This window comes from Klebsiella sp. CN_Kp073 (genome assembly GCF_040065495.2).
Lineage (GTDB): Bacteria > Pseudomonadota > Gammaproteobacteria > Enterobacterales > Enterobacteriaceae > Klebsiella > Klebsiella aerogenes.
In genome coordinates this window covers 2007768-2065438 of record NZ_CM198051.1, presented here as the reverse complement: position 1 = coordinate 2065438, position 57671 = coordinate 2007768, and the positions used below count along the sequence as shown (strand labels likewise).

Here is a 57671-nt window from a genome sequence, read left to right as displayed (position 1 = left end):
AGTCTGCGGCGTCGGACATACAACTTCCTCCCTGATATGTTTGATAAGTATTTTCTGAGCTCTTTGCTTCCAGTCTGGCGGCGACTGGGGAACCGGATATCCCGGCTGTCCCGGCGGGATGCAGGAACGGACTATCCGCACTTTATCGCAGGGGAAAATATGCACATCAAATCCGCAGGCCTGCCCCTTCTCCCAACGTTCGATAGGGACAGTAATCGGCCCATGTTTCTGATAGTGAGTTTCATAGTCGTCCGGCATCTCACTCGATTTCATCCAGGCATTAGGATCGGAAGTCCAGGTGATTTTTGCCGTCAGTCCCGGCCGCCAGACATCTGGCACCATCACGCAACAGAAGCCGCCGCCGCCGCCGTAGGGATTAGCCCTGGGGCCCCCGTAACCGTTTACCTGCACCGAAACAATGTCATCCGGGCCGTGGTTATAGACATTTATGTCAGCGCCGCTCATGCCGTCGCGACTGTGGTCGCGACAGGCCGTCAGCAGGCAGAGCAAAACGGCGGCCAGCACCATCAGTCCGCCGGGCAAAATACGGATATGCTTTATCATTGATGTGTCCTTACAAATATAAAGTGATAACTTATTAATAAATGGCGTAATTAAATGCTTGTATTTATGCTAATAGATGAACCTCCATATATAACTGATAATGATATTTGTAGCGGTCAAATAGAATTGGCCGCTATAAATATCTTCAGCTGTATTTTCATATCCGTTCGCGCCTGCACTAATATATCGCCGACATTAATATCTATAATCGATTTTACCCGCTGGCCAAATTGTTTCACCGAATCCCACGTATCATCATCGTTATCGTAAATCGTCCGCGACGCAAAATAACCGTGGGAAAACGAGGAATGCAGCGGGTCGTGATTATATTTGGCCAGCGTGTCATGCACGTAGTTATCGTAAAAATCCTGCATCGTCGGCGAGCCCATCAGCGCCGCCCGCCGGGCATCGCCGCTTTTCTTGATCTGGATATATTCCGACTCCTGCGCCGCCACCAGCGGACCGCCAAGCTGGTCGGTCTGCGTGGTGGGGATCACATCCAGCAGCACCTGGCCCAGCAGCGCCACGATACCGGTATGGGCAAAGTCATAGCCCCACGCCGCGCGATCCAGACGATCCTTATCGATAAACGGCACTTCTCGCGGCCCTTCGCTTTCCGCGGGCGCCGTCGACGACGGCAGCGCGCCGGACGATTCATTCAGCGCCTGCTGATAAAAAGGCTTACGCTGATAATACTTATCGGCGTATTGCGGGCTGGCAAAGCGCTCGGTGCGCCACGCGGTGATCCAGCTCAGCTGGTCCGCCAGCATCACCTCCAGCGCTTTGGCCTTCAGCGGCACATACACCGGATCCGGCAGCTTGCCCAGCGGGCCGTTCTCCGGCGGCTTCGCGGCGGCGGCCGCGGCTTTCGCCTTATCGCCATCCGCCTTGTCGTGAGCCGCCTTCAGCGCGGCAACCGGATCCCGGCCCTGGGCCACGGCGATGGCCACCACCTCCGCCTCGTTGACGGCCGGCGTTTCGGTCTTCGCCCCCGCCTGCTGCGCCCCGGCCTGCTGCCAGGCGTTAAACAGGGCGATGGCCTGTTCGGAGATTTTGAAATAATCAGCAACGTAGCCTTGCATTACCCGATATTTTTTGTCCTGAGCCCCACCGGGTAATACTTCTTCAGGTACGCTCAGCGGCGCCCCGGCATCGAAGGCGGCGGCATACATATCGTGCAGCACAATCTTTGACAGCAGGCTGCGGGAGTCGGTCTGCACTTTGCCGAGTTCCGCAGGCTTACAGTCGCCGCCGACATCGGCATGCATCCCGGGATAGACCACCTCCACCGCTCCCGCCGGGTATTTGCCGTCCGGACCGCGGATAGAGTCCAGCGGCAGGTCGCCGTGCTGCTCGTGGCCGGCGACAAAGTGGTAGCAGCTTTTTAAGAAGCCTTTGGTGGTCGGCAGCCGCAGGCTGTTGGCCGCCCAGCCCAGATGCCCGGTGGCCGACGGCAGGATATGCGGCACGCCAACCGCGGAGACCGTATCCAGCAGCCCCATAAACTCGATACTGATGGGAATGCCCAGCAGGGTCGGGCCGACCGGAACCACCGTCCCCGCCGGCAGCATATTTGTCGCATCAAGCGGCATTTTAGCGTCATCGAGCAACGACTCCAGCCCGCGGGCGAAGGCGCGGGCGGTGGCGGCCCCCCGGCAGTAGCCGTAGACGAACAGCTTGATTTTGGCGATGCGCCGCTGCGAGCGCTGGATATACAGCCGCGTCGGCTGCCGCGGCCACTGGTTGACCACGCCCCCCAGATGGTCGTCGCAGAATTTGTCAAGCGCGCTTTTACGGTTGAACTTCTGGGTCAGCCGCGAGAAGGGCCAGACGGTGGCCATACTTTGCCGATATCTGGTCAGTTCGCTGTCCTCAATTGCCTTTTTATTCACCGCATAGCAAATGCTGCTGTAGGTTTTAAGCAGCGCCTGGTTGATACGATCCTCACCGCCGTTGGCAAACAGCTCGCCGTCCAGCGAGTAGTGCTCTTCGTCAATCTCAGGAAAGCGCGCCCCACAGCCGGGAAAGTAGTAACAAAAGTAGCCGTCATCTTCCGCTGGCGGCGACTGTCCGTTCCAGTTTGCTGCATGGTAGAGGCGACCGATATTGGTCAACGGCGGGTTTCGCGAGCCGTACACTTCATCACCATCTTCTTCATTACAGCAGGTACCGTCGAAGAACAGGCTGATATGCAGGCTGGCCGGGCAGCCCGGTTCCGTTTTTTTGTCCGATGGATGATCGGACTCCCCGATATATCCCTCCAGGTACTGCCTGGCATAGTTGCCTTCGGTCTGCGTTCTGCTCGCCGGCAGACGGCCGCGCTCGTTGTATTTAGTTTTCTGCCGCGTGGTTTTATCCGCGGGCTTTTTGTCATCCGGCCCGGGAAACTTCGGCGGTAAACTGGCGGCTTCCGCGGTGGAGGCTTTAACCGTAACCGGAGTGGCGCCGGTCTGAAAGGCGGCAATAAGCGCCTTCAGGGCATTCAGCGTGGAGTCTGCGTTGTCGGACATACGATCTCCTCCTTGATATGTTTATAAAGTATATTTTTGGCTCTTTCCTTCCAGTCTGGTGGCGATTGGGGTACCGGATATCCCGGTTGCCCCGGTGGTATGCAGGAACGGACTATCCGTACCTTATCGCAGGGGAAAATATGCACATGAAAACCGCAAGCCTGATCCTCCTCCCAGCGTTCGATAGGGACGATAATCGGCCCATGTTTCTGATAGTGAGTCTCATAATCATCGGGCATCTCACTCGATTTCATCCAGGAGTTAGGATCGGAGGTCCAGGTGATTTTTGCCGTCAGGCCCGGCCGCCAGACATCAGGCACCATCACACAGCAGAAGCCGCCGCCCCCCCCGTAGGAGTTCGCCCTTGGCCCCCCATAACCGTTGACCTCCACCGAAACGATAGCGTCCGGGCCGTGGTTTAACAACGTTATGTCCGCGCTGCTCATCCCGTCGCGACTGTGATCGCGGCAGGCCGTCAGCAGGCAGAGAAAAACGGCGGCCAGCACCGCCAGCCCGCCGGGCAAAATACGGATATGCTTTATCATTGATGTGTCCTTACAAATATAAAGTGATGACTTGTTAATAAATGACGTAATTAAATGCTTTTATTTATGCTAATAGATGCCCCCCATATATAACTGATAATGATATTTGTAGCGGTCAAATAAAATGGGCCGCTGCAAATATCAATACCGGTTTCTCATAAGCCAGAGCCGGGCAATATTAGTCAGCAGCGAATTGTGTATGCAGGCTGGCGGGCAGCCTGGCTCCGTTTTTTTGTCCGATTGATGATCGGACTCCCCGACATATCCTTCCAGGTACTGCCTGGCGTAGTTACCTTCGGTCTGCGTTCTGCTCGCTGGCAGGCGGCCGCGCTCGTTGTATTCGGTTTTCTGCTGAGTGGGTTGATCCGCCGGCGTTTTCTCTTTTTTATCATCCGGCCCGGGAAACTTTGGCGGTAAGCTGGCCGCTTCTGCGGTGGAGGTTTTAACCGTGACCGGAGTGGCGCCGGTCTGAAAGGCGGCAATAAGCGCCTTCAGGACACTTAACGTGGAGTCTGCGGCGTCGGACATACAACTTCCTCCTTGATATGTTTAAAAATAATATTATCTGCTTTTTTATCCTCATCAGGATGAGGAAGTATAGGGTATTTCGGATCTGCGCGACCGTAGCAGGAACGGACTATCCGCACCTTATCGCAGGGGAAAATATGCACGTCAAAACCGCAGGCCTGCCCCTTCTCCCAACGTTCAATGGGGACGGTGATAGGGCCATGGCGCTGATAATATTGCGAATAGTTGTCAGGCATATCGCTCAGTTTCATCCAGGAGTTAGGGTCGGAGGTCCATGTGATTTTTGCCGTCAGGCCCGGTCGCCAGACATCTGGCACCATCACGCAGCAGAAGCCGCCGCCGCCGCCGTAGGAATTCGCCCTTGGCCCCCCGTAGCCATTAACCTGCACCGAAACGATGGCGTCCGGGCCGTGGTTTAAAACGGCTATATCAGCAGCGCTCATGCCGTCGCGACTGTGGTCGCGGCAGGCCGTCAGCAGGCAGAGCAAAACGGCGGCCAGCACCATCAGTCCGCCGGGCAAAATACGGATATGTTTTATCATTGATGTGTCCTTACAAATATAAAGTGGTGACTTATTAATAAATGACATAATTAAATGATTGTATTTATGCTAATAGATGAACCTCCATATATAACTGATAATGATATTTGTAGCGGTCAAATAAAATGGGCCGCTGCAAATATCAATACCGGTTTCTCATAGGCCAGAGCCGGCAATATTAGTCAGCAGCGAATTGTGTATGCAGGCTGGCGGGCAGCCTGGCTCCGTTTTTTTGTCCGATTGATGATCGGACTCTTTAACATACCCCTCCAGGTACTGCCTGGCGTAGTTGCCTTCGGTCTGCGTTCTGCTCGCCGGCAGACGGCCGCGCTCGTTGTATTCGGCTTTCTGCTGCGCGGATTTATCCACGGGCTTTTTGTCATCCGGCCCGGGAAACTTTGGCGGTAAGCTGGCCGCTTCCGCAGTGGAGGTTTTAACCGTGACCGGAGTGGCACCGGTCTGGAAGGCCGCAATAAGCGCCTTCAGGGCATTCAGCGTGGAGTCTGCGGTGTCGGACATACGACTTCCTCCTTGATATGTTTAAAAATGACGTTATCTGCTTTTTTATCCTCATCGGGCGCACGCTGTATCGGATATTCCGGAGATGAACGACCGTAGCAGGAACGGACTATCCGCACCTTATCGCAGGGAAAGACATGCACTTCAAAGCCGCAACCCTGCCCTTTCTCCCAGCGTTCAATAGGCACGGTAATCGGTCCATGGCGCTGATAGTATTGTGAATAGTTGTCAGGCATACCGCTTATTTTCATCCAGGAATTAGGATCGGAAGTCCAGGTAATTTTTGCCGTCAGTCCCGGACGCCAGACATCAGGCACCATCACACAGCAGAAGCCGCCGCCGCCGTAGGAATTGGCCCTTGGTCCCCCATAGCCGTTCACCTGCAACGAGACAATGGCGTCCGGACCGTGGTTTAAGACGTTTATATCTGCGCCGCTCATCCCGTCGCGACTGTGGTCACGACAGGCCGTCAGCAGGCAGAGAAAAACGGCGACCAGCACCGCCAGTCCGCCGGGCAAAATACGGATATGCTTTATCATTGATGTGTCCTTACAAATATAAAGTGATGACTTATTAATAAATGGCGTAATTAAATGCTTGTATTTATGCTAATAGATGAACCTCCATATATAACTGATGATGATATTTGTAGCGGTCAAATAAAATGGGCCGCTGCAAATATCAATACCGGTTTCTCATAGACCAGAGCCGGGCAATATTAGTCAGCAGCGAATTGTGTATGCAGGCTGGCGGGGCAGCCCGGTTCCGTTTTTTTGTCCGATTGATGATCGGACTCCCCGACATATCCCTCCAGGTACTGCCTGGCATAGTTGCCTTCGGTCTGCGTTCTGCTCGCCGGCAGGCGGCCGCGCTCGTTGTATTCGGCTTTCTGCTGCGCGGATTTATCCACGGGCTTTTTGTCATCCGGCCCGGGAAACTTCGGTGGTAAGCTGGCCGCTTCTGCGGTGGAGGTTTTAACAGCGACCGGAGTGGCGCCGGTCTGGAAGGCCGCAATAAGCGCCTTCAGGGCATTCAGCGTGGAGTCTGCGGTGTCGGACATACAACTTCCTCCTTGATATGTTCGATAAGTATTTTGTGTGCCCTTTCCCTCCAGTCAGGTGGAGACTGAGGGACTGGATATTCAGGTTGACCTGGCTGAACCGGCCCCCCCGGGAGCACACAGGAACGCACTATCCGCACCTTATCGCAGGGGAAAATATGCACATGAAAACCGCAGGCCTGCCCCTTCTCCCAGCGTTCAATCGGCACGGTAATCGGCCCATGGTGCTGATAGTATTGCGCGTAGTTGTCAGGCATATCGCTTAGCCTCATCCAGGAGTTAGGATCGGAGGTCCATGTGATTTTTGCCGTCAGCCCCGGCCGCCAGTCGTTGGGCACCATCACGCAGCAGAAGCCGCCGCCACCGCCGTAGGAGTTAGCGCCTGGCCCGCCGTAGCCGTTCACCTGCATCGAAACAATGGCGTCCGGACCATGATTTAAAACTGTTATATCGGCGGCGCTCATGCCGTCACGACTATGATCACGGCAGGCCGTCAGCAGGCAGAGAAAAGCGGCGGCGAGCACCGCCAGCCCGCCGGGCAAAATACGAATATGCTTTATCATTGATGTGTCCATACAGAACTGATAATCGCCTATTGATTATCAAAAGGGAGGATGTTTCATTCCTCAAAGTGACTTTCGAACCAGGAAGCTAAATCACCGATAAAATTCTGCTGATGCGCCTGCCAGCCGAGCTGCCAAAGGGTATTAAATTTGTCCTCCTGAGTCGTAAAAAAGGTGCTGAATTTTTCAGAAACCGTAAATCGCTGGGCATCGATAGCGACATCCAGTTTCATTATTTGCTCATCGCTGAAATTAATCTTGATCGCCTCCGGGATCGTTGCCTGAACTGGCGAACACTCGCCTTCCAGCCAGCAGATCTTGTTGTCTCTATCGCGATAGCTCCAGAGATAAACCGGTTCTAAAAACCACGCTTTTTGTTCTTCAGTGAGCACATGCTGCATCAGCAAGGGGAACATGCGGGTATCGTAATAGCGCACCAGGCCAGAACGGTCTTCCCAGGCGCCATCGGCCAGATTGCGCAAGTGGGCGGCGAGCGTTGAAAAACTTAGCGGTGAGAGAAAGATCAGCAGACCCGGCTTGTAGGAAAATGCGGCGATCAGATCGGCGAGCCACTGACGATGCTGCCAGCAAGCTAGCTCAAGCCGCATCAATAAAGGCGCCATCTCCAGCAGCGGCTCTTCCGGTTGCCCCTGATAGAGCGAGAACCACTGCACCGGAGGAGAAAGTCTATTTAAGCCATCCAACAACGGATTGCTTAAAACACCTTGATCGGCAATGAGATAGACGTCGCGCAGCGCGAGCTTTCGGGCAAATTGTTCCAGCTTGCTAGTCCATTCCTGATTCATTAACGACATGTTCATTCCTTCTTATCTTGAGGTTGCGGTGCCGGCACGGCTGCGGTGACGATGCCCAGAGAGAGGGCATGACGCGGATCGCGGGCGATCCAGCCGCAAGACTGGTGAAAGCGGCGGGCAAATATCGCCGCCAGCGCGATGGTGATGAGCTGCTCCATCTGCCCTGTCTCTCCCCAGTTTTCATCCTGCAGTAGTTGGTTGCTGTTCCAGCCGCTTTGCGCCAGTTCCGGGATTTGCGGCTGTGTAAATGCGATACAGGGATCGGGCGGACGTTCGGCCCCGCTTTGCTGCATCGCCCGCTGACAGACCTGCTGGATATTTTCCACCGCGGCGCCTTCATAAACCTCGCCGCGGGTCAGTCGCGCCTCCCCCTCCCGGGCCAGTAACCACAGCACGGCGGATTCACCCGCCGGTCTTGCGGTATCAGCCGTCGCCGCTACCGACTGGCACCCTGCCACCAGAATGAAACATGCGTCGCCAGCCACATTCATTCGTGCGGTAATCTCCGATAAGCTGGCCTCACCTTGCCAGGGTTCCGCCATATGCGGCAACTGAGCGGTGGGATAGCGCTTTCGCAGCTCGGCGCAAAATTCTCGCCATGCCGGTTCGCTGCCCTGCCAGTAACAGCCGCTCAGGCAGGGAAATTGATGATCGCCTCGCTGCGCCAACCATTGCCGCACCAGCATCCGGGCCAGCTGTTGTTCGCGCAGGTCGATATCAACGATGTCCGAGTGGATCAGCCGCAGCGCCCGCGCACCGGCCTCCAGTTTCTCTTTTGGCGCCTGATGTTCTCGCTTCAGCAGCGTCTGCCAGTGCTCGGGCTCACACCCCACCGGCCCCAGCAGCACCGTTTCCCCCAGCCCTACGCTATATTGATGCCGGGCCCACCACGTTTGATGATCGAGATCGATCAACCGCTGGTAGTACTGGGTGTAGTGGACCGACAGGCGGTAATAAAGCAGACGCAGCATCCAGATGATGAAGACCAAAAGCACGGCGCTAACGATCGCGACGGCAATTAACGCCCCTCCACGCGCTTCGGCAGGCATTAACGCCGCGCCTCCTCCGCTGATAAACGTCAGCCCCGCGCCAAAGGACAACCACCGTCCGTTGTGGGGTGGCGTGGCGGTTTTGTAAGGCAGATAGTCGGTGAGCTGTCTCATAGCGCGACTTCGCAATCAGGGCGTGAACTCACCAGCGTACAGCCGCAGGCGCAGGCGCAGGCGCAACGATGCCCCTCAAGAGCCACCGGAGCACCATCCACTTCATACAGCGAGCTTCCTTCGGCTATGACCGTCAGGCCATGTTTATTGCAGCTCACTTGGTCGCCTTTACAGGCGATACCTTTACCAAAACAGAGGTAATGGCCGCCGATCACCGTACCGCCATGCTCACGCAAGCTATCACCCTGCCGAATAATGGGTTTCAAGGTCTGTTCCTCCGGGTAAGTTATATCAATAAGCGATTGTCAGGCGGCACGCGGAACAAAGGTCTGAGCCAGTTCTTGCGCATGAATCAGGCAATCTTTACAAATCGATGTGGGAAGGTCGGGAAGCGGAAATGTCTCGCCGGCGGGCCCTTGCATCTTATGTGTGCCCTTAAAACTGAGCAGGCTCGGGCTATGAAGGTGGATTTCCCCCTGCGGAGTCAGACGAATGTAGCCGCCGCCGCAGCCCAGGGTGATACCATTTTTCGCGGTAAGCTGCAGATGACCCTGCGTTGACTGAACGGTAATATCTTTCAGTGAAGTGAGCGCCAGAGTATCGCCGTGCGACTCTATCTCCAGCGGGCCTTTCACCGATACCATACGCATCCCTTCGCGGTGGGAAAGCAGTGAGATAGCGTTTTTGGTATTCACCGACAAACGATTACCGCTGGCCAGCGCAATATCGCTGGCGCTTTGCAGATACAGTCCTTTACCACTCTGCAACAGCGTCGTTTCCGCCGTCACGATGCCGATGCCCTTCGGCGCGCTCATCAGCAGGACGGGGCTCGCCAGATTGACGGCTTTGCCGACGAACTGCTTTAACGTGCTGATATCCGGTGGGATGTTGTAGTGGGTGCGGGCAATCTCCTGCCAGTCGTTGAGCTGAACTGCGGCGGCGCTGAGCAATTTACTGGCGGGCTCCATTTCCGCGACCGCCCCCATCGCTTTCAGCTGTTCGTCAGCGGTGATAAATATCCCTTTGCCTGCGCGGATCGCGCCGTAGCTGTCGGTGCGTAACTCAAACCCTTCTCCCCGCGGCGTGTTCTGATGATCCACCAGATGGCCGAGGTTCAGTTGGCTCTTGCCGCCATATTCGGTGCTGACCTTAACGTGCTCTTTACCTCGGGTATCATCGAGGCGAATTTTGTTGTTCGCTGGCGTGCGCAGCACGTTGCGCTTGTAGTTGTAAAGCGTCACATGGTCCTGGTGCGTGGAATCGTGCAGCGCGCCGGCGATGTAGGGCCGATCCGGATCCCCCTGCTCAAAAGCGATCGCCACTTCGGTTCCCGCTAACAACGGCAGATGCAGGCCAAAAGTTTCACCGGCGTAAGGGCGTGCCTGCCGCACCCACAGGCTTTCCTCACCCGGCTGCCAGCGATCGCGGTCGAATAATAAGTTCACCCGATAACGTCCGTCGCGATCGATATGGCCGTAGAGATCGTTGATTTTGGTGCTGGTGACGCGCGCTGGCAACGTCCCGGCCATCTTGGGTTTGCTGATGATTGCCGGGCGAAAGCAATAGGTTTCTACACTGGGAATGGCCTGAAACGTCACTTCGAAGCTGCGATCGCGGCGGGCGCGACAGTGAATAGCGGTGATCGCCACGCCCCGGCGCCAGACCTCCGTCACCTCCTCGCCGCCGTTCACTTTTAGCAGTTGGCCGGGAGCCAATGTCGCGCAGTTTGTTTCCCCGCTCAGCCGCGTCTGCTGGTTCAGGTAGCGCTCATGGCGAATACGGGCATAAAAGGCCCCGCTCTCCGGGTCCGGCGTATGCTGGTAGCGATTACCCGGCGCCAGATAGTTGTCCGCCCAGTGATAGGCTTCACCATAGGTGGTACTATCGCCGCGGCTGACATTGATGTTGAGATTCATGTCCTCGGGCGCGTTACGATAGTTGTAGTCACGGGTGAAGACCGAACGCTCAACCACGTGGTGTCGGCTCTGCAAATCCCACACCGACTCGCTGCCGCCATCATGCTGCCCTGACGGGGCGACCGAGGGCAACATCAGCCCCGCCTCGTAGTGTTGCTGGTCGTCGAAGAACCCCGCCACATCAATATTTAGCCGGGTATCTGCGGTGAAGCGAAACCAGATCCCCACCTCGCCCAACAGCCGGGAGATAAAAGTCAGATCGTCCTCGCCGTACTGCATCACCTGTTCACGGCGCGGATATTCATGCGCCAGTCGAAATACAAAATCTTCCCCGCGCATGTGGTGACGGGTTCTGAGAATGTGCTCCACAATCTGCGGCACCGACATGTCCTGGTAAATTCGATTCTGATGGCTCTTCGACAGTAACGCCAGACGCGGCTGTAACGTCAAGGCGTAACGCGTTTCCTCCTTTGAGGTGGAAATCCGTTCAAAAGTGGTGATCGTCCCCTGCAGCACGCGCACCGGTTGCTGGATCTTAATGCCAAATCCCTGGTCAACCGGCGCCTGCAAGGTCAGCGAGGTGTTTTGCAGCAACATCTGCTGCGGGGTGATGGCGCGATCGCTGCTGGTAAATTCAATGGTATAGCGGAAAGGCTCGCTTAAGTTTTCCTCGCCTTCGAAGCACAGAACATCCAGCGAGGAGTTACAACCATGCACCTGTAAAAGATGATGACTGTGGTTGAAAAACAAAGGCTTTATGTCACTCATGGTTTATTTTCCCTTATCAAACACCATTTTCTTTATCTCCCTTCCATCACTTTCAGCCACGCTACCGCCCGTCGCTGTTTCCTGTTGATGAGGAGCCCAAAAGCGCACAAGGTTGGGCAGATTGTGTTGACCCCGGTCCCCGGCAACAAAAACGACGGACAGGAAAACCTGCCCGCACGGAGATTGATGAGATAGTCGGTTTAGAAAGCACCATCCGCCGGGGATGAGGCGGAGTTGGTCGCCACCCGGCAGGCATCGGCCTGCGGCACCAGGCTAATTTCGACCCGGCGGTTCAGCGCCCGGCCTTGCTGCGCCTCGTTGCTGGCGATAGGTCGGCTTTCGCCATAACCCTGTACCGCAAAACAACTTTCCGGCACGTCACCGGTGTCGCGCATCCAGTTGCGCACCGATTCGGCACGCTTCAGAGAGAGTGTCTGGTTGGATTTATCATCACCCACGCTGTCGGTATGCCCGGCGATGACGATAAGCCAACCTGGCCTGGCCTTTATCCCCAGCAGCGAGTTCACCAGCAGCTTGGTGGAGCCCGGTTTCAGCGTCCACTTGCCGGTATCGAAAAGTGACATGCTGTCGAGGCGGATAATTTTCGGCACGATTTTTTCTACCGCTTTCGGCGGTGGCGGGGGGACGTAGGAGCGAATCGTTTCCAGTACCGTCTGACGCAGACGCTCGCCGCGATATAGCCCGAGCCCCAGCGCCAGCGGCGCGCCATCACGCGCGAAGGCGTCCAGTTGCGCCGCATCCTGACGTAAAATCTGTACGGCGCGGGCTTTTGCTGCATGGTCGTCCATCGCCGTCCGTTCATAGCGCTGAACATCAAAGCCGATCCGCTGAAGGAGTTGATGGTTGTTCCATGCGCTGCAGCACAGCGCGATCATGGCCGCGAGGGAGAACAGGCAGAATGCCCGCCGCAGAGCACGGTTTTTCGGCGTGATGCCACCGCCCAGCGGTAGTATTGGCAAAATGAAATCAGGCAATGTCCGCGCTTCTGAAGTCATTTCCGGCAACCAGCCCGGTAGTGAGTTGAGGGCGGTATGACCAGACAGCCAGCGCTGCCATAGGTTATCCGCCACGACAGGCGCCCCGGCAGGCGTGAAATGATACAGCACGACTGCCGGAGCAATCGGGGGAACATCGTCGGTTGCCGCAGTCAACGCGCTCAACGCCATCTGCTGCGTAAAGCGGGCAAACGCATTCATCCTCACCAGCGCCGCCAGGCGATGAGCGCCATCAGCCTGCATCAGCCAGCTTGCGCTGCTGCACGGCACGCCGTCAGAGGGCCACACCTGCGTCATCTCTCCGGCACGCGCAGTCTGCCATAACGGCTCCAGCGATGCGCCGGACAGGGTGCTGTTCAGCAGTAACGGTATCGCCCGGCGGGTATCACGCCGCACCTGAGCAAGCTGCCAGCGCAACTCGCGAAGCCGGGCCGTCAGCGCCGCGTCATCATCATGTTGTTGCGGCTGCACGCAGAACATCACTGCCAGTTGCGCGATGAGCGCCGGCCGCTCACGCTGCAAATAACGCACCGTCTGCTGTAACGCGGCGGTGGTGACTCTCAGCCAGCAACCTTGTGAGGTAGGATAAACCGCGCTTTCTCCCGGCCAGTCCGCGGTGTCGCCGCAGACCAGCACAACCGGCAGTCGGTAAGGCGCCGGCGGTAGCTCAACCATCCAGTCGGCATCCTCTGGTCGCCCGCGTCGTTGCCGCTCGACGTAGACCACTCCGGCCGCTACGCCCGCCACCGTCAACCCAACAGCCAGCAACCGGCCGCCGGTGGTTAACGGCAGAAACAGCAGGCTCAGCAGCACTACCAGCAGCCCCGCCCACAACCATAACAGGCGCTGATAGCGCGCGTTCATTGCCCGCTCCCCAGTTGCAAAGCCGCTACCAGACCATCCAGCCAGTAGTTCAACCCCAGCCACAGCGCGGCCACCGCCGCCAGCGACAATCCAATGCAGATAGGCCAACGGCGCAGCCAGTCAGCCATGCCGTTGCGCCCGGAGAGCGCCGCCAGTATCGGCTGATGCGGGTCGCTCGCAAACGGCGGTACACGCTCGCCGAGCGTGCTGACAAGCGCTGCGCGCGCCGGGTCATTAAGGCTATACCGGCCCTTAAACCCCAGCGCCAGCACCCGATGAAAACAGGTCAGTACGGCTAGATCCGGCGCCGGTTCGCGCAGCACCTGGCGGATGCGCTCATAGAGCGCATCCCCGGCTTCCATGCCGCCAAAATATTTGACCTCCAGCGGTCGATCGTACCAGGTGATACTGGCGTCATCTTCCTCTTTGCGGCCTTTGGCGGTTTCATCCAGCAGCGCGCACCAGCTATAAAGGATATGCTGGCGGTTCGCCTCACTGACATCCGCGGCCACAAGCTGCGCCATCACCTGTTCAATGTTGTTTACACAACGCTGCCAGAGGAGTTTCCCCTCCCCCTCGGCCAGTTTGGCGCCGAGACGCAGTTCCGTCACCGTAAGCCAGCTATCCGCCAGCAGAGCATCAATATTGAGATCCTGAGTCATGAGCGCAGCACCGCATACAGTTCGAGTTCAGGGTCGCCCAGCAGGCCGGGCACATAAAAGACGCAACTCCCTTCCGCCAGCATCGCCTGCGCCGCCGGATGAGTCATATCAAGGGTGAAATACTGATTTTCCAGGCGCAGCGGGATGGCGGCGGGAACATGGCTCATGGCCTTTAGCGGAATACCCGGCTGCGAACCGTTGACCACCCGGTCAACCTCATCGGGGCTACCGGCTTTACACTGTTGCGGAAATTGCTCCAGCAGCTGCGCCGCAGGTAGCGCGGAACGCACCGAGAGATAAAAATCGGCCTCTTCGCGCAACCTTGGATCGTGCAGACGGGCATGCCAGCGCTTACGCCGGTCATCGTGCGTCATTTCAATCGCCACGACCCTGGATGGCAGGCTGGCTTCGAGCAGTACGCCGAGTAATTTGAACAACGGTGGAAAGACTTCTGTCAGCGCCTGATGGCGATAAGGCGGAATATCCGCCGTAGTATGGTCAAGGGAGAAGGTCAGCAGACTGCCCGCCAGGCCGGCCAGCGCTTCATACAGCCGTTCCGGATGTACCTGTGGATGGCGTAGAAAATGGCTCAACACCGGCTCCGCGCTGTTGAGCGCGTTCAGTAGCCAGAACAGTGATACATCCGCTACCGCAAAATCCGCCATCCTGGCGTTGCTCTCCCGGCGCATCGCCATCAGGCGCTGCAGGCGCGCGCGCAGCTGATTCGTCAGCTGTTCTGTTTGTTCGTAAAGCCAGTGGCTGGCCAACACTTTCAGCAGCGGCGGGATAAAGTGCTCATCCAGCGACCAACAGTTCTGACTGTCGCGACGTAGTCTGGCGAGGGCGACGGTTTGATAATCGCCGTTATCGTCATCCGCAGCGCGCAGCGTCAGTTGCGCAAGCAGCACCGCAATTTGTCGACTGTCTTCGCCATATCTGTTGCGCACTTCTCGCCAGGCCAGACGCCAACGTACCGGCCGCTCTGCGCGCTCTTCCATCTGCAGGCAGTTGCCGCCGTTTTCATTCTCATGAGGCAGCGCCAGCACCACGGTTAATTCACGGCAGTCCTCCTGCGGCAATACCATTACCGCAGGAAGCGCATCAGCGTTATCGCTGTCGATAAGCGTGCCGTCAGGAAAGCGCACGTACAGGTGACTGGCTTTTAGTGTCCCTTGCTTTAGCAGGGCGGCGTCAAATTCGACGCGGATGACGCCCCAGGGATTCATTACTCCCAGACGGGCAATACATTCGCTTTGCCAGGCCGCCTGGTTCACCTGTTGTTGAAAATGTTGTGGGGAGATCATCTGACCCCTGCCCCACAGTGGTCGTAATGTTTTCATCGCACCTCCTGTGCGTTACTTTTGCTTCTTCAATAAGACGTTCTTAAACCCCAGATTTCATTTCACCTTGCTAACTCACGGGCGAACGGCGCTCCGAAAGAGAAAAAATTGAATTATTGTTATTGGTATTTATTTTTTCTTGAACGAATATTGGGTGGGCTTTAATATTATCGAAACGACTAACGGCCAGAAGTTTAAGCGTCAGCTCGACGGCCCTCGGTTCAATTTCGATATGCAGTGACAATTGTGAATGAATACGGGTATTGAGTCGCTCACCTGGGAAGGCGTTGTTCATTACATCCCTTATATATCCGAACCACATCAGAATGAATCACTAGTTACCGTCAGCCACCCAGATTAATGAACCATATTTAGATTGATATCAAGAATATTCACTATAGAAATAACAAACAAAATAACTAGCAATCGCAATATTGCAATATATCGCGTGGGCTCATGTGTTTTTAGTAGGGAATTAAACCAAAAACTCACTGACTAACGGGGCATGCGCCAATGATGCCTATTCCATTGATATAAATCATCACTTACCGCTATGCCGCAACAATATTGACCTGAAAGAATTTTCGGCTCAATTATATTTCTGGCGAATTATTTACAAACATTCTATCTCCCCCAAATGCGCACCAGCCAGAAAAGTCACCTCTTCAACGGCGGAGAATATTTTTATATTCGGCGAATAACATTCATTCAAATAATAAAACCCATTAATTGCGCGCAATTAATGGGTTTTATTAGCCTTGCCCCGGCTTATCGTGTTGCCCGCATCAGCAGACTAACAATAAACGCGCCGCCAAGCCCGGCAGTAATAATACCAATCGGTAATTCTTGATTCGCTATCAGGCTTCGGCTAAGTATATCGCCGCCAATGAGCAATATCGCGCCCAGCAGAGCGCACATTGGCACGGCCATTCGGTGCCTGACGCCCACGACCCGACGCGCCAGATAAGGCACCATCAGGCCGACAAAACCAATGACCCCGGTTAAAGAGACCAGCAAAGCGGTAGCCAACGCGCAGCAGAGAAAGGTTTCGCTTCTCAGCCGCTCCACGTCGACGCCCAGCGAGCAGGCCGTCTGCTCCCCCGCCAGCAGCGCATCCAACGCCCGCCAGCGAATCAGGGTAAATCCGCTCAACAACGCCAGGCTCAATAACGGAATGAACAGGTTGTCCCATCGCGCCAGTCCCAGACCGCCCAATGACCAGAATAGCAACGAACCGGCCGCTCGCTGATCGCCGGAAAAGACCAGATAGCTGGTCAGCGCGCTGAAAAGAAACGACACCGCCAGGCCGCAGATAATTAACTGTTCCGCTCGCCTTAGCTGGTTGACGCGAAACAACATCATCACCGCCAGCGCGGATAATATCCCGCCGATGAAGGCCGAGACCGGCAGCGTAAACGCCCCCAGTATCTCGCCGAAACGGGTGATCACCAGCACCGCGCCGGCGGAAGCGCCTGAAGAGAGACCGAACAAGAATGGATCGGCCAGTTCGTTACGTGTCGTAGTCTGTAACAGCAAGCCGGCGATCGCCAGTCCTGCGCCGGTCAACGCCGCCAGCAGGCTCCGTGGTAGGCGTAAGTCAATGATGATAGTTTTCAAAATTTCGGGAATGGGAGCCGATGATAGCCCTAACGCTGATATCACCTGTCGCCATGAGAGTTCCACACTCCCCAACCGCAGGCTCGAAATCATCAAGGCGCATAAAACGACGGATGCCAGCGCCGTCCATAGAACAAAACGTTGCACTGACGGCTTCATTTCACGTCCGTGGCATATAAGAGATGCGCCAGCTTCTCAACTGCCGCAATATTCGCCGGCCCCGGAGTCAATTCAGCATACTGCAACTTTAGATAACGCTGCTGCCGGACAGCGGGGGTCTGTTTCATCAGGGGATGGGATTCCAGTATGCGCTGCAGCGCCTCGGTTCCCGTGCCGGTTTGGTAATCGAGCAGAATAATCACCTGTGGTTCTCTGGCCGCCACCGCCTCCCAGCTCGTCGTTGTCCAGTTCGCGTCCAGAGTATCCATCACGTTGCGTCCCCCGGCCGCCTCGATAATGGCCGTCGGCATCCCGTACTTGCCGCTGGTAAAAGGTTTATCTTCGCCGGAGTCATAGACAAAGACCCGCAGCGGCTGCGTATTCGCTGCCCTGGCAGGCAGATGCGCCAGGCGACGCTTCCATCCTTCCACCAGCGCTTCTGCCTGTTGTTGCTTGCCAAAAATCTTGCCCAACTTGAGTTCATCGTTGTACAGCAAACTCATATCAGCTTTCTTCCCGCGCCCGCCGGCCTGGACGCAGCTTTCACTGAGTACCAGGGTGTTAATCCCATATGGCGCCAGCGTCTGCGGCGTCACATCGCCGCCGATTTTCATGCCGTAGTTCCAGCCGGCGAAGAAAAAGTCCGGCCGAACCGCCAGCAGCGTTTCCAGCGCCGGATATTTAGGCGCCAGCTCGGGGATGGCCCCCATTGCCGCTTTGAACTCCGGCGTAAGTTTGTACCAGCCGGTGATGCCGGTTAGCCCCACAATCCGCTGCTGGAGATCGAGCGCGAAGGCCATTTCCGCCATATTAAGATCGTTAATCACCGCGCGCTGCGGGGGTTGATTAAAGGTGATGGGCTTACCGCAGCTATCCACGGTGACGGGAAATTGATTAGCCAGCGCCAACGGGCTACTTAACAGCAGCAATAAAGTAGTTAAAAGTTTGTTCATATTTACTCGAGTTCATTAAGCGCGATGAGGAACTTCAAAAATGCGCAGCGCTTTACCGCTAACGGGATGCGCCACGCGAAAACTGGTCATGCCAAAAACCGGATAGCTCACGCTGGGGTGCAGCGCAGCCTCGGGTACGTCGCAAATCATCTGCTTGCCATGGTGGAGAACCAGCATCCGGTCGGCAAAGGCTTCAGCCGCGGCAAGGTCGTGTAACACCGCAATCACCGCAACCTCTGCGCGTTTTACCAGGGCAAGTAACTCGGTTCTCGCCAGCGGATCGAGGTGATTAGTCGGCTCATCCAGCAGTAATAATGTGGGCGATTGCGCCAGCGCGCGGGCGAGCGCGGCGCGCTGGCGCTGACCGCCGGAGAGGTCGCCCAACTGGCGATGGCGTAAAGGTTTCAGATCCGTATCACTAATAACGCTCTCCACGATGCGACGTCCCTGCGCCGAGGACGGTGATTCGCGATACGGTAAACGCCCCAATTGAACATACTCTTCCACCGTCAGACGCAAATCGGGGATATCGTTTTGCGACAGGAAGGCAATATTCCGCGCGCGCGCTTCCGGCGACAGTTGCCGTAGTGGACGCCCCTGCCAGTACAGCGTCCCTTTATCCGGACAGAGTTCGCCAATAATGGCTCTTAATAGGCTCGACTTACCGCTGCCGTTAGGTCCAATAACCGCCAGCTTTTCCCCGGCTCGGAGCGAGAAATGAATACCGTCGAGTATCACGGCCCCCCTTTTGGCTGTCAGATGCAGCGTATTGATGCGAAGTATTTCAGTATCGACCTTGGACATATTACTTTATTTCGTATGTTATAACATAACAATTATGTATCACACCCCACTCGTCTCTGCAAAGGGGTTGCATACTTTGTTATCGTTATTCGCTAAAAAGTCTTCCGTTCCGGAGCGTAGATTCCGGGTCGCCTTCCAGACAGAGATTCGCTATCATCCGCCCTCACCCTTAAGCAGCGCCTGCCCATGTCTACCGTAATTGATACCTTCATCGCCCCACCTTGTTCCGCGCAGATTAAGATCCTCTACGAGGACGAACATTTGTTATTGATCGACAAACCCAGCGGTCTGCTCAGCCTATCGGGTAAGAACCCGCAGAACCTGGATTCGGTCCATCACCGCCTGGTGCAGAATTTTCCTGGGTGCTCGCTGGTTCATCGGCTCGATTTCGGGACTTCCGGCCTTATGGTGGTGGCGCGTAACAAAGCGATAAACGCCGCGCTGTGTCAGCAGTTCAGCCAGCGGGCGGTAAGCAAGGTTTATCACGCCCTGTTGTGTGGGCATCCAGAGGAAGATGAAGGGGTGATAGACGCGCCGATTGCTAAAGATCCGGCGCTGTTTCCACGAATGGCGATTAGCGTGCGTAACGGTAAACCGGCGCGCTCGTGCTTTCAGGTGCTATCACGGGAATGGTTGTCAACAGCCAATGGTTCGCTGGCGGTAACTCGCGTACGATTGCTACCGGAAACCGGACGCACCCATCAGCTACGCATCCACTGCCAGCATCTCGGCTATCCGATTCTCGGCTGCGATCTCTACGGAGGGCTGGCGTCACATCAGGCCTCACGCCTGATGCTCCACGCCAGCGAACTGCATTTTCACCATCCGGTCAGCGGTGAAGCGATAGCGGCGCGCCAGCCCAGCCCTTTCTGATTCGTCAGTCGCAAATCACTTTTATCGCCAGCCCGCCGCGTGAGGTTTCGCGATATTTATCGTTCATGTCTTTACCGGTTTCATACATTGTCTCAATGACCTTGTCGAGACAAACCCGCGGCTCGCTGGTTCGGCGGAGCGCCATCCGCGCGGCGTTAACCGCCTTCACCGCATTGATGGCATTGCGTTCGATGCAGGGGATTTGCACCTGCCCGGCCACCGGATCGCAGGTCAGACCGAGGTTATGTTCCATGGCGATTTCCGCGGCGTTGCATACCTGCGCCGGGCTGCCGCCAAGGAGCTCCGTCAGCCCAGCCGCCGCCATAGAGCAGGCCACGCCAATTTCGCCCTGACAGCCAACTTCTGCGCCAGATATAGAGGCATTCATCTTATACAGTGAACCGATAGCCGCCGCAGCCAGCAGATAGCGGGCAATCGAGTTGGCATTGACCGGGCGGCGAAACTTGTCGTAATAGGCCAGAACCGCGGGAATAATCCCGCATGCGCCATTGGTAGGCGCGGTGACAACCCGGCCACCGGCGGCATTTTCTTCGCTCACCGCCAGCGCAAACATATTGATCCAGTCGATGACGTTCATCGGATCGCGGGACAGACTATCGCTGGCCACCAGCTGTCGGCGCAGCGCCGCCGCCCGCCGCGGCACGTTGAGCGGCCCCGGCAGCACGCCCTCGGTATTCATTCCCCGCTCAATACCGTTACGCATCACCGCGTAAATGGCGGCGAAACCAGCATCGATTTGCCCCTTATCGCGCAGCGCCCGCTCGTTTTGCATCATCAGGCCAGAGATGGAAAGGCCATTGTGTTCGCACAGCTGAAGCAGTTGATGGGCGGAACGGAAATCAAAGGGGACGGGCGTTGCGATATCGTGAGTCTGGCCAAAACGCGATTCCTCAACGATAAATCCGCCGCCAATTGAGTAATAGGTTTTGCTGAGTAGCGGCTGCTGATGATCCCAGGCGCTGATGCGCATACCGTTCTCATGGCGGGCCAGCGCGCTATCATGAAATACGATGCTCTCCGGCAGCGGGAAATCAACCTGCCGACTCCCCTTCGCCACCGGCAGACGGCCGCTCGCGGTCACCTGCTGAATGAAGGCCGGGATGGCGTCAATATCGACATCCTGCGGACTATTTCCCGCCAGCCCCATGATAATGGCGACATCGGTCGCATGCCCTTTGCCGGTCAGCGATAGCGAACCGTACAGATCGACGACAATGCGCGTAGTCTGCGTCAGGTCGCCGCGGGTCGCCAGCTCGGTGATAAAACTTTTTCCTGCATTCATCGGCCCCACCGTATGAGAGCTCGAAGGACCAATACCAATTTTGAAAATATCGAAAGCGCTAATCATATCTACACCTCGGTTTACCGTGCAGTGAAGACCAGGTTTCACACCCATGATAAAAATGGGGCGACCATTATCGTCGCCCCGTTGCGTTACAGCGCCTGGGTGAAGGTTCGCGAAATGACATCCTGCTGCTGTTCGTGGGTTAGCGCATTAAAGCGCACCGCATAGCCAGAGACGCGGATGGTCAGGTTCGGATAATTTTCCGGATGAGCTATGGCGTCCAGCAGCATCTCGCGGTTCATCACGTTGACGTTCAGATGCTGGCCGCCCTCGATCCGTTCTTCGTGGTGGAAGTAGCCATCGAGCAGACCGACGAGGTTGGTTTGCCGGACGCTCGCCTCTTTACCTAACGCCGCCGGGACGATCGAGAAGGTATAAGAGATTCCATCCTTCGCGTAGGTGAACGGCAACTTAGCCACGGAAGTCAACGAAGCGACCGCCCCTTTGCGATCGCGGCCATGCATCGGGTTGGCCCCCGGCGCAAACGGCGTACCGGCGCGGCGGCCATCCGGGGTATTACCGGTTTTCTGGCCGTACACCACGTTTGAGGTAATCGTCAGGATCGACTGCGTGGGCACCGCGTTACGGTACGTCGGCAACACCTTAATTTTCTTCATAAAGCGTTCAACGAGATCGCAGGCAATACTATCGACGCGCTGATCGTTATTGCCGTACTGCGGATAATCGCCTTCAATCTCAAAATCGATCGCCAGGCCGCTGTCGTCGCGGATGGGTTTCACCTTCGCGTGCTTAATAGCCGAAAGCGAATCCGCCGCCACCGACAGCCCGGCAATCCCGCAGGCCATAGTGCGGTATACGTCGCGGTCGTGCAGCGCCATCAGCGAGGCTTCATAACTATATTTATCGTGCATGTAATGAATGATGTTCAGCGCGCTGATGTACTGCACCGCCAGCCAATCCATAAAATGATCGAGGCTGGCCATCACTTTGTCGTAATCCAGCACCTCATCCATCAGCGGCGCGGTTTTCGGCCCGACCTGGATTTTGAGTTTCTCATCCACCCCGCCATTGATTGCGTACAGCAGCGTTTTGGCGAGGTTGGCGCGCGCGCCGAAGAACTGCATCTGTTTGCCGATGACCATCGGGCTGACGCAGCAGGCAATAGCGTAATCATCACTGTTGAAATCGGCGCGCATCAGGTCATCGTTTTCATACTGCAGCGAGGAAGTGACGATCGAGACCTGGGCGGCATATTTCTTAAAGGCAATCGGCAGCGCCTCCGACCACAATACGGTAAGGTTGGGTTCCGGCGCTGGGCCCATGGTGTGCAGCGTATGCAGATAGCGGAAGGAGTTTTTAGTCACCAGCGTGCGGCCATCCAGCCCCATCCCGCCAATCACTTCGGTTGCCCAGATAGGATCGCCGGAGAATAGCGTATCGAATTCCGGCGTACGCAGGAAACGCACCATGCGGATCTTCATAATGAAGTGGTCGATCAGTTCCTGGGCCTGTTGTTCATTGAGGATCCCGGCGTGGAAGTCGCGCTCGATATAGATATCGAGGAAAGAGGCGGTACGCCCCAGCGACATCGCGCCGCCGTTTTGCGATTTCACCGCCGCCAGATAGGCGAAGTACAACCACTGTACCGCTTCCTGAGCGTTGCGCGCCGGGCGGGAGATATCGCAGCCGTATTTCGCCGCCATCTCCTGCATTTGCAGCAACGCGCGGCGGTGTTCCGCCAGCTCTTCACGCAGACGAATAGTGGCTTCCAGATCCTGCCCGCGCTCCAGCGTTGCCTGCAGATCGGCAAACTGCAGTTCACGTTCACGCACCAGATAGCGGATGCCGTATAGCGCCACGCGGCGGTAGTCGCCAATGATACGCCCGCGGCCATAGCCATCCGGCAGACCGGTCAGTACGCCGGATTTACGGCAGCGCAGCATATCCGGCGAATAAGCGTCAAATACCCCCTGATTGTGGGTTTTACGCAGCTCGGTGAACAGATATTCAAACTGGCTATCCATTTCCCGGCCATAGGCATCAAACGAGCTTTTAATCATGTTAATGCCGCCAAACGGATGCAGCGCGCGCTTGAGCGGTTTATCCGTTTGCAAGCCGACTATTTTTTCCAGCGATTGCTCAATATAGCCGGCATCGTGAGCGGTAATGGTGGTGGCGATATTAGTATCAAAATCAACCGGCGCGTGGGTGGCGTTCTCTACGCGAATGCCGGCCATGACTTTTTCCCACAGCGCGGTCGTCGCCGGCGTCGCCTCAGCAAGGAATGATTCATCTCCGGTATACGGCGTATAGTTGTGCTGAATAAAATCACGGACATTAATTTCTTCTTTCCAGTCCGTACCTTTAAATCCGTGCCATGCTTCGGCGTACAGCATATCGCTGGTATCGATATTTACCTTCATGAAAATAATCTCTCTACAGGACCACAACGTAATTAAGCAAATTCCAGGGATGCATTAATTTTGCCTAAATGAATAGCATCGAGCGCAATCATCTTCTCTTCATTGGTGGGTATGACTGCAGATATCACTCGAGCCTCGCGGGAAGAAATAATGCGTTCACCGGCGGAGTTGGGTTGTTTATTTAGCGCCTCATTCAGGCTGACGCCGAATACCGCTAAATGCTCAATCACCAGTTGACGGATTAATACCGAATTTTCGCCGATACCGCCGGTAAAAATAATCGCGTCAAGGCGGCGTAGCGAGGCGGCATGGCCGGCAATGTGGCGGGCAATACGATGCACAAAGGTTTTAATCGCCAACCGCGCGCGTTCATGCCCCTCATGCCAGGCTTTTTCCAGCACCCGCAGGTCGGATGACAATCCGGATATCCCCAGCAGGCCGGACTCCTTATTCACCACGCGCTCCAGATCGCTGAGCGTCTGGTTAGTTTCGCCGGCGATCCACGCCATCGCGCCAAAATCGACATCCCCGCTGCGGGTGCCCATCATCAGGCCTTCCAACGGCGTCATGCCCATCGAGGTATCCACGCTGCGGCCGTTGCGTACCGCGCAAATCGACGCCCCGTTGCCAAGATGAGCAATGACCAGCCCGCTATCCTGCTCGGGTAAATCAAGCAACGCCAGCGCGCGCTGAGTCACATAACGGTGCGAGGTGCCGTGGAAACCATAGCGGCGCACGCCCAGTCGCTGGTAATAGTCCCACGGCAGGCCGTAAAGAAATGCTTCTGGCGCCAGCGTCTGATGAAAGCTGGTATCAAAGACCGCTACCTGCTGTACGCCCGGGAATAACTGCTGAGCTGATTCAATACCGCTGAGATTGGCGTAATTATGCAGCGGCGCCAGCGGCGACACCTGGCGAATATTGTCGATAACTTCATCGGTAATTATCGCCGATTCGGTAAATATGCTGCCGCCGTGCGCGATACGGTGGCCAATTAACGCCACGCTATCCATTAAATCACGCTTTTCTAATTCAAATGCGATCGCCTTCAATGCGCCTTCATAGCTGCGGTGAGCCAGCTTAGCCGGCTCTCCCCCATTTATTGACAGGAACGCATCTTCAGAATTAATGCCATCTGCAATACCAGCCATTAATACTTCACAGCTGGCGGCATCAAGTACTGAAAATTTAATTGAAGACGAGCCGCAGTTAATGACCAGTACTACCGGATATTCATTCATGTCATCACTCCGCTCGTCCTGAGCTTAATTAAAACAGTTTGTAAACGATGTTCAGAATGGTCAGCAGACCGATTACCGTGACGAAGACGTTGTCCAGGCGGCCGCGATATTTCGCCAACGATGGCGCTTTACGGATGGCGTACATCGGCAGCAGGCACAGCAGCGAGGCAATAATCGGCGCGCCCATCGCTTCAATCAGGTCGAGAATGTTCGGGTTGGCGTAGGCGACAATCCACGTTGAGCCCATGATAAAAATCATGCTGATGGTGTTGAGCTTGCCGCTGGAAACGCGGGTTTTATCGCCTTTGTAACCAAACTTCAGCACCAGACCGTTCAGGCCTTCCAGCGTGCCGAGGTAGTGTCCGAAGAAGGATTTGAAAATCGCCACCAGCGCGATGATTGACGCGCCATATTCAAGCACCGTTGCAAAGGTGGATTTGGTGCCGGACAGCGAGGCGAAGTGGTTCGCCAGGTACGAGAGCACCGGGATATTCTGCGCTTTGGCATCCGCCATATTCTGCGGCGACAGCGTAAACAGGCAGCTGAAGGCGAAGAACATTACCACGGCCACCATCAGCATGCTGGCGCGAGAGATAATCTGTGAACATTTGCGCTCGGTGAACTCGCGACCAAAGTCTTTCTCATACTCTTCGCGCTTGGAAACCACGAATGAAGAGACAATTGGCGAGAAGTTAAACGAGAACACCATAATCGAAATACCCAGCCAGACGGTCACCAGAATACCATCGTGACCGGTCAGCGAGATCTCGCTTAAATTCACCTGATCGATAACCGCGGAGTTCCAGTAAGGGATCAGCGACAGAGAAATCAGCACCAGGCTGGCGATAAACGGCCATACCAGATAGCTCATTACCTTCACCATCAGATCTTTACCGAACCAGATGACAAACGCCATCAGCAGCAGCAGGAACAGCGCGACAAAACCGCGGTTCAGCGCCGGCAGCTGCAGCTGATTTTCCCAGAAGGTCATAAAGGTATTGGTGATCGTCACGCCGTAAATCCACAGCAGCGGGCAAATCGCGAAGAAATAAAGGAAAGTAATCACCACCCCGCCGGTTTTACCAAAGTGCTCCTCTACCGTTTCAGTGATGTTGCCGGAAGGATTTGAGCCGGAAAGGCACAGCCGGGCCAGCGCCCGATGGCAATAGAAGGCGATCGGGTAGGCCAGCACTAACATCAGTAAGATGGGGATCAGGCCGCCGAAACCGGCGCGGATCGGGAAGAATAATACCCCGGCGCCAATGGCGGTGCCGAATAAGCCCAGGGTCCAGGTGGTGTCCGATTTGCGCCAGGACGACTCTTTTGTCTGGCTGGATACAATGCTATCTGTAGTACTCATATCCTATCCTCATCAAAAAGATTAAGCGTCAACTAAACCAGTAATTTGCGATACGCGAGACAGGTCGATATTGCCGCCGGAAATAATGCTGACGGTTTTTCGGTTCTGAATATAGCTGTCCAGCTTACCGCTTAATAATGCGGCACAGGCTAACGCCCCGGCCCCTTCGGTAATCACTTTATTGCGTTGAATAAGTGCGACCATGCTGTTGCGAATTTCGTCTTCGCTGACCAGCACAATATCGTCAACTAATTCACGAACGATCTGATAAGTAATATTTCCCGGGCGAGAAACGTCGCAACCGTCAGCCAGGGTGGCATTATTGCGATGATTGGTGATTTCTCCGGCGTAATACGAGGCCGCCATGCCGTGAACGTTTTCAGACTGTACGCCAATAATACGAATGGTCGGGTTGATCGATTTAATCGCCACCGCGATACCGGCAATTAAACCGCCGCCGCCAATCGGTACAATAACGTTATCGACATCATATAAATCCTCCATGATTTCCAGACCAATAGTCCCCTGGCCGGCTATCACTTTCGGATCGTCGTATGGTGGAATAAATATCCGCCCTTCCATTTCAACAATTTCGCTGACTTTGGCGATGGTGTCGTTAAAATTATCGCCATGTAGCACCACTTCCGCCGAATAGTCGCAGGTGGCGGCCACTTTTGATTTTGGCGCGCCTTTCGGCATCACCACTTTACCATCGATGCCGAGCATAGCGCAGGAGAGCGAAACACCCTGCGCATGGTTACCGGCGGAACACGCCACCACGCCTTTGCGCTTTTCCGCATCAGTCAGCGAACTGAGTTTATTAAACGCGCCGCGAATTTTAAAAGAACCGGTGCGCTGCATATTTTCAAACTTAAGGAAGATTTCGCCTTTGCATCGTTCGCTGAAATAATTCGAACGCGGCATCCCCGTTTTATATATTTTACCTGCCAATCTTTTTTTCGCTTCGAGGATATCTTCAATAGCAACTGGAAGATCGTATGTAATATGCATGAGAACCTCTTAACCTGGAATTAAACAAATAGCGTTAATGGGCAGCGACTGATAAATAAATCGCAGCTTAAGTTTCAATCAATATAAAAGACTGTTAATCAACGGTGATTAATTGTCGTCGTCGGCAACCGCTATGGGCTGAATATTCTTTCGCTAATTCAACTAACGCCGAGGCCGCGCTTTTAATGCGATAATTCTTCGACCATACCGCAGCATAATGCGCTACCGGTAATGCGTCCTCGACAGGAATAGTAATAAATTGATTAGAGCCAAATGGTGCGGTCATATCACACGGAATAACCGTCAGGAAATCAGCATTGAGAACAAGATTATAAATAGTAACGACAGAGTCTGTTTTAACGATGTTTTCATTGTTGATGCCGCTGCGTTGAAGCGTGGCGAGGAGTTCACTGTAGTAACCCATATTGGTTTGCGGCAATACCCACTGTTCGTGCTGTAACGATGCCAGCGTGGCACTGCCGCTCCGCGTTCGCGATTTGCTGGCCACCAGGACGAATTCCGATTCAAATAGCGGTTCGACATGTAGATCGTGCAGCTTCATTTCATCGCTCAGCGTGCCGATGGCGAAATCGAGACGACCATCACGGATCGCCGGCAGGAACGAAGAAAGCTGCGCTTCATACATCGAGACCTGTGCTTTTGGATATAATTTTTTGAATTTATGGATCATATCCGACATAAACGTGAAGCCGATTAGCGACGGGAAACCAAACGAGACGTCAACGACTGTGCTGCAGGTCATACTGTGCATTTCGTTAACCATATTTTTCATTTCACGGGTAATCGACTCCGACCAGGTCAACAGCACCTGCCCGGCTTCAGTCAAAGTTACACCGGTATTTTTACGGACGATGAGCTCGGTACCGAAATAGTCTTCAATATCATTAATTGTTTTACTGACTGCAGGTTGAGTTAATCCTAATTCTTTCGCTGCTGAACCAATCGAACCACTTCTGATCACCTCCTGGAATACAACCAGGTGCTGAGTTTTAGGGAGCGGAATAGTGTTCATATTGGTTATCCACGTTAATGACTTTGTTGACGGCGGGAAGTGTATCAAATGATGATCTGGTGGTTGTGTGAGACCACTCACAAAGCCCTTTTACCTATAATCAACCTTATCCAAAAAAACAAATTAAAACATTTAAAATCAATAAGTTAAAATAAAAAACATGAAATTAATCATGATTTTAGTCAAAGAAATATGAGGGGATAAAAAATATTTATGGGGATAAAAAAGGTTAATTTTTAAGCTAAAAATGAGCGGGCAAAGGGTAATTTTCAAGCAATAAAAGGAGGTATTTCACATTAATTTCTGTTTAAACCTCAGGTGTAAACAATCAAATAAAATGAGAAAACTGTATTTATTTCGATTTATTACGGGGTGAGGTCACAATTTTTCACGTTATTTGTATGTAAAGATATATTTCATTAATTTAGCTGAAAACAAAAACAAACAATTAATTATCATTATCAACATTATTTTAACCTCATTTTTTGGCTATTTTATAGCAGGTAATTCCTTGATTAAAATCAATATCGATTTTTCATCCAGTCACAAACCTGCCAAGCAGTGATTTGTGCTAATCATCACAAATCAGGAAAACTCATCATCCATGTGCCGCAGATAACGCCAACCGGTAAGCGCACTCACCGCCGCACAGATCGCTAACGTGATACCCAAGGATTCCCCCCAACCCACAATTGCCAGCCCCAAGCCGATAATCAAATAATAGGCCAGGCCAAGCAGCGCCCCGGCACTACCGCGGCAATCGCCGTAATCGCTAAGCGCCGTACCCAGCACCACGGGGATCGCCATGGCATAGGCTGTCGCTACCCCCATCATCGGTAGCAAAAAGAGCCATGAATGTGTTAACAGGCCAACGCCTGCGCTGGCGAGCAATAACAGAAGACCGGCACAAATAAATATGTGCTGCTGCCCCGCTCCACGTCGTAGCAACAGACGATTCCCCTGCGCGCCGGCTAACGCTCCCGCGGCCAGCGCCATACCGCTGTAGCCAAAAGCCCGCGCATCCAGCCCCAGGCGGGCAAAAAGGAACGGCCCCTGGCTGTAGTAGCTGAACAAACCGATATTCAATGCCGCCACCAGCGCCACCGCTAAACGGATTTTTGTATCCACCATCATGCGCAGTAATAGCGGCCAGAGCGCCTGATTTGCCGTTCGCGACGGCCGGGTTTCCGGCATTACCGCCGCGCACAGCAGCAATAGCGTCGCCGCCAGCAACGCCAGGGCGCTAAACACGCCATACATCCCCCACCACCCCGCCAACACGCCGCCAGAATAGACGCCAATTGCTGGGCTGATAGCCAGCGCCATGCCCACGAAGGAAAAAATCGCCGCCAACTGCCGACCTTCAAACGCATCGCGCAACACCGTTTGCCCAACCACCGACCCGATAGCCGCGCCGAAAGCCGCCAGGATGCGAGCCGCCAGCAATACGCCAAAATTTGGCGCCGCCAGCGCCAGCATGCAGCCTGCGGTATACACCGCCAGACCGAGCAATAACGCCGGCCGCCGTCCACGCCGGTCGCTGAACCAGCCCCAGAACAGCACGCCGATGGCAAAGCCAATGAAATAGACCGCCAGCGTCTGCGCCGCATCGGCGGCGCTAACGGAAAAATGGGCGCTGATATCAGTCAGCGCCGGGCTATAGATAGTTTCCGCGATTTGCGGAAACATGAGTAATGCGGTAACCAGCGCCATCGCCGAACGACTTAACATATCAATCTCCCTCATCAGAGGCGCCATTGTAGGGAGCGGCAAAATCGGCGATTATAAATATAATGACACTTAACATCGAGAATCAGACATCATGGCCTGGCTCAGCGCGGATGCATCCTTTGACCCTGATATATTCAATGCGCCGCTGATTGGCGTGCAAGCGACCCTAAACGGCGATCATGACGATGGTCTGCATCAACATCAAATGGGACAGATGCTATTTACCCGTCAGGGCTGCATCCGGCTGACGCTGAACGACGGCGCGCTATTGTGTATGTTGCCGCCGACCCGCGCGGCGTGGATCCCCGCAGGCGTCACCCACCGCGCCGAAATGCAGCACATCGTTGATTACCGTTCGGTATGGTTCGCCAATGACTCATACCCGCAGTTGCCCCGTCAGCCTGCGATCCTCAACGTTACGCCGCTGCTGCGCGAGCTACTGGAACGCATCAGCGCCAGCCCCTGGGATACCGACTGGCGACAGGGCCCGGCCCTGCACCTGGCGGCGCTTTGCGTGGCGGAAATCGGCGCGGCAAAACATGAACCGATGATGCTAACGCTGCCGCAGGATAAACGTCTACGTCATCTCAACGGCCATGAGCAACCGCCGCTACTTCAACAACTGGCGGCGCAATGCGGCGCCGGAGAAAAGACCATCAGCCGCCTGTTTCAGCGCGAAACCGGCATGTCATATCAGCAGTGGCGCCAGCAGTGGCGGCTGATGAAAGCCGTAGAATTGCTGTCCTGCGGCCAGCGCATCACGGATGTCGCCCAGGCGCTGGAGTTTGCCAGCGATAGCGCCTTCATCTACTTCTTCCGTACTCAGACCGGCAAAACGCCGGGACAATATGTCGCCAGGTAAATACTCTGTTTTCGGCCAAAATGTTAACTCCAGCACGCGAGGCGGCCGATATTCGGCTAAGGTTTTCTGATGGCCGTTCGCAGTGGCGCGAAGTCAGCAAAACGTAAAATGGAGAATTATCGATGACGAGATCGGTTCTACGTCGCCCGGAAACCCTGACCCACCTTATTCAACTGGCGCTGGGAGGCGCAATGTTAAGCCTGGCGACATTCGCCGCGCAGGCAGATGACAACACCTCCCCGGTGCCGCAATCGCCTGATGAACTTTTAGGTCCGCTATTTAACGACGTGCAAAGCGCGAAACTCTTCCCTGACCAAAAAACCTTCGCTGATGCGGTCCCGAATAGCGATCCGCTAATGATCCTTGCCGACTATCGGATGCAAAAAGGTCAGGCCAGCTTCGATCTGCGCCATTTCGTCGAGATCAACTTCACCCTGCCGCGTGATAACGATCAATATGTGCCGCCGAAAGGGCAAACCCTGCGTCAACACATTGATGGGCTATGGCCGGTGCTAACCCGCAGCACCGTCGAGGTCGAGAAGTGGGATTCGCTGCTGCCGCTACCGAAACCTTATGTGGTGCCCGGTGGACGCTTCCGCGAAGTCTATTATTGGGATAGCTATTTCACCATGCTGGGCCTCGCCGAAAGCGGGCACTGGGATAAAGTGGAAGACATGGTGGCCAATTTTGCCGCCGAGATTGACCGCTGGGGGCATATTCCAAACGGCAACCGCAGTTACTATCTGAGCCGTTCGCAACCGCCGTTCTTTTCCTTTATGGTTGAGCTGCTGGCCAGCCACGATGGCGATCGGGCGCTAAAGACCTGGCTGCCGCAGATGGAAAAAGAGTATCGCTACTGGATGGAAGGCGCCGATGCGCTGACGCCCGGCAACGCGAATAAACGCGTGGTACGTCTGGAAGATGGCGCGCTGCTTAACCGCTACTGGGATGATAACGATACGCCTCGCCCGGAGTCCTGGCTTGACGACGTGACAACCGCCAAAAACAATCCTAACCGCCCGGCCACCGAAATCTATCGTGACCTACGTTCCGCCGCGGCCTCCGGATGGGACTTCAGTTCTCGCTGGATGGATAATCCGCAGCAGCTGGGGACTATCCGCACCACCAGCATCATTCCGGTCGACCTCAATGCGCTGATGTTCCACATGGAGAAAACCATTGCCCGCGCCAGTAAAGCCGCAGGCGACAGCGCTAAAGCCGGACAGTACGACGCGCTGGCGAATGCCCGCCAGAAGGCGCTGGAAAAATATCTGTGGAACGATAAAGAGGGCTGGTATGCCGATTACGATCTGAAGAGCCATAAAGTCCGCAATCAGCTGACCGCCGCGGCGCTGTTCCCGCTGTACGTCAAAGCGGCCTCCAGCGAACGTGCCGCGAAGGTAGCCGCCGCCGCCGAAAGCCGCCTGCTGAAGCCCGGCGGGCTTACCACCACCACGGTCAATAGCGGCCAACAGTGGGATGCGCCAAACGGCTGGGCGCCGCTGCAGTGGGTGGCGGTGGAAGGTCTGCAGAACTATGGTCAGAAAAAGGTGGCCATGGACGTCACCTGGCGCTTCCTCAGCAACGTCCAGCACACCTATGACAGCAAGCAGAAGCTGGTTGAGAAATATGACGTGAGTTCGACGGGTACCGGCGGCGGCGGCGGAGAGTATCCTCTGCAGGACGGCTTTGGCTGGACCAACGGCGTGACGTTAAAGATGCTCGACCTGGTTTGCCCGCAAGATAAACCGTGCGATGCGCTGCCGGCAACCCGCCCGGCGCAGGCAGAAATCACCGCTGGCAAGCAGCCCGCCGCGAACGATGCCGTGGCGGCTGCGGAGAAAAAAGCCCAGTAATCCCCTGCGCGCGGCGATATCTTCGCCGCGCTTTTTCCATCGACGTAACCCCATCATCCGCCGACAGCCAGCAAAATGTCTACTTGCTCTGAGGAGGACTATTTTGCTTGATCATGCAAAAGCAAACGATAATAATTCGCATTATTTTTAACGAAAAAGCATTTCGTTTATTTCCGCGGCGGCGCACAGGAGTGCCAGACCGCGCTATTCAGGATTATGGCATGATCTCCTCTGTTAATTTTAAGCGCTCCGCGCTGGTGTGCGCCCTCGCGGCCGCCTTCCCTCTCGCCGCTCAGGCGCAAGATACCCTGATCGTGACCGCGCAACCTGACGACTCCGCCAGCGCGCAAACTCAAGGCTATAGCGCCAAAACGTCAACCGGCGCCACGAAAACCGACCAGCCGTTGATTACTACCGCCCAGTCGGTATCGGTGATCACCCGCCAGCAGATCGCCGATCAGGGCGCCGATACCGTAAGCCAGGCCCTACAGTATACGCCGGGGGTTTATTCCAGTTTTGGCGGCGGCGCGACGCGCTTTGATACCATCTCGCTGCGCGGCTACCACGGCGGCGACGTTGATAACCTGTTCCTTGACGGCATGCGCCTGATGAGCGACGGCGGCAGCCATAACGTACTGCAGATCGACCCATGGTTTATTGAACGCGTCGACGTCATCCGCGGCCCCTCTTCCGCCCTTTATGGCCAAAGCGTGCCGGGCGGGGTGGTCAATTTGACCTCCAAACGGCCGCAGTTCAGCCAGCAGGGGCACTTTCGCCTGACCGGCGGCACGCAAAATACTAAGGGCGCAGCCTTCGACTATACGGATGCCATTAATGACCAGTGGGCCTGGCGGCTCATCGGCATGACCCGCAGCAGCGATACGCAGTATGATCATACCCGCGAAGAGCGCTATGCGATTTCGCCTTCCTTGCTGTGGCAACCGGATAGCGATACTTCGCTGCTGTTGCGCGCCTACCTGCAAAAAGATCCCTCCGGCGGCTACCACGGCTCTCTGCCGCTGGATGGCACCCGTTACGCGCACAACGGTCGTAAGCTCTCACCCAGCACCAATGAAGGCGATCCGGGCGATGGCTACCAGCGCCGCGAGCAAATCTACAGCTATGAATTCAACCACCAGTTCAGCGATGTCTGGTCGGCTTACTCCGCGGGCAGCTATACCCATACGAATGTCTCGCTGGATCAGGTTTATCAGGTTGGCTGGGTGGGCGACAGCGACCTGATTTCCCGCGGCTACAGCGGTTCCCGCGGGTCGCTGGACGGCTGGTCAACCGATAACCGCCTGCGCGCCGATTTCGCGACCGGTGAAGTGGCGCATACGTTAATCCTCGGCGCTGAGTATCATCGCTTCCGCAACGATTTATGGACCGGCGCCGGCGGCGCGGCGCCGCTTAACCCCTTTACCGGCTATACGCCGCAAACCGGGCATACCATCACCTACAGCGATAATAATAATCGCCGTTATTACCAGACCGGGCTTTATCTGCAGGATGAAATGGTGTGGAATCGTTGGCACTTTGACGTTTCCGGACGCTACGACCGCATCGTTTCACAACAGATTAGCGACACTTCAGGCACGTCAAACCGCCGCTCCGACGATCACATCAGCGGCCGCGCCTCGCTGCTGTACGCGCTCGATAATGGCCTTTCGCCCTACTTAAGCTACAGCCAGGCGATTACCCCGGCGATGCTGCCGGGCGCCGATGGTACGTTATTAAAACCCACCACCGCCGAACAGGTGGAGGCCGGCTTGAAATTCCAGCCGCCGGGCAGCAGCGATTTGTATAGCATCGCGATTTACGATTTGATGCAAAAAGATGTCGCCACCCGCGATCCGAACATCGCCACCGCCACCTATATTCCCGCCGGGAAAGTGCATTCACAGGGCGTAGAGCTGGAAGCGCATAACCAGATTACGCCGCAATTGAGCACGATTGCCTCTTATACCTGGAATCGCCTGCGCTTTCAGGACACGAAAGACGGCACCGATAATAATACCCCTCAGCTGACGCCAGATCAGATGGCCTCATTCTGGGCGCGCTATCAATTGCCGGCGGGTATCACCCTTGGCGCGGGTGTTCGCTATATCGGTAAGCAGTGGGCCGATGACGCCAATACCGAGCGTTTACCGTCAGTCACCCTGATAGATGCGATGGCGCGCGCCGACCTCGGGGCATGGTCAACGGCGATGAAAGGCGCCTATATTCAGGTTAATGCGAATAATATCGGCGATCGCGAGTATATTTCCGGCTGCTACGGCACCGGCAACTGTTACTGGGGGGCTGAGCGCAGCGTCACGGCAACCGTGGGCTACGATTTTTAATTTACCTCGTAAACATAAGCCTCCTGAAATAAGTCGGAGGCTTAATTTCATAAACCACATAAATATCTGATCAGTGCTTTTTAATGAAAGCCGCCAGACAAACTAAATTTATTGTTTAACCAGAACCACCCTATTAAACTAGCTACTATTCTGGTAAAAATTCACGCGCAGGGTTGCGGTTATCACAAGGAGTGTGAAGTGAACAATTTAATCAATTTCATCTCTGATTTATCCCCATTGTCCTTTATGGGTTACCATATATTATCAACCACAGTGATATATATTCTAGTGATGATTATTATCTCAAAGACTCGTCCTTCTGAGAAAAACACGCCGATACCACCACCTTACTCCATATCTCCGTCGTTTCTTGCCTGGCTACGGGGCAGAGCCACCGTCGTTATTCAATTAGCCATGTTCAGGCTATTAAGAAAAAACTACGTAACCATTATTCATTGCGCTGAGAATATCGAACTTTGCGCCAACCAGCAGTATGCAGAGTGCAAGATGACTCGTGTAGAAAAAATACTCTTTGACCATTTTTCTACACCAAAACCCAGCGCCCAGAATTTCCCCCTTTCTCTTTACGTCGCCGATAAAAACCATTGGTCAGACGATCCCCAGTGTAGGGGCCTGATGCTCAGTCCGGCGCAACATACGTGGAATATGATCCTGATCGTCGTTCCTTCATTAATTTTAATCGGTACATATCTGTGGAAAACGTTTTTCGATAGTAGCACGCTTATCCACTCCAGCGTATTAAGCTGGCTCATGATGCTTATCGTTACCGGGCTTTGGTTGTTACTTTGGCTCATCATTACCTTAAATGCCACCCGGATGGACCGTGAGGGGATCTCAATTAACATTGTTCATAATTATGTAAATAGATTAAAGGATACTCTCATGGCTGAGGCCAAGACAACAACGGATGAAACAGCTGATTATTACGTCGCCATCGGTAAAACTTCCCTGCTACCCGAGAAATATCGTGAATTTATAACGGTCATCAAGCCAATAAATTATGCATTTTCTGTTGAACGGCTTGAGTAGGCTGAGGGCGACATCATGTGGACTCTTATTATGCATATGCATCCTTTACTGTTTCTCGGCTGTATTATCGTTGTCGTCCCGGCTATTTATCTTTCTATCGGAATCATTATCGCCCTGACGCGGCCTGCGGCTAAAGCCCAGCAGTTAACGACCGGGATCGACCCATGGCTTCTTGCCTGGATTGACGGCGGCGGCACGCGGGTCATTCAGTTAGCAATGTTCAGGTTGTTACATAAAGGATATCAGTGGATCCCCGAGCCCGGGCAGATGTTGGCTAACGGACGTTATGCAAGCAATGAAATGAACGTCATTGAAAGAATTTTATTTGACCATTTTGAGGTACGAAAACCATGTCATGAAGATCTGCCTACTAGCCTGCATATCACCAACCTTAACATCTGGCAGGATCAGCAAAAAAGCCCAGAGCTGGCCTTAAGTATGCTACGCCGCCGATGCAATTTTCTGTTGTTCAGTATCCCCTCACTCATCTTAGCCGTAATATTAGCTTGTCGAATATTTATCTACGTCGATGTCGCTGAAAACACTTTTTGTTGGATATTGATGGTTACAGGAAGCCTGTTGTGGTTCACAGCATGGGGTTGCAACGTCTGGGATCATAATCGTCTGGATTTGAATGGGGTCTCACATAATAATTCTCAGGCGCTTATCGGATTATTACGCGAAAAATTAGCCCAGACTAGCGATGAAATGGATGAGGCCACGGCTATGCTGGTGGTGGCGGTTAATGGAATCGAGTCCCTTCCTGAAAGTTACCGGGATTACAAAGAGTTGATTGGTCCCGTCAGCTACATCAGTTCAATTAGCCACGAAAGTTAGGATTATCTGAAAGGCACCCCGCAAGGCGAATCCTGCCTGACGGGGTGAGAGATGACGCTACATCGCGTCCAGCGCTTTCTGCAGTTTCCAGATATAGCGCGGGGCCTGCGGGGCAGGATGCTTTTTCGCCACGTGTTCAAAGAACTCATCGGCATCAAGATCGTTAATCTCGTCGATGGCGTCCTGGCGATTCGACGAGAAGGTGCGCAGCAGCGCGCCTGCGCCGTTGGCATAAGAGACCACCACCGCATAGCGCATCACCTGCGGGTCCTTAATCCCCGCCAGCGGGCCGTTTTCCAGAATGCTCAGATAAGCGGCGCCCATCGAAATATTGCGTTCCGGGTTTTTCAGCTCGCTGACCGAAGGCTGGCCACGCCAGCCCATCCGTTGATAGACATCGCGCCCGGAGGTCGACGGCTTCAACTGCATCAGTCCTACCGCACCGGATTTACTGACCACCGAGGGATTACCGCCGGACTCAATCGCGATGATCGCGGTTATCAGCTGCGGGTCAACCCCCCACGCGGCACCGGCTTTTTCACTGATCGGCATCCACTGCATCGACCGCTTCACCGGGACTTCCGGGTTCCACGGCGGATTGGTGTAATCGTGCTTCGAACTACAACCGGCCAACAATACAAATAAAAAAACAAACCATCTCAATTTCACACATCTATCCTTATTGGCTGAAGTTTGCCGCACGGAGATGACAATAAACGTTCCAGGCGGCATGATAACCCTTTCATTCTTTGCAAGGAATTGCCATGTCTCAGTTTTATCTGGTCGCCCCTTCCGGTTACTGTATCAATCAACAGGCTGCGGCCCTAGGCGTGGCCCGTCTTCAGGAGGCCGGTCATCAGGTACTGAACCAACAGGCGATCCCCCGTCGACAGCAGCGTTTCGCCGGCAGCGACAGCGAACGTCTGGCCGATATTAACCAACTTGCATCCCTTGAGGGAAAAAACCACATCGTGCTGGCGGTGCGCGGCGGCTATGGCGCCACCCGGTTACTACCACATATCGACTGGCAGGCGTTATCGAAACGCCAACAGCGGGAACCGCTGCTTATCTGCGGCCACAGCGATTTCACCGCCATCCAGATGGGACTGCTGGCTAAAGCCAACGCTATCAGCTTCAGCGGGCCGATGTTAGCGGGCAATTTCGGCGCCGAAACCCTGAATGCGTTTACGGAACATCACTTCTGGCAGGCGCTACGCGAACCCGAATTTACCCTCGAATGGCAAAGCGACGGCCCAACCTGCCGCGTCGAAGGGACCCTGTGGGGCGGCAATCTGGCGATGGTCACGTCGCTCATCGGCACGCCGTGGCTCCCGCAGATTGACGACGGTATTCTGGTGCTTGAGGATATCAACGAGCATCCGTTCCGCGTTGAACGAATGCTGCTGCAGTTACTCAACAGCGGGATCCTTGCCCGCCAGCGGGCTATCGTGTTCGGCAGTTTTACCGGCGCGCAATCCAACGACTACGACGACGGTTATGATCTTCCCACCGTCTACGCCTGGCTACGTCAGCAACTCGCCATCCCGCTGCTGACCGGCCTCGAGTTCGGTCATGAACAGCGCACCGTTACCCTGCCTCTCGGCGCGCGGGCGCGGCTGGTTAACAACGCCTCAGCCGCAACCTTAACGATAAGCGGCCATCCGGTGCTGGCGGAATAAAAATTCCTCTGCGCGAGTATCCTGCAAACGCGCGGATTGTTAAAATGGTGTAATTTTCACCCCTTCACGCTGACAAGGAGTACGTGAACATTGGACGCCGCTGCGGTCATTAGTCTGTTTATCCTGGGTTCTGTTTTAGTAACCTGCAGTATTTTATTGAGTTCTTTCTCCTCACGCCTCGGCATCCCGATTCTGGTTATCTTCCTCGCCATCGGTATGCTGGCAGGCGTAGACGGTATCGGCGGCATTCCTTTCGATAACTATCCTTTCGCCTATATGGTGAGTAACCTCGCGCTGGCGGTGATCCTGCTGGACGGCGGAATGCGCACCCAAGCCAGTTCGTTTCGCGTGGCGCTCTGGCCAGCGCTGTCGCTGGCGACGGTCGGCGTGCTGATAACCTCCGCCCTCACCGGGATGATGGCGGCATGGCTGTTCAAGCTCGATTTAATCGAAGGGCTACTAATTGGCGCCATCGTCGGCTCCACCGATGCGGCGGCGGTGTTCTCGCTGCTCGGCGGTAAAGGGCTTAACGAGCGCGTCGGCTCGACCCTCGAAATTGAATCCGGCAGCAACGACCCGATGGCGGTGTTCCTCACCATTACCCTGATTGAAATGATCCAGCAGCATGAAGCCGGACTGAGCTGGATGTTTGTGGTGCATATCATTCAACAGTTTGGCCTGGGCATCGCTATTGGACTCGGCGGCGGTTATCTGCTTCTGCAGATGATTAACCGCATCGTCCTGCCTACCGGGCTCTATCCGCTGCTGGCGCTAAGCGGCGGGATCATGATTTTCGCCGTCACCACCTCACTGAACGGGAGCGGTATCCTCGCGGTCTATCTCTGCGGTTTCCTGCTCGGTAATAAACCCATTCGCAACCGCCACGGCATCCTGCAAAACTTTGACGGCCTGGCGTGGCTGGCGCAAATCGCCATGTTCCTCGTCCTCGGCCTGCTGGTCACACCGTCTGACCTGTGGCCGATCGCGATTCCGGCGCTACTGCTGTCAATGTGGATGATCTTCATCGCGCGTCCGCTGTCGGTATTCGCTGGCCTGCTGCCGTTCCGCGGTTTTAATCTGCGCGAGCGGGTGTTTATCAGTTGGGTCGGTTTGCGCGGCGCGGTGCCGATTATCCTCGCCGTTTTCCCGATGATGGCCGGGCTTGAGAACGCGCGGCTGTTCTTTAACGTCGCCTTTTTCGTGGTGCTGATTTCACTGCTGCTTCAGGGCACCTCACTTTCCTGGGCGGCGAAAAAAGCGAAGGTCGTGGTACCGCCGGTCGGCTGGCCTATCTCACGCGTCGGGCTGGATATCCATCCGGAAAATCCGTGGGAACAGTTTGTCTACCAGCTGGGTGATGATAAATGGTGCGTTGGCGCAGCGTTGCGCGACCTCCACATGCCGCCGGAAACGCGTATCGCCGCACTCTTCCGCGACAACGTACTGCTGCATCCTACCGGCAGCACGCGGCTGATGGATGGTGATATTCTTTGCGTTATCGGCCGCGAGCGCGACCTGCCGGCGCTGGGTAAAATGTTCAGCCAGTCGCCGCCGGTCTCGCTCGATCAGCGGTTCTTTGGCGACTTTATCCTCGATGCGGAAGCTAAATTCGCCGATGTGGCGCAGATTTATGGTCTCGACGGCGGTGAAGAATTTCGCGAGCATCAGCAGTCGCTGGGCGATGTGATTCAGCAACTCTTGGGCGCCGCGCCGGTCGTCGGCGATCAGGTGGAGTTTGCCGGTATGGTGTGGACGGTCGCCGAAAAAGAGGACGACCACGTACTGAAGGTGGGTGTGCGGGTTGCGGAAGATGAGGCGGAGTGATCCGCCTCACACAAAGTTACACTGTCACCACCGGTACGCGCGGCGCCAGAGCGCACATTAATTCATAACCGACGGTGCCGCTGGCCGCAGCGACATCGTCAATCTTAATCTCCTGCCCCCACAACTCAACCGGCGCGCCAATACCCGCATGCGGACAAGGTGTCAGATCTACCGCCAACATATCCATCGAAATACGCCCGACGGTGGTGGTGCGTACGCCGTCGACCAGCACCGGCGTGCCGCTCGGGGCGACGCGTGGATAGCCGTCGGCATAACCGCAGGCGACAATGCCGATGCGCTGCTCGCCGGATGCCTGATACAGCCCACCATAGCCCACCCGTTCGCCGCTTTTCAGCGTCTGTACGGCAATCACTTCACTGCTGAGGGTCATCGCCGGTTTCAAGCCGCTATTGGCAATATCCCGCCACTGACCCGACGGCGATGCGCCGTACAGCACAATTCCCGGGCGCACCCAATCAAAGTGCGCTTCCGGATGCCACAACGTGGCCGCTGAGTTCGACAACGAACGCGGGCAGTCCAGCCCCTCCGCCGCCTGCTCGATACGGCGCAAGGGCTCCACGATGCCATCCGGGTTTTCCGCATCAGCGAAATGCGACATCAGCGTCATTTCACCGACGTTGGCGAGCGATCGCAGCTGTTGCCAGACGGTATGCACTCGTTCTGGCATAAAGCCCAGCCGGTTCATACCACTATTTACTTTGAGATAGATATCCAGCGGCGCATGCAGTTTAGCCTGCTGCAGCGCTTTAATTTGCCAGTTGCTGTGTACGCTGGTGGTCAGGCGATACTTATCCAGCAGCGCCAGTTCATCGGCGTGAAAGAATCCTTCCAGCAGCAGAATCGGCCCTTTCCAGCCCTTTTCCCGCAGTAGGATCGCCTCTTCGAGATTCAGCAATGCGTAGCCATCTGCGGCGTTCAGCGCCTGCCACATCCGCGCCAGGCCATGGCCATAGGCATTAGCCTTCACCACCGCCCAAACGCGCGCCCCAGGGGCGGCGCGGCGAACAATCTGTAAATTCTGACGTAAAGCCGACAGGTCAATGCTGGCTTTTACCGGACGAGACATGGAGGCTCCTTAGTTATGCACGCCGTGCAGATGCTGAGCGCGAGCCGGCGTAAAGCCCGGGCTGTAACGCGCCACGGCCAGATCATCATAAGGGATCGCCGGCGTACGCCCGGAGATCAGATCGCTCAGAAGCTGCCCGGACCCGCAGGCCATGGTCCAGCCCAGCGTACCGTGCCCGGTGTTCAGCCACAGATTTTTGTACGGCGTGCGGCCAACCACCGGCGTACCGTCCGGCGTCATTGGTCGCAGGCCTGTCCAGAAGGTCGCCTGCTCAACGTAGCCGCCGCGCGGGAACAGATCGCGAACCACCATCTCCAGCGTCTCGCGGCGCGGCTTCAGCAGCTCTTTATTAAAGCCGACAATTTCCGCCATCCCGCCAACGCGAATACGCTGATCGAAACGGGTAATCGCGATTTTGTAAGTCTCATCAAGGATAGTCGATACCGGTGCGCCGCTCTCTTCGGCAATCGGAATAGTTAACGAGTAGCCTTTCAGAGGATAGACCGGGATGTCCACCAGCCCTTTAAGCATCGCGGTGGAGTAAGAACCAAACGCCATCACGTAGGCGTCGCCCTTAATAATTTCGTCGCCGCATTTCACACCGGCGATTTGATCGCCTTCGTAAAGCAGCGCATCGACGGAGGTATTAAAGCGGAAAGTCACCCCTGCCGACTCGGCCATCGCCGCCAGACGGGTAGTGAAGAGCTGGCAATCGCCGGTTTCATCATTTGGCAGGCGCAGACCGCCGGTCAGTTTATGGCTGACTTCGGCCAGCGCCGGTTCGACTTCGAGCAGGCGGTTGGCTTCCAGCAGTTGATACGGCACGCCGGCCTCTTCCAGCACGGCGATATCACGAGTGGCGTTCTCATACTGTTTTTCGGTGCGGAAGAGCTGCAGGGTGCCGCCCTGGCGGCCTTCATACTGGATACCGGTGGTTTCACGCAGCGCTTTCAGGCAATCACGGCTATATTCCGCCAGGCGCACCATACGCCCTTTGTTTTCCATATAGTGGCGGGTATCGCAGTTACGTAGCATCTGCCACATCCACTTGAGCTGGAACTGCGTGCCGTCAAGGCCAATCGCCAATGGCGCATGGCGCTGGAACATCCATTTAATCGCCTTCAGCGGCACGCCCGGCGCCGCCCACGGCGCCGCGTAGCCGGGAGAGATCTGCCCGGCGTTGGCGGCGCTGGTTTCTTCAGCGGGCCCTGGCTGACGGTCGATAACCGTCACCTCATGTCCCGCCTGGCTTAAATACCAGGCGCTCGCTACCCCAACCACCCCACTTCCCAGTATGACGACTCGCATAGCCACTCCGTAATAGTTAAAGAACAATCATCTAATTACAAATTGATAACCCAGATGAAAATATTATTCAACATACGCTTTATTTATGGTGACTTATCTCACACCAAACCGCACCAGCACTGACACCAGAGATTTACGATCTCGTGCTGCGCTTTATTTTTCCTCAGCATAAAATGCTAAGTAAATGTTAAATTAAGGCCTTTGGGATTGTGATATCGCGAAGAAAAGAAATTACCCGCAGACGCAGTTTGTTATGGCGTGTTCTATGCTTGATAAGAGGTTCTCCACAAAGAGAGAACCACCAACAACGAGGGCGCGCTAATGGCTACGATTGATTCCATGAACAGGGACACCACCCGGTTAAGCGATGGACCCGACTGGACTTTTGAACTGCTGGAAACCTATCTTGCCGAGGTCGACCGGGTGGCGAAGCTGTATCGTCTCGATACCTATCCGCATCAAATCGAGGTGATCACCTCCGAACAGATGATGGACGCCTACTCCAGCGTCGGGATGCCGATCAACTATCCGCACTGGTCGTTCGGGAAAAAATTTATCGAAACCGAACAGGCGTATAAACACGGCCAGCAAGGTCTGGCCTATGAGATAGTCATTAACTCCAACCCGTGTATCGCTTATTTAATGGAGGAGAACACGATTACCATGCAGGCGCTGGTAATGGCGCACGCCTGCTATGGGCACAACTCCTTCTTTAAAAATAACTATCTGTTCCGCAGTTGGACCGATGCCAGCTCAATCATCGACTATCTGATCTTTGCGCGTAAATACATTACCGAATGTGAAGAGCGTTACGGCGTCGATGAAGTTGAAAAATTGCTCGACTCCTGCCATGCGCTGATGAACTACGGCGTCGACCGCTACAAACGCCCGCAGAAAATATCGCTGCAGGAGGAGAAGGCGCGCCAGAAAAGCCGCGAAGAGTATCTGCAAAGCCAGGTGAACATGCTATGGCGTACTCTGCCAAAACGGGAAGAGGAAAAAGCCATCGAGGCAAGCCGCCGCTATCCTTCCGAACCGCAGGAGAATCTGCTGTACTTTATGGAGAAGAACGCGCCGCTGCTTGAATCCTGGCAGCGCGAGATCCTGCGTATCGTTCGTAAGGTCAGCCAGTATTTTTATCCGCAGAAGCAGACTCAGGTTATGAACGAGGGCTGGGCGACATTCTGGCACTACACCATCCTCAATCATCTGTATGACGAGGGAAAAGTGACAGAACGCTTCATGCTGGAGTTTCTGCACAGCCACACCAACGTGGTGTTCCAGCCGCCCTACAACAGCCCGTGGTACAGCGGGATCAACCCCTACGCGCTGGGTTTCGCTATGTTCCAGGATATTAAACGTATCTGCCAGTCGCCAACGGAAGAAGACCGCTACTGGTTCCCGGATATCGCCGGCTCCGATTGGCTGGAGACGCTGCATTTCGCCATGCGCGATTTTAAAGATGAGAGCTTTATCAGCCAGTTCCTGTCGCCGAAGGTGATGCGTGACTTCCGCTTATTCACGGTACTCGATGACGACCATAATAATTACCTGGAGATTTCCGCCATTCATAATGAGGAAGGCTATCGGGAAATTCGTTCTAAGCTGTCGGCGCAGTATAACCTCAGCAATCTTGAGCCGAATATTCAGGTCTGGAACGTTGACCTGCGCGGCGACCGTTCGCTGACGCTGCGCTATGTGCCGCACAACCGCGTGCCGCTGGATAAGAGCCGTCGCGAAGTGCTTAAACACGTTCACCGCCTGTGGGGCTTTGATGTGATCCTTGAGCAGCAGAATGCCGACGGCAGCGTTGAGCTGTTGGATCGCACCCCGCCGCGGCAGAACGCGTTGTAAATCGGATCAAGTGCCAAAAAGCGAAATGCCCGGATTATCCGGGCATTTTTTATAGGGTGGTCCGTACTTAGCGCATATTGATGGCTAAATCGCCGGGCAGCGTTTTTTGCATCCGATGCCAGATCTCGCCGCTGTTGTGGCCATAGGCGCGGACGATTTCGTACACTTTATCGTGCTGACTCTCTTCGCACACTTTCGCCAACTGGTGGTAGAAACCCAGCGCCAGGCTACGCGCTTCCGGATTAGCAAAATAGTGACGACCAATGCGGGTATACAGCCCCTTCATGCCGTTGAGGATCAGACCGTAGATCGGGTTGCCGGAGGCAAACGCCAGACCGCGGAAGATGTTGTAGTCCAGTTCGGCGAAAGCATCGGCATGATCTTCAACTTCACGCGCGGTAGCCAGGACCTCCAGCGCTTTGTCCGGGTGCTGGCGGAAAGCGGTACGAATAAAAATCGTTGAGATATTGGTTCGCACCGACAGCAAGTTATCAATCAGCTGCGGCACGCTATCGTGGTCGAGACGCGCCAGCGTTTCAAGGATATTCAGTCCGGAGGTTTCCCAGAAGTTGTTCACTTTCGTCGGTTTACCGTGCTGGATAGTCAACCAGCCATCACGGGCCAGACGTTGCAACACTTCGCGCAGAGTGGTTCGGGTCACACCAATCAGTTCAGAAAGTTCACGTTCAGCAGGGAGAATGGATCCAGGCGGGAAACGATTATTCCAGATACTTTCAATGATGTACTCTTCCGCGAAACCCGCAGGGCTTTGCGCCTTAATGACCATAATAAGATTTCCATTACACAGCGTTGCAAATTGCACTCATCATACCAGAGCAGCCATACGCCAGATAGCATCTGAAAGTAATTAAAAGGGGATCGCCGTTTCATTTTCAGCTTTTGCTTAACGCCTTCCATTACCTGTAATGCGCCGCGAAGAAAGTTGCTTACCTTTTTACTCAACTGGTAATCTTGCAATAGTTACGCATAAAATCATGTTGTTTGACGGAAGGACCTCTGTCGTGGAAATGTCTTATGGCCGCGCCCTGTGGCGCAATTTTCTTGGCCAGTCGCCAGACTGGTACAAGCTTCTCCTGATTATCTTCCTGGTGGTTAACCCGCTGGCGTTTTATCTTCAACCGTTTGTCGCCGGTTGGCTGTTAGTGGTGGAGTTTATCTTCACCCTGGCGATGGCGCTCAAATGCTACCCGCTGCTGCCTGGCGGCCTGCTGGCGATAGAAGCGGTGCTGATCGGTATGACCAGCCCCGAACATATTCGCGAAGAAATAGCCAATAATCTCGAAGTCCTGCTGCTGCTGATGTTCATGGTGGCCGGGATCTACTTCATGAAGCAGCTATTGCTGTTTATTTTTACTCGGCTGCTCCTCGGGATCCGCAGCAAGATGCTGCTGTCGCTGGCCTTCTGCCTGGCAGCGGCTTTTCTCTCCGCCTTCCTTGACGCGCTAACTGTTGTTGCGGTGGTCATTAGCGTAGCGGTCGGCTTTTACGGTATTTATCATCGCGTCGCCTCCGCGCGGCCTGATGATAACGACATGCTTGATGACAGCCATATCGATCAACACTACCGCGACGTGCTCGAACAGTTCCGCAGCTTTTTACGCAGCCTGATGATGCACGCCGGCGTCGGTACCGCGCTCGGCGGCGTGATGACCATGGTCGGCGAACCGCAGAACCTGATTATCGCCAAAGCCGCCGGCTGGCACTTCGGCGAATTCTTCATCCGTATGTCGCCGGTAACCCTGCCGGTAATCGTATGCGGCCTGATAACCTGTCTGTTGCTGGAAAAATTCCGCCTGTTTGGCTATGGCGAGCCGCTGCCAGTCCCGGTGCGCAAAGTCCTACAGGATTTCGACGACCGTAGCCGCCAGAGCCGCAGCCGCCAGGATCGGATGCGCCTTATCGCTCAAGGGATCATCGGCGTGTGGCTGATTGCCGCCCTCGCCCTGCATCTGGCGGAAGTTGGCCTGATTGGCCTCTCCGTCATCGTGCTGGCGACCACCTTTTCCGGCGTGACCGACGAACACGCCATCGGTAAAGCCTTTACCGAAGCGCTGCCGTTTACCGCCCTGCTGACGGTCTTTTTCGCCATCGTGGCGGTGATTATCGATCAGCATCTGTTTGCCCCGGTGATTGAGTTCGTCCTGCAGGCTTCACCGCACGCTCAGCTATCGCTGTTCTATTTGTTTAATGGCCTGCTGTCGTCCATCTCCGATAACGTCTTTGTCGGTACGGTGTATATCAACGAAGCAAAAGCGGCGCTGGAACACGGCGTTATCAGCCTGCAGCAGTTTGAAATGCTGGCGGTCGCCATTAATACCGGCACTAACCTGCCTTCCGTCGCGACCCCCAACGGCCAGGCCGCGTTCCTGTTCCTGTTGACCTCGGCGCTGGCGCCGCTGATCCGCCTCTCTTATGGCAGAATGGTGTGGATGGCGCTTCCCTATACCATCGTGCTCACGCTGGTCGGCCTGCTGTGCGTCGAAACCCTGTTGATGCCGGCCACCCAGTGGATGCTCAGCCATGGCTGGTTGACCACCCCAGTACTGCCCTAATTGCGCAGCCCGTTACCCGGGTTCCCCCCGGGTAACGAATATTCATTTACGTAATATTTTCCGACTAGCGGATGGCGTCGCGGTAGTTTTCGTTTACACTGCCATGATTTAGCATGTTCCAGGGAAATGATTATGTTGCAATACTTAAACCAGTGCTCAAGGGGACGCGGCGCCTGGCTCTTGATGGCGTTAACCGCTTTTATACTTGAATTAGTGGCGCTGTGGTTCCAGCACGTGATGCTGCTGCAGCCCTGCGTGTTGTGTATTTACGAACGCTGCGCTCTGTTTGGCATTATGGGCGCCGGTCTGGTGGGCGCTATCGCGCCGAAAACCCCGCTGCGCTATGTCGCGTTGCTCATCTGGCTATACAGCGCACTGCGCGGTCTGCAGTTAGCCTGGGAGCACACCATGATTCAGCTACACCCTTCTCCGTTCCAGACCTGCGATTTCGCCGCTCGTTTCCCGACGTGGCTGCCGCTGGATAAATGGCTACCGCAGGTATTCGTTGCCACCGGCGACTGTTCCGTGCGCCAGTGGGAATTCCTGACTCTGGAAATGCCGCAGTGGCTGGTAGGCATCTTTGCCGCTTATCTGGTCATCGGCCTGCTGGTACTGATCGCTCAGCCATTTAAAGCCAAAAAGCGCGATCTGTTCGGCCGTTAAGCTATCCTGCCAGATGGTAAACGCTCCTTCGGGGGCGTTTTTTGTGCCTGTAAGTTGACGACGCCCCTTTAAAGTTGCATATTAAATACATCTTATTTGCATCCACTAAGGAGCTTACTATGTCCCACCTGCGTATCCCGGCTAACTGGAAAGTCAAACGCTCCACTCCGTTCTTCACTAAAGAAAATGTTCCGCCAGCGCTGCTCACCCATCACAATACTGCCGCTAACGTTTTCGGTCAGCTGTGCGTAATGGAAGGCACAGTAACTTATTACGGTTTTCATGATGAGCAGGCTAGCGAACCGGAGATGAAAGTCGTCATTAATGCCGGGCAGTTCGCCACCAGCCCGCCGCAATACTGGCATCGTATCGAGCTCAGCGATGATGCCCAATTCAATATTAACTTCTGGGTTGAAGATGAAAGCCACGGCGAAGACGGCCTGTTCCACGCCAGGAAAAGCTAAGCCCCTCACGTGCTTGCGGTTGAAAATCGACATCCGGATGTTTAAAGTCGTTACCCGATAGGCTCGTCTTTCTTGAGTCTGAAATGGGATAAGTCACCATGAGCATAGTCTGGTATATGACGCTAATCTGCATTGTCGTCGCGTATTTGATGATGAGTTTCCTGCCCATCTGATCGCCGCAAGCAGTCATCGCGCCGGGGAGACCTGGCAGCTCGTCAACTCCCTCTCAGCCCGGCCACCGCGCCGGGTCTATTTTTATCTACATCTGCTTTACAAATATTCCTAAAGTTCCCCGCCCCCGCGCCGATGATGAAATGCCAAACGCACCTGGTGATGATGACTTAAATGTGGGGTTTCCGATGAGTAGAAACGGCTGGCGTTCTCTTAGTGTTGTTATTTTTCCATGCGCTTTATTGTGGGCGGGAATTATCTGGCTGGCATTAAGAATGATGGGATATTGATGCGTACAAAGAACCGGGCCGCGCAGGCAGGGAATGCCCGGTTCTGATATTTCAACGAGCTTACTGCGCCCAGTCTGGTTTGTTTAAGATATGGTCCTGCCAGTCGACGACGGTGGACTCTTTCACCGCTATATGGCGCACGGAAATACGTTCGCCGTGAATCGCCACTTTTGAGCCGGTCAGCAGCGGATGCCAGTGTGGCAGCGGTTTACCTTCCGCCAGCAGGCGATAGGCGCAGGTGTGCGGCAGCCATTCGAAGGTCGGCAGATTCTCACGCGTGAGTTTGATGCAGTCCGGTTCGTACTCGAAGCGACGCTCGTAGTTGCGGCACTGGCAGGTTTTAATGTTGAGCTGACGGCAGGCGACGTTAGTAAAGTAAATCTCGTCGGTATCTTCATCCATTAGCTTATGCAGGCAGCACTGTCCGCAGCCGTCGCACAGTGATTCCCACTCCGCGTCGGTCATTTCATCCAGTGTTTTTTGTTGCCAGAAAGGTTGTTCGCTCATTGGGATGTCCGTCATTACAATTCAGGGTGCACCTTATAACCAGTCTGGCACGCCGATGCAAGTTTTGCCGCCCCAAAAGGCGGCAAGCGGACGTTACAGCACGCGGGTAGACAACGTCAAACCATTGAAGCCGACTTCCAGCTCGTCGCCGCTGGCCAGCGGCCCGACACCGTCCGGCGTCCCGGTCAGGATGATATCGCCCGCTTTCAGCGTAAAGAAGCGCGACATATAGGCAATTAGCGGTACGATCTTATGAATCATATCCGCGGTCGTCCCCTGCTGGCGGACTTCACCATTAATCTTCAGGCTTAGCGGCGTATTTTGCGGATCGCCGTTGAACTCGGCGGCAGGAATAAAACCGGAGATCGGACAGGCGTTATCAAACCCCTTAGCTTTCTCCCACGGTTGCCCGGCCTTTTTCATCTTGCCCTGAATATCACGCAGGGTGAGATCGAGCGCCACGCCATAACCGGCAATCGCCTTGCGTACGTGGTCTTCGCTGGCCTGGCGCAGGGTACTGCCAATCAGCACCGCCAGTTCAACCTCATGATGCACCGAGCCCAATCCTTCAGGCAGTACCAACGGCTGGCGGATGTCGCATAGCGCCGTTTCAGGTTTAATAAACAGCACCGGTTCTTCCGGCATCGCGCTGCCCATCTCCTTAATATGTTTTGCGTAATTACTGCCAACGCAAACCACTTTGCTCACTGGATAATCCAGTAACTCACCCTGCCAGTTATGATGTTGGTACATTATTTTCCCTCAATGGGTTAATCGGATTTATTCCCCTGTTCCGCGAGGTGTTTCTTAAGTAGATTCTCAGGAGGGGGAGGAAGTTGAAGGTAATAGCCCTGATCGACGAGCGCTTGTTTTACTTTTTCGAGGTCAGCGTTAGCCAGCGTCTTGCGCCCGTCGAGCGGCAGCAGCATGGTCATCTGCGGGGTGCCGAAGCTTGCCATCAGTTCCGGCGGGACGCGCGAGAAATCGTCCTTTTTTTCGACATATAAATAGGTTTGTTCACGTTTAGTACTTCGATAGATCACACAAAACATAGTTTTACTCGGAATTAGACCCGTGGTCACTTGCCTCAATATATGAGTGACTATAACATGCCTTTTAGTCTTCGGAATATCACCGCACTTCGGCGGATGATAAACAGCAAATTGAGTAAGGCCAGGATGTCAAATACGCCAATCGAACTTAAGGGCAGTAGCTTCACTTTATCTGTCGTTCATTTGCACGATGCAAATCCCGAGGTTATTCGTCAGGCGTTAGAAGACAAAATCGCCCAGGCTCCCGCTTTTTTACGTCATGCACCGGTCGTGGTCAACATCAGCAGTATTGAAGAGAGCGTCGACTGGCGCCCGATGCATGAAGCTATCGTCGCCACCGGATTGCGCATCATGGGGGTGAGCGGTTGTAAAATTTCCCGCCTGAAAACGGAAATCGACCGTGCCGGGATCCCGCTACTGACGGAAGGAAAAGAGAAAATCGTTCGTCAGGCGCCGCCGCCGGAACCCGTTGAACCACCACCAGTTGCTACGCCGATCACAAAAACGCGTTTGATTGATCTGCCGGTACGTTCCGGTCAGCGCATTTATGCGCCACACTGTGATCTAATTGTTACAAACCATGTGAGTGCCGGAGCGGAACTTATCGCTGATGGTAACATCCATGTGTATGGCATGATGCGGGGACGTGCGCTGGCTGGCGCAAGCGGCGACAGAGATGCCCAAATATTTTGTACTAACCTCGCGGCGGAACTGGTGTCCATCGCAGGGGAATATTGGCTGAGCGATAACATCCCAGCTGAATTTTATGGCAAAGCGGCGCGCCTGCGTTTAGGCGACGGCGCTTTGACAATTCAACCGTTCAATTAATCCCTTTTTAACAAGGAATTTCTATGGCACGCATTATTGTTGTGACTTCGGGTAAAGGGGGCGTTGGTAAGACCACCTCCAGCGCGGCCATCGCTACTGGTTTGGCCCAGAAGGGAAAGAAAACTGTCGTTATCGACTTCGATATCGGCCTGCGTAACCTCGACCTGATTATGGGATGCGAGCGTCGGGTGGTTTATGACTTCGTCAACGTTATCCAGGGCGATGCCACTCTCAATCAGGCGCTAATCAAAGATAAGCGTACTGAAAATCTCTATATCCTTCCGGCTTCTCAGACCCGTGATAAAGACGCGCTGACCCGCGAAGGTGTAGATAAGGTTCTTGAAGAACTGAAAAAGATGGACTTCGATTTTATTGTCTGCGACTCCCCGGCAGGCATCGAAACCGGCGCGCTGATGGCGCTGTACTTCGCTGACGAAGCCATCATCACCACTAACCCGGAAGTCTCCTCCGTGCGCGACTCCGACCGTATCCTTGGCATTCTGGCCTCCAAATCCCGCCGCGCGGAAAATGGCGACGAGCCGATCAAAGAGCACCTGCTGCTGACGCGCTACAACCCGGGCCGCGTGAACAAAGGCGACATGCTGAGCATGGAAGACGTGCTGGAAATTCTGCGCATCAATCTGGTCGGCGTGATTCCGGAAGATCAGTCCGTGCTGCGCGCATCGAACCAGGGCGAGCCGGTCATTCTGGATACCGTTTCAGATGCGGGTAAAGCCTATGCGGATACTGTGGATCGTCTGCTCGGAGAAGAACGTCCTTTCCGCTTCATCGAAGAAGAGAAGAAAGGTTTCCTCAAACGCCTGTTCGGAGGATAAATTATGGCATTACTCGACTTTTTTCTCTCGCGAAAAAAGAACACGGCTAACATTGCGAAAGAACGCCTGCAAATCATCGTCGCGGAGCGCCGCCGCGGCGACGCGGAACCGCATTACCTGCCGCAGCTGCGCAAAGATATCCTGGAGGTCATCTGTAAATACGTGCAGATAGACCCAGAGATGGTCAGCGTACAGCTGGAACAGCGCGATGGTGATATTTCGATTCTCGAGCTGAACGTGACCCTGCCAGAAGCTGAAGAGTCGAAACCCTGACCCTGTTGTCTTGTTAACGGCATTTCGCCGTAGCCTTAAAAAAACCGGCCACGCAACGCGCGGCCGGTTTTTTATGGCCTGAATAGCGCCCGGCGCTAGCGAGGATAGTCGTTGAGCAGCGCTTTAAGACGATCGGCCATCAATTCGCCACGCCAGCCGGAAACCAGTTCTGGCTCACCATTTTTATTTTTAAGCTGCCAGTGCCAGTTCAGCAGTTGGTTTATCTGACGGCGCGACGCCAACAGCTCGGCGCTCACGCCCTTCTCCGCGCTCACTTCCTGCACCAGCGCTTTAATATCTTTAAAGGCTTTACGGTATCCCGGCATATCGATCAGGTTTTGCAGCGGCTCCGGCAGCGCCGATTCCGGCAAGGCCTGCGCTTTTTCAACCAGGCTAATCAGCGTTTTGCCGTGGAAGCGAATTTCGCTGCCGGATAAACCGAGGCTATCGAGCTCGCCGAGGCTGGTCGGCATATAGCGCGCCACGCTCCACAGATGCTCTTCGCGTACGACAAAGTTCACCGCCAGGTTACGCTCGCGCGCTTTGCGCAGACGCCACTCCGCCAGCAACTGCAGGCAGCCCAGCTGGCGCGTTCGCAGTTGCCAGGCATTGCCGATTTCCCGCCACGCATCCGCCGGGTCAAGGATTTCCTGACGGCGCTGCTGCATCAGGTGGCACTCGTTCAACGCTGCCGGCAGCCAGCCCGCATGGTCGGTTTCCGCCATTAATTTGCTGGCGATCGGCAACAGGTACCAGACGTCGGCGGCCGCATATTCGCACTGACGCTCGGTCAGCGGGCGGGCCAGCCAGTCGGTGCGTGATTCGCTTTTGTCCAGCGCGACGCCGGAATACTCTTCCACCATTGAAGCAAAGCCCCACGACATCGGGCGCCCGCAGAAGGCGGCCAGAATCTGGGTGTCGATCAGCGGCTGCGGCATCAGGTTGAACGCGTTGAGGAAGACTTCTAAATCTTCGCTACCCGCATGCAGGTATTTGGTGACATCCTGGTTGAGCAGCAGCTCGCGCATCGGCGCCCAGTCGTTGATGGTCAACGGATCGATCAGAGAGACCTGTTTGCCGTCGAACAGCTGCAGCAAACCAAGCTGCGGATAGTAGGTACGGGTGCGAACAAACTCGGTATCCAGCGCAACTGCGGGTGCCGAAGTTGCCGCTTCACAGATAGCGCGCAGGCCATCGTCGGTGGTGATCATCTGATAGTTCAAATCATACTCTCTTAACTTGCGCCCATAAAAAACGCCGGCTTAGCCGGCGCGAGATTAATCACAAACCTCATGCAATCGTTGGGCTTGCAGATTGCACCAGACAAATAACAAGGAAAATCAATTGATTGATTTTCGGCCGATCGCCACAAAGAAGGAAAAACCACGCATTTTCCTTCTTTGTCAGTAATCTGGACGCCGGCTAGCCGGCGCCTGGCGACTCACTCGTTGCTTAGCCTTTATTGTCTACTTTAGCACGGGCTTCGTCACGCAGTTCTCGACGTAAAATTTTGCCGACGTTGGATTTCGGCAGTTCATCACGAAACTCAACCAGCTTCGGCACCTTGTAGCCGGTCAAATGGCGACGGCAGAAAGTAATCAGCGCTTCTTCGGTTAACGCAGCATCTTTCTTCACCACGAAGATCTTCACCGCTTCACCGCTGCTGCCGGACGGTACGCCGACGGCGGCCACTTCCTGCACGCCGGAATGCTGCATGACCACATCCTCAATTTCATTCGGATAGACGTTAAAACCGGAGACCAGAATCATATCTTTTTTGCGATCGACGATGCGCAGGAAGCCTTCATCGTCCATCACCGCAATATCGCCGGTATGCAGCCAGCCATCTTTAATGATTTCATCGGTGGCATCCGGACGCTGCCAGTAGCCCAGCATCACCTGCGGCCCTTTGATGCAGAGCTCACCCGGCTCGCCCGGCGCGACTTCATTATCATCGTCATCGACCAGCTTGGCTTCGGTCGACGGCACCGGCAGGCCGATGCTGCCGCTGTGGTAGTCGATATCATGCGGGTTGACGCTCACCAGCGGCGAGCACTCCGTCAGGCCATAGCCCTCCAGCAGATACTGGCCGGTCAGTTTCACCCAGCGCTCCGCCACCACCTGCTGCACCGGCATGCCGCCGCCGGCGGAAAGATGCAACGAAGAGAAATCAAGCTGCTGGAACTCTTTATTGTTCAATAGCGCGTTAAACAAGGTATTCACCCCGGTCATCGCGGTGAACGGATATTTTGCCAGCTCTTTTACCAGGCCCGGAATATCGCGCGGATTGGTAATCAACAGGTTCTGCCCGCCGAGTTCAATAAACAGCAGGCAGTTCATGGTCAAGGCGAAGATGTGGTACAGCGGCAGCGCGGTCACCACCAGCTCTTTACCACGGTGCAGTAGCGGACCGTAGGTCGCATTCACCTGTTCGAGGTTAGCCAGCATATTGCGGTGAGTCAGCATCGCCCCTTTCGCCACGCCGGTGGTACCGCCGGTGTACTGCAGGAAGGCCAGATCGTCCGCGACGATTTCCGGCTTCACGTACTGCATACGGTAGCCATGCTGCAGGGCGCTACGAAATGAGATGGCGTCCGGCAGATGATATTTTGGCACCAGCCGCTTAATGTACTTCACCACGAAGTTGACCAACGTTCCTTTAGCGGTGGAGAGCTGATCGCCCATCCGCGTCAGGATGACGTGTTTTACCTGGGTTTTATCGACTACTTTCTCCAGGGTATGTGCGAAGTTGGAAACGATCACAATCGCCGCCGCGCCGCTGTCATTGAGCTGGTGCTCCAGTTCGCGCGGGGTATACAGCGGGTTAACGTTGACGGCAATCATTCCGGCACGCAGGATCCCAAACAGCGCCACCGGGTATTGCAGCAGGTTAGGCATCATCAGCGCGACGCGATCGCCCTTCTGTAGCCCTAATCCTTGCTGGAGATAAGCGGCGAAAGCACGGCTGCGCTCTTCCAGCTTACGGTAGGTCATCACCTCGCCCATGTTGATAAATGCCGGCTGATCGGCATAACGGGTGGTGGCGTGTTCAAACAATTCAACCAGGGATTGATAGCGGTCAGGATTTATCTCCGCCGGGACATCGGCGGGATAACGGTTTAGCCAAACCTTTTTCACTGCTTCACCTCTGAAATAGTTATTCGTCGTCATCACAGCCCCTGATCAACAAACATTTTGTTAACATTATATTAACTCAGCGTACCAGTTTATTAATTAGGCGTTTTTCAGGTTGCGAAGCGCGTCACTATTTATTTTTCTTATGAGACTAAAAAACACGAAACAGCGGGCTAGCCGCTGTTTCTATTCCATTATAAAAACAACAAAATCATTCCGTTACGACATTTCTGACCTCGGCCGGTCCCGGGTTATACCAACCCCAACCGCCGTATCCGTAGCCCCAGGGGCGTGGGCCGAGCATCCACGGGTCGATGGGCTGCGGCGGCATCACCACCTGCTGCACCACGTTCCAGCGCTTATAGCCGGTGGCGTTCATCAACATGAATTTATAGGGGGTGGCGCCAACTTTACCGTCGACGACGCCGCTAATCGGCCCAACCACGGTCACCAGCTGGCCGCGGAAATCGACCGGGTCGAGGAAACCGCTCACGTCGGCGAGGATACGCCCGCGTGAAGGTTCCCCCAGTTCCGGCCGCGCGCCGCTATCCAGCGGTACGGTGGCAATCTCTAAGCGGGTTTTCCCCTGCTGATTCTGCACGTTGACGACCTTACCGCCAAAACGCGCTTCCTGGCCGATATACAGCTGCGGCGCGTTCATCACCCGCACTAAATCCTGCTGCGGCGTAGGGCTGGTGCCTTTAATAACATCCGGCACCGACACGCAACCGCTTAGCGCAACGGCAACCGCCGCGGCTAACAGCCAACGAACGCCCTGTTTTTGACCCGCCATGATGCGACTCCTTCTCTCAGTCTTCTCTCTACTGAGATTCACTCGCGGCCAGGAAGTTTCTTCCACGCCACTTCGTTTCGCAAATAAACTGGTTCCGCATGCTCAACGGCCACGGTTTTTCCCGCCGCCAGCAGTTGGATGGCCAGCGGTAGCATATCTTCTGCCGCTGGCAGTTCAATCTCGCCGCTGCTTAAAATCAGCCCGCTCTCTTTCGCCAGATCCGGCCACGCCTGCCAGCCGGTGCCGACGGTAGCCCATTCGCCGGAAAGCCGCGCCAGGCGTTCGGCAACCGCAGCCGGTTTGAGGACCGCTTCAGTTTCTTCGCCGTGCCAGACGCCATCTTCGTCGCGCTGATACTCCGCCCAGTAGACTTCGCCCATACGCGCGTCAATGGCCGCCAGCACGCGAGTAGCGCCGGTTTTGCGCCACGCGCCCTGCGCCATCGTCGCCAACGTAGAGACGCCAATCATTGGCAGCTCCGCGCCCAGCGCCAGTCCTTGGGCAATGCCGATACCAATACGTACGCCGGTAAAGCTGCCCGGCCCGCGGCCAAAGGCCAACGCGTCAAGTTCATTCAGCGTAGTGCCGCTTTCAGTGAGGACCTCCTGCACCAGCGGCAGGATACGTTGGGTGTGTTCGCGAGGACAAATTTCAAAATGGGCGCTCAGGGCGCCATCATTCCACAGCGCCGCGGAGCACGCCTCCGTGGCGGTATCGATAGCCAAAATTCGCATGGGTGGTCACGCTCTCGTTACATATTCCAGGTTTTAGGGCGGTACATTTATCGGCGCGCGGACTTACCGCCGCCGTACCGTCCTAAATCCATTGGGGATAGCTGATTAACAAAATGGCGCGCAGCTTATCACATTTTACTGCGGATTACCTTGCTGGCGGCACGGCGAGGAAGCGCACCGCCCGGCGGATATCGCGGGTCCGCGGCGCGGGTGGCAGGCTGGCCAGGAACACGGCGCCGTAGGGGCGCATCACCAGCCGGTTGTCGCAGATAACCAGAACGCCGCGATCGTCAATATCGCGGATCAGGCGCCCCACGCCCTGTTTGAGGGTAATGACGGCATCCGGCAGCTGAACTTCATCAAACGGATCGCCGCCGCGCAGTCGGCAGTCTTCCATTCGCGCTTTGAGCAGCGGATCGTCCGGTGAGGTAAAGGGCAGCTTATCGATAATCACCAGCGACAGCGCGTCGCCGCGCACGTCAACCCCTTCCCAGAAGCTACTGGTCGCCACTAATAGCGCATTGCCGGCGCTAACAAACTGCTGCAGCAGCTGGCCTTTGCTGGTCTCTCCTTGTAGCAGTACCGGCAGCGTCATGGTGGCGCGAAACTGCTCCGCCAGATCGCGCATCATGGCATGCGAGGTGCAGAGCATGAAGCAGCGTCCATCATTGGCCTCAATCAAGGGTTTCAACATGGCCGCCAGATGACGGGCAGCACCGGGCTGGTTCGGCAGAGGTAGGTTACGC

53 protein-coding genes and 3 pseudogenes (3 of these 56 running past the window's edge) are annotated in these 57671 nt (G+C 55.2%); 15 read left to right on the top strand and 41 right to left on the bottom strand.

Annotated elements, in window-relative coordinates; genetic code table 11:
- On the bottom strand, positions 1-19 hold the beginning of the coding sequence (locus ABLV66_RS09975; protein WP_512174048.1) for a Tle1 family T6SS lipase effector. It extends 2423 nt beyond the left edge of the window; only the first 19 of its 2442 coding nucleotides appear in the window; it begins with the start codon at positions 17-19; its stop codon lies off the left edge, out of view.
- A protein-coding gene (gene tli1a, locus ABLV66_RS09970) for a Tli1a family immunity protein (protein WP_348876404.1) crosses the window boundary here: on the bottom strand, positions 1-564 show its 5' portion. Its footprint begins 9 nt before the window's first position; only the first 564 of its 573 coding nucleotides appear in the window; it begins with the start codon at positions 562-564; its stop codon lies beyond the left edge, outside the window. The genes ABLV66_RS09975 and tli1a (ABLV66_RS09970) overlap by 28 nt, the downstream gene beginning before the upstream one ends.
- Before the next feature lie 116 nt (positions 565-680).
- Positions 681-3074 (bottom strand): Tle1 family T6SS lipase effector, encoded by a 2394-nt coding sequence (locus ABLV66_RS09965; protein WP_512174045.1) that lies wholly within the window; start codon positions 3072-3074, stop codon positions 681-683.
- The gene (gene tli1a / locus ABLV66_RS09960; protein ID WP_512174043.1) at positions 3047-3619 is read right to left on the bottom strand and encodes a Tli1a family immunity protein; all 573 of its coding nucleotides are present in this window, start codon (positions 3617-3619) and stop codon (positions 3047-3049) included. The genes ABLV66_RS09965 and tli1a (ABLV66_RS09960) overlap by 28 nt, the downstream gene beginning before the upstream one ends.
- Positions 3620-3760: 141 nt before the next feature.
- Positions 3761-4147: a hypothetical protein gene (locus ABLV66_RS09955; RefSeq protein WP_512174041.1), complete on the bottom strand. Its 387-nt coding sequence runs from the start codon at positions 4145-4147 to the stop codon at positions 3761-3763.
- Entirely contained in the window at positions 4120-4689 is a 570-nt protein-coding gene (gene tli1a, locus ABLV66_RS09950; protein WP_316423625.1) for a Tli1a family immunity protein, read from the bottom strand. Before tli1a (ABLV66_RS09950) ends, ABLV66_RS09955 begins: the two co-directional genes overlap by 28 nt.
- Positions 4690-4845: 156 nt before the next feature.
- Positions 4846-5208 carry a hypothetical protein gene (locus ABLV66_RS09945; protein ID WP_512174039.1) on the bottom strand — a complete coding sequence of 121 codons (363 nt, stop codon included), beginning with the start codon at positions 5206-5208 and terminating at the stop codon, positions 4846-4848.
- Positions 5181-5747, bottom strand: a complete 567-nt coding sequence (gene tli1a, locus ABLV66_RS09940; protein ID WP_348875928.1) for a Tli1a family immunity protein — start codon at positions 5745-5747, stop codon at positions 5181-5183. The genes ABLV66_RS09945 and tli1a (ABLV66_RS09940) overlap by 28 nt, the downstream gene beginning before the upstream one ends.
- Before the next feature lie 179 nt (positions 5748-5926).
- Positions 5927-6268 carry a hypothetical protein gene (locus ABLV66_RS09935; RefSeq protein WP_348875929.1) on the bottom strand — a complete coding sequence of 114 codons (342 nt, stop codon included), beginning with the start codon at positions 6266-6268 and terminating at the stop codon, positions 5927-5929.
- Entirely contained in the window at positions 6241-6831 is a 591-nt protein-coding gene (gene tli1a / locus ABLV66_RS09930; protein WP_348875930.1) for a Tli1a family immunity protein, read from the bottom strand. Before tli1a (ABLV66_RS09930) ends, ABLV66_RS09935 begins: the two co-directional genes overlap by 28 nt.
- A gap of 56 nt (positions 6832-6887) precedes the next feature.
- Entirely contained in the window at positions 6888-7646 is a 759-nt protein-coding gene (gene tla1, locus ABLV66_RS09925) for a toxin Tle1 chaperone Tla1 (protein WP_045390483.1), read from the bottom strand.
- A 2-nt stretch (positions 7647-7648) separates the two neighbouring features.
- Positions 7649-8809, bottom strand: a complete 1161-nt coding sequence (locus ABLV66_RS09920) for a KPHS_23130 family T6SS system protein (protein WP_047077779.1) — start codon at positions 8807-8809, stop codon at positions 7649-7651.
- Positions 8806-9075, bottom strand: a complete 270-nt coding sequence (locus ABLV66_RS09915; RefSeq protein WP_348875931.1) for a PAAR domain-containing protein — start codon at positions 9073-9075, stop codon at positions 8806-8808. Before ABLV66_RS09915 ends, ABLV66_RS09920 begins: the two co-directional genes overlap by 4 nt.
- Before the next feature lie 39 nt (positions 9076-9114).
- Entirely contained in the window at positions 9115-11493 is a 2379-nt protein-coding gene (locus ABLV66_RS09910) for a type VI secretion system Vgr family protein (protein ID WP_348875932.1), read from the bottom strand.
- Positions 11494-11693: 200 nt separating this feature from the next.
- A complete protein-coding gene (locus ABLV66_RS09905; protein ID WP_047045205.1) occupies positions 11694-13373 on the bottom strand; it encodes an OmpA family protein in 1680 nt (559 codons plus the stop codon).
- Positions 13370-14035 carry a type VI secretion system protein TssL, short form gene (tssL, locus tag ABLV66_RS09900; RefSeq protein ID WP_047045208.1) on the bottom strand — a complete coding sequence of 222 codons (666 nt, stop codon included), beginning with the start codon at positions 14033-14035 and terminating at the stop codon, positions 13370-13372. The genes ABLV66_RS09905 and tssL overlap by 4 nt, the downstream gene beginning before the upstream one ends.
- Positions 14032-15375, bottom strand: a complete 1344-nt coding sequence (gene tssK / locus ABLV66_RS09895) for a type VI secretion system baseplate subunit TssK (RefSeq protein ID WP_063416409.1) — start codon at positions 15373-15375, stop codon at positions 14032-14034. Before tssK ends, tssL begins: the two co-directional genes overlap by 4 nt.
- Before the next feature lie 70 nt (positions 15376-15445).
- Positions 15446-15670, bottom strand: coding sequence for a hypothetical protein (locus ABLV66_RS09890; RefSeq protein ID WP_227505020.1), 225 nt, complete (start codon positions 15668-15670; stop codon positions 15446-15448).
- Positions 15671-16143: 473 nt separating this feature from the next.
- Positions 16144-17151: a FecCD family ABC transporter permease gene (locus tag ABLV66_RS09885; RefSeq protein ID WP_045390469.1), complete on the bottom strand. Its 1008-nt coding sequence runs from the start codon at positions 17149-17151 to the stop codon at positions 16144-16146.
- Complete coding sequence (locus tag ABLV66_RS09880; protein WP_289578601.1) at positions 17148-18104, bottom strand: ABC transporter substrate-binding protein; 957 nt, start codon at positions 18102-18104, stop codon at positions 17148-17150. The genes ABLV66_RS09885 and ABLV66_RS09880 overlap by 4 nt, the downstream gene beginning before the upstream one ends.
- Positions 18105-18119: 15 nt before the next feature.
- Positions 18120-18443: pseudogene (locus ABLV66_RS09875) on the bottom strand (ATP-binding cassette domain-containing protein); the annotation flags it as partial.
- A gap of 9 nt (positions 18444-18452) precedes the next feature.
- Positions 18453-18812 (bottom strand): annotated as a pseudogene (locus ABLV66_RS09870) (ATP-binding cassette domain-containing protein); the annotation flags it as partial.
- Positions 18813-19094: 282 nt separating this feature from the next.
- On the opposite strand from ABLV66_RS09870, the gene ABLV66_RS09865 reads away from it, so the two are divergent.
- A complete protein-coding gene (locus ABLV66_RS09865; RefSeq protein ID WP_348875933.1) occupies positions 19095-19781 on the top strand; it encodes an RluA family pseudouridine synthase in 687 nt (228 codons plus the stop codon).
- A 4-nt stretch (positions 19782-19785) separates the two neighbouring features.
- Here ABLV66_RS09865 and tdcG read toward each other — a convergent pair whose 3' ends face one another.
- The 7 genes from tdcG to ABLV66_RS09830 form a co-directional block, all read right to left on the bottom strand.
- On the bottom strand, positions 19786-21150 hold the full coding sequence (gene tdcG, locus ABLV66_RS09860; RefSeq protein WP_213797654.1) for an L-serine ammonia-lyase: 1365 nt from the start codon (positions 21148-21150) through the stop codon (positions 19786-19788).
- A gap of 86 nt (positions 21151-21236) precedes the next feature.
- Positions 21237-23531: a formate C-acetyltransferase gene (pflB, locus tag ABLV66_RS09855; protein ID WP_045390461.1), complete on the bottom strand. Its 2295-nt coding sequence runs from the start codon at positions 23529-23531 to the stop codon at positions 21237-21239.
- A gap of 32 nt (positions 23532-23563) precedes the next feature.
- Positions 23564-24772: a propionate kinase gene (gene tdcD, locus ABLV66_RS09850; RefSeq protein WP_049059523.1), complete on the bottom strand. Its 1209-nt coding sequence runs from the start codon at positions 24770-24772 to the stop codon at positions 23564-23566.
- A 28-nt stretch (positions 24773-24800) separates the two neighbouring features.
- On the bottom strand, positions 24801-26132 hold the full coding sequence (gene tdcC / locus ABLV66_RS09845) for a threonine/serine transporter TdcC (RefSeq protein ID WP_045390456.1): 1332 nt from the start codon (positions 26130-26132) through the stop codon (positions 24801-24803).
- Positions 26133-26153: 21 nt separating this feature from the next.
- Complete coding sequence (tdcB, locus tag ABLV66_RS09840) at positions 26154-27143, bottom strand: bifunctional threonine ammonia-lyase/L-serine ammonia-lyase TdcB (protein WP_045376007.1); 990 nt, start codon at positions 27141-27143, stop codon at positions 26154-26156.
- 94 nt (positions 27144-27237) lie between these two features.
- Entirely contained in the window at positions 27238-28176 is a 939-nt protein-coding gene (gene tdcA / locus ABLV66_RS09835; RefSeq protein ID WP_045390453.1) for a transcriptional regulator TdcA, read from the bottom strand.
- A 585-nt stretch (positions 28177-28761) separates the two neighbouring features.
- Complete coding sequence (locus ABLV66_RS09830) at positions 28762-29907, bottom strand: MFS transporter (RefSeq protein ID WP_047045238.1); 1146 nt, start codon at positions 29905-29907, stop codon at positions 28762-28764.
- A gap of 91 nt (positions 29908-29998) precedes the next feature.
- Here ABLV66_RS09830 and ABLV66_RS09825 point away from each other — a divergent pair, with 91 nt between their 5' ends.
- The 5 genes from ABLV66_RS09825 (at position 29999) to ABLV66_RS09805 (ending at position 36854) form a co-directional block, all read left to right on the top strand.
- Positions 29999-30769 (top strand): AraC family transcriptional regulator, encoded by a 771-nt coding sequence (locus tag ABLV66_RS09825; RefSeq protein ID WP_045390448.1) that lies wholly within the window; start codon positions 29999-30001, stop codon positions 30767-30769.
- 122 nt (positions 30770-30891) lie between these two features.
- The gene (locus tag ABLV66_RS09820; protein WP_045390445.1) at positions 30892-32625 is read left to right on the top strand and encodes an alpha,alpha-trehalase; all 1734 of its coding nucleotides are present in this window, start codon (positions 30892-30894) and stop codon (positions 32623-32625) included.
- Positions 32626-32846: 221 nt separating this feature from the next.
- On the top strand, positions 32847-34967 hold the full coding sequence (locus ABLV66_RS09815) for a TonB-dependent siderophore receptor (RefSeq protein WP_348875934.1): 2121 nt from the start codon (positions 32847-32849) through the stop codon (positions 34965-34967).
- A gap of 198 nt (positions 34968-35165) precedes the next feature.
- Positions 35166-36017, top strand: a complete 852-nt coding sequence (locus ABLV66_RS09810) for a TIGR04222 domain-containing membrane protein (protein ID WP_348875935.1) — start codon at positions 35166-35168, stop codon at positions 36015-36017.
- Positions 36018-36032: 15 nt separating this feature from the next.
- Complete coding sequence (locus ABLV66_RS09805; RefSeq protein WP_348875936.1) at positions 36033-36854, top strand: DUF2207 domain-containing protein; 822 nt, start codon at positions 36033-36035, stop codon at positions 36852-36854.
- Between the two features lie 57 nt (positions 36855-36911).
- Here the strand turns inward: ABLV66_RS09805 and emtA are convergent, their stop codons facing one another.
- Positions 36912-37523, bottom strand: coding sequence for a membrane-bound lytic murein transglycosylase EmtA (gene emtA / locus ABLV66_RS09800; protein WP_015366071.1), 612 nt, complete (start codon positions 37521-37523; stop codon positions 36912-36914).
- Between the two features lie 95 nt (positions 37524-37618).
- On the opposite strand from emtA, the gene ldcA reads away from it, so the two are divergent.
- The gene (gene ldcA / locus ABLV66_RS09795; protein ID WP_348875937.1) at positions 37619-38533 is read left to right on the top strand and encodes a muramoyltetrapeptide carboxypeptidase; all 915 of its coding nucleotides are present in this window, start codon (positions 37619-37621) and stop codon (positions 38531-38533) included.
- A 90-nt stretch (positions 38534-38623) separates the two neighbouring features.
- Positions 38624-40291: pseudogene (locus ABLV66_RS09790) on the top strand (potassium/proton antiporter); the annotation flags it as partial.
- Between the two features lie 82 nt (positions 40292-40373).
- On the opposite strand, the gene dadX reads toward ABLV66_RS09790, so the two are convergent.
- Together dadX and ABLV66_RS09780 are read right to left on the bottom strand one after the other, a co-directional pair.
- On the bottom strand, positions 40374-41444 hold the full coding sequence (gene dadX, locus ABLV66_RS09785; protein WP_047045256.1) for a catabolic alanine racemase DadX: 1071 nt from the start codon (positions 41442-41444) through the stop codon (positions 40374-40376).
- A gap of 9 nt (positions 41445-41453) precedes the next feature.
- Positions 41454-42752 carry a D-amino acid dehydrogenase gene (locus ABLV66_RS09780; protein WP_047045257.1) on the bottom strand — a complete coding sequence of 433 codons (1299 nt, stop codon included), beginning with the start codon at positions 42750-42752 and terminating at the stop codon, positions 41454-41456.
- 321 nt (positions 42753-43073) lie between these two features.
- On the opposite strand from ABLV66_RS09780, the gene ABLV66_RS09775 reads away from it, so the two are divergent.
- Positions 43074-44606 (top strand): SpoVR family protein, encoded by a 1533-nt coding sequence (locus tag ABLV66_RS09775; RefSeq protein ID WP_015705842.1) that lies wholly within the window; start codon positions 43074-43076, stop codon positions 44604-44606.
- Between the two features lie 67 nt (positions 44607-44673).
- Here ABLV66_RS09775 and fadR read toward each other — a convergent pair whose 3' ends face one another.
- On the bottom strand, positions 44674-45393 hold the full coding sequence (fadR, locus tag ABLV66_RS09770) for a fatty acid metabolism transcriptional regulator FadR (RefSeq protein ID WP_045390428.1): 720 nt from the start codon (positions 45391-45393) through the stop codon (positions 44674-44676).
- A gap of 235 nt (positions 45394-45628) precedes the next feature.
- Here fadR and nhaB point away from each other — a divergent pair, with 235 nt between their 5' ends.
- The 3 genes from nhaB to ABLV66_RS09755 all read left to right on the top strand — a co-directional run bounded on the left by nhaB (position 45629) and on the right by ABLV66_RS09755 (position 48306).
- A complete protein-coding gene (gene nhaB / locus ABLV66_RS09765) occupies positions 45629-47179 on the top strand; it encodes a sodium/proton antiporter NhaB (protein WP_045390425.1) in 1551 nt (516 codons plus the stop codon).
- Positions 47180-47311: 132 nt separating this feature from the next.
- Positions 47312-47842, top strand: a complete 531-nt coding sequence (dsbB, locus tag ABLV66_RS09760) for a disulfide bond formation protein DsbB (protein ID WP_015705844.1) — start codon at positions 47312-47314, stop codon at positions 47840-47842.
- A 119-nt stretch (positions 47843-47961) separates the two neighbouring features.
- Positions 47962-48306: a TehB family protein gene (locus tag ABLV66_RS09755; RefSeq protein ID WP_045390422.1), complete on the top strand. Its 345-nt coding sequence runs from the start codon at positions 47962-47964 to the stop codon at positions 48304-48306.
- A 521-nt stretch (positions 48307-48827) separates the two neighbouring features.
- Here ABLV66_RS09755 and ycgN read toward each other — a convergent pair.
- From ycgN to ABLV66_RS09740, 3 genes are all read right to left on the bottom strand, one after another.
- Positions 48828-49274 carry a cysteine cluster protein YcgN gene (gene ycgN / locus ABLV66_RS09750; protein WP_348875939.1) on the bottom strand — a complete coding sequence of 149 codons (447 nt, stop codon included), beginning with the start codon at positions 49272-49274 and terminating at the stop codon, positions 48828-48830.
- A gap of 93 nt (positions 49275-49367) precedes the next feature.
- On the bottom strand, positions 49368-50027 hold the full coding sequence (locus tag ABLV66_RS09745) for a fumarylacetoacetate hydrolase family protein (protein WP_045390418.1): 660 nt from the start codon (positions 50025-50027) through the stop codon (positions 49368-49370).
- Between the two features lie 17 nt (positions 50028-50044).
- On the bottom strand, positions 50045-50326 hold the full coding sequence (locus ABLV66_RS09740) for a YcgL domain-containing protein (RefSeq protein ID WP_026612271.1): 282 nt from the start codon (positions 50324-50326) through the stop codon (positions 50045-50047).
- 126 nt (positions 50327-50452) lie between these two features.
- On the opposite strand from ABLV66_RS09740, the gene minC reads away from it, so the two are divergent.
- From minC to minE, 3 genes are read left to right on the top strand one after another with little or no spacing between them, the layout of a single operon-like run.
- A complete protein-coding gene (minC, locus tag ABLV66_RS09735) occupies positions 50453-51154 on the top strand; it encodes a septum site-determining protein MinC (RefSeq protein WP_047045268.1) in 702 nt (233 codons plus the stop codon).
- A gap of 23 nt (positions 51155-51177) precedes the next feature.
- Entirely contained in the window at positions 51178-51990 is an 813-nt protein-coding gene (gene minD, locus ABLV66_RS09730; RefSeq protein WP_015366054.1) for a septum site-determining protein MinD, read from the top strand.
- Positions 51991-51993: 3 nt separating this feature from the next.
- Complete coding sequence (minE, locus tag ABLV66_RS09725; protein WP_015366053.1) at positions 51994-52263, top strand: cell division topological specificity factor MinE; 270 nt, start codon at positions 51994-51996, stop codon at positions 52261-52263.
- Positions 52264-52358: 95 nt separating this feature from the next.
- Here minE and rnd read toward each other — a convergent pair whose 3' ends face one another.
- The 5 genes from rnd to yoaA all read right to left on the bottom strand — a co-directional run.
- Positions 52359-53474, bottom strand: a complete 1116-nt coding sequence (gene rnd / locus ABLV66_RS09720) for a ribonuclease D (protein WP_161801895.1) — start codon at positions 53472-53474, stop codon at positions 52359-52361.
- A gap of 241 nt (positions 53475-53715) precedes the next feature.
- Positions 53716-55401 (bottom strand): long-chain-fatty-acid--CoA ligase FadD, encoded by a 1686-nt coding sequence (gene fadD / locus ABLV66_RS09715; RefSeq protein WP_015705923.1) that lies wholly within the window; start codon positions 55399-55401, stop codon positions 53716-53718.
- A 208-nt stretch (positions 55402-55609) separates the two neighbouring features.
- The gene (locus ABLV66_RS09710) at positions 55610-56191 is read right to left on the bottom strand and encodes a Slp family lipoprotein (RefSeq protein WP_045390409.1); all 582 of its coding nucleotides are present in this window, start codon (positions 56189-56191) and stop codon (positions 55610-55612) included.
- 38 nt (positions 56192-56229) lie between these two features.
- Entirely contained in the window at positions 56230-56925 is a 696-nt protein-coding gene (gene tsaB / locus ABLV66_RS09705; RefSeq protein WP_045390407.1) for a tRNA (adenosine(37)-N6)-threonylcarbamoyltransferase complex dimerization subunit type 1 TsaB, read from the bottom strand.
- Between the two features lie 145 nt (positions 56926-57070).
- Positions 57071-57671, bottom strand: partial view of a DNA repair helicase YoaA gene (gene yoaA, locus ABLV66_RS09700; RefSeq protein WP_047045273.1) — the end only. It continues 1310 nt past the right edge of the window; only the last 601 of its 1911 coding nucleotides appear in the window; the start codon falls outside the window, past its right edge; it ends in the stop codon at positions 57071-57073.

Bases quoted from the DNA above. Each gene is read 5' to 3' on its own strand.
- ABLV66_RS09965 (WP_512174045.1), bottom strand. From the start codon at position 3,074: ATGTCCGACAACGCAGACTCCACGCTGAATGCCCTGAAGGCGCTTATT.
- tli1a (WP_512174043.1), bottom strand. From the start codon at position 3,619: ATGATAAAGCATATCCGTATTTTGCCCGGCGGGCTGGCGGTGCTGGCC.
- ABLV66_RS09955 (WP_512174041.1), bottom strand. From the start codon at position 4,147: ATGTCCGACGCCGCAGACTCCACGTTAAGTGTCCTGAAGGCGCTTATT.
- tli1a (WP_316423625.1), bottom strand. From the start codon at position 4,689: ATGATAAAACATATCCGTATTTTGCCCGGCGGACTGATGGTGCTGGCC.
- ABLV66_RS09945 (WP_512174039.1), bottom strand. From the start codon at position 5,208: ATGTCCGACACCGCAGACTCCACGCTGAATGCCCTGAAGGCGCTTATT.
- tli1a (WP_348875928.1), bottom strand. From the start codon at position 5,747: ATGATAAAGCATATCCGTATTTTGCCCGGCGGACTGGCGGTGCTGGTC.
- ABLV66_RS09935 (WP_348875929.1), bottom strand. From the start codon at position 6,268: ATGTCCGACACCGCAGACTCCACGCTGAATGCCCTGAAGGCGCTTATT.
- tli1a (WP_348875930.1), bottom strand. From the start codon at position 6,831: ATGATAAAGCATATTCGTATTTTGCCCGGCGGGCTGGCGGTGCTCGCC.
- tla1 (WP_045390483.1), bottom strand. From the start codon at position 7,646: ATGTCGTTAATGAATCAGGAATGGACTAGCAAGCTGGAACAATTTGCC.
- ABLV66_RS09920 (WP_047077779.1), bottom strand. From the start codon at position 8,809: ATGAGACAGCTCACCGACTATCTGCCTTACAAAACCGCCACGCCACCC.
- ABLV66_RS09910 (WP_348875932.1), bottom strand. From the start codon at position 11,493: ATGAGTGACATAAAGCCTTTGTTTTTCAACCACAGTCATCATCTTTTA.
- ABLV66_RS09905 (WP_047045205.1), bottom strand. From the start codon at position 13,373: ATGAACGCGCGCTATCAGCGCCTGTTATGGTTGTGGGCGGGGCTGCTG.
- tssL (WP_047045208.1), bottom strand. From the start codon at position 14,035: ATGACTCAGGATCTCAATATTGATGCTCTGCTGGCGGATAGCTGGCTT.
- tssK (WP_063416409.1), bottom strand. From the start codon at position 15,375: ATGAAAACATTACGACCACTGTGGGGCAGGGGTCAGATGATCTCCCCA.
- ABLV66_RS09890 (WP_227505020.1), bottom strand. From the start codon at position 15,670: ATGAACAACGCCTTCCCAGGTGAGCGACTCAATACCCGTATTCATTCA.
- ABLV66_RS09885 (WP_045390469.1), bottom strand. From the start codon at position 17,151: ATGAAGCCGTCAGTGCAACGTTTTGTTCTATGGACGGCGCTGGCATCC.
- ABLV66_RS09880 (WP_289578601.1), bottom strand. From the start codon at position 18,104: ATGAACAAACTTTTAACTACTTTATTGCTGCTGTTAAGTAGCCCGTTG.
- ABLV66_RS09865 (WP_348875933.1), top strand. From the start codon at position 19,095: ATGTCTACCGTAATTGATACCTTCATCGCCCCACCTTGTTCCGCGCAG.
- tdcG (WP_213797654.1), bottom strand. From the start codon at position 21,150: ATGATTAGCGCTTTCGATATTTTCAAAATTGGTATTGGTCCTTCGAGC.
- pflB (WP_045390461.1), bottom strand. From the start codon at position 23,531: ATGAAGGTAAATATCGATACCAGCGATATGCTGTACGCCGAAGCATGG.
- tdcD (WP_049059523.1), bottom strand. From the start codon at position 24,772: ATGAATGAATATCCGGTAGTACTGGTCATTAACTGCGGCTCGTCTTCA.
- tdcC (WP_045390456.1), bottom strand. From the start codon at position 26,132: ATGAGTACTACAGATAGCATTGTATCCAGCCAGACAAAAGAGTCGTCC.
- tdcB (WP_045376007.1), bottom strand. From the start codon at position 27,143: ATGCATATTACATACGATCTTCCAGTTGCTATTGAAGATATCCTCGAA.
- tdcA (WP_045390453.1), bottom strand. From the start codon at position 28,176: ATGAACACTATTCCGCTCCCTAAAACTCAGCACCTGGTTGTATTCCAG.
- ABLV66_RS09830 (WP_047045238.1), bottom strand. From the start codon at position 29,907: ATGTTAAGTCGTTCGGCGATGGCGCTGGTTACCGCATTACTCATGTTT.
- ABLV66_RS09825 (WP_045390448.1), top strand. From the start codon at position 29,999: ATGGCCTGGCTCAGCGCGGATGCATCCTTTGACCCTGATATATTCAAT.
- ABLV66_RS09820 (WP_045390445.1), top strand. From the start codon at position 30,892: ATGACGAGATCGGTTCTACGTCGCCCGGAAACCCTGACCCACCTTATT.
- ABLV66_RS09815 (WP_348875934.1), top strand. From the start codon at position 32,847: ATGATCTCCTCTGTTAATTTTAAGCGCTCCGCGCTGGTGTGCGCCCTC.
- ABLV66_RS09805 (WP_348875936.1), top strand. From the start codon at position 36,033: ATGTGGACTCTTATTATGCATATGCATCCTTTACTGTTTCTCGGCTGT.
- ldcA (WP_348875937.1), top strand. From the start codon at position 37,619: ATGTCTCAGTTTTATCTGGTCGCCCCTTCCGGTTACTGTATCAATCAA.
- dadX (WP_047045256.1), bottom strand. From the start codon at position 41,444: ATGTCTCGTCCGGTAAAAGCCAGCATTGACCTGTCGGCTTTACGTCAG.
- ABLV66_RS09780 (WP_047045257.1), bottom strand. From the start codon at position 42,752: ATGCGAGTCGTCATACTGGGAAGTGGGGTGGTTGGGGTAGCGAGCGCC.
- ABLV66_RS09775 (WP_015705842.1), top strand. From the start codon at position 43,074: ATGGCTACGATTGATTCCATGAACAGGGACACCACCCGGTTAAGCGAT.
- fadR (WP_045390428.1), bottom strand. From the start codon at position 45,393: ATGGTCATTAAGGCGCAAAGCCCTGCGGGTTTCGCGGAAGAGTACATC.
- dsbB (WP_015705844.1), top strand. From the start codon at position 47,312: ATGTTGCAATACTTAAACCAGTGCTCAAGGGGACGCGGCGCCTGGCTC.
- ABLV66_RS09755 (WP_045390422.1), top strand. From the start codon at position 47,962: ATGTCCCACCTGCGTATCCCGGCTAACTGGAAAGTCAAACGCTCCACT.
- ycgN (WP_348875939.1), bottom strand. From the start codon at position 49,274: ATGAGCGAACAACCTTTCTGGCAACAAAAAACACTGGATGAAATGACC.
- ABLV66_RS09745 (WP_045390418.1), bottom strand. From the start codon at position 50,027: ATGTACCAACATCATAACTGGCAGGGTGAGTTACTGGATTATCCAGTG.
- ABLV66_RS09740 (WP_026612271.1), bottom strand. From the start codon at position 50,326: ATGTTTTGTGTGATCTATCGAAGTACTAAACGTGAACAAACCTATTTA.
- minC (WP_047045268.1), top strand. From the start codon at position 50,453: ATGTCAAATACGCCAATCGAACTTAAGGGCAGTAGCTTCACTTTATCT.
- minD (WP_015366054.1), top strand. From the start codon at position 51,178: ATGGCACGCATTATTGTTGTGACTTCGGGTAAAGGGGGCGTTGGTAAG.
- minE (WP_015366053.1), top strand. From the start codon at position 51,994: ATGGCATTACTCGACTTTTTTCTCTCGCGAAAAAAGAACACGGCTAAC.
- rnd (WP_161801895.1), bottom strand. From the start codon at position 53,474: ATGATCACCACCGACGATGGCCTGCGCGCTATCTGTGAAGCGGCAACT.
- ABLV66_RS09710 (WP_045390409.1), bottom strand. From the start codon at position 56,191: ATGGCGGGTCAAAAACAGGGCGTTCGTTGGCTGTTAGCCGCGGCGGTT.
- tsaB (WP_045390407.1), bottom strand. From the start codon at position 56,925: ATGCGAATTTTGGCTATCGATACCGCCACGGAGGCGTGCTCCGCGGCG.